The organism is Streptomyces ardesiacus, assembly GCF_003112575.1.
Lineage (GTDB): Bacteria > Actinomycetota > Actinomycetes > Streptomycetales > Streptomycetaceae > Streptomyces > Streptomyces ardesiacus.
Genome location: NZ_BEWC01000002.1, coordinates 1,082,189 through 1,139,469 on the forward strand (window position 1 = coordinate 1,082,189; position 57,281 = coordinate 1,139,469).

General features: G+C 71.6%; 49 protein-coding genes and 5 tRNA genes (2 of these 54 running past the window's edge). 37 read left to right on the forward strand and 17 right to left on the reverse strand.

Going from position 1 to position 57,281, the window contains the following annotated elements; genetic code table 11:
• Together Sdi02f_RS11945 and Sdi02f_RS11950 are read left to right on the forward strand one after the other, a co-directional pair.
• Positions 1-1,746: the 3' portion of a helix-turn-helix transcriptional regulator gene (locus Sdi02f_RS11945; protein ID WP_053662733.1), read on the forward strand. 1,365 nt of this gene lie to the left of the window's left edge; only the last 1,746 of its 3,111 coding nucleotides appear in the window; its start codon lies off the left edge, out of view; the stop codon is at positions 1,744-1,746.
• A gap of 38 nt (positions 1,747-1,784) precedes the next feature.
• On the forward strand, positions 1,785-1,976 hold the full coding sequence (locus tag Sdi02f_RS11950) for a DUF6191 domain-containing protein (protein WP_030402385.1): 192 nt from the start codon (positions 1,785-1,787) through the stop codon (positions 1,974-1,976).
• 8 nt (positions 1,977-1,984) lie between these two features.
• On the opposite strand, the gene Sdi02f_RS11955 is transcribed toward Sdi02f_RS11950, so the two are convergent.
• Complete coding sequence (locus tag Sdi02f_RS11955) at positions 1,985-3,184, reverse strand: PQQ-dependent sugar dehydrogenase (RefSeq protein WP_108933218.1); 1,200 nt, start codon at positions 3,182-3,184, stop codon at positions 1,985-1,987.
• Positions 3,185-3,255: 71 nt separating this feature from the next.
• Positions 3,256-4,254, reverse strand: a complete 999-nt coding sequence (locus Sdi02f_RS11960; protein ID WP_030402383.1) for an aldo/keto reductase — start codon at positions 4,252-4,254, stop codon at positions 3,256-3,258.
• 74 nt (positions 4,255-4,328) lie between these two features.
• On the opposite strand from Sdi02f_RS11960, the gene Sdi02f_RS11965 reads away from it, so the two are divergent.
• The 6 genes from Sdi02f_RS11965 (at position 4,329) to serA (ending at position 14,305) form a co-directional block, all read left to right on the forward strand.
• Positions 4,329-5,273 (forward strand): 2-hydroxyacid dehydrogenase, encoded by a 945-nt coding sequence (locus tag Sdi02f_RS11965; protein WP_063788313.1) that lies wholly within the window; start codon positions 4,329-4,331, stop codon positions 5,271-5,273.
• Positions 5,274-5,669: 396 nt separating this feature from the next.
• Positions 5,670-8,753, forward strand: a complete 3,084-nt coding sequence (locus Sdi02f_RS11970; RefSeq protein ID WP_031086249.1) for a putative bifunctional diguanylate cyclase/phosphodiesterase — start codon at positions 5,670-5,672, stop codon at positions 8,751-8,753.
• Positions 8,754-8,994: 241 nt separating this feature from the next.
• Positions 8,995-10,836: an acetolactate synthase large subunit gene (locus tag Sdi02f_RS11975; protein ID WP_030402380.1), complete on the forward strand. Its 1,842-nt coding sequence runs from the start codon at positions 8,995-8,997 to the stop codon at positions 10,834-10,836.
• Positions 10,837-10,857: 21 nt separating this feature from the next.
• Positions 10,858-11,382 (forward strand): acetolactate synthase small subunit, encoded by a 525-nt coding sequence (gene ilvN, locus Sdi02f_RS11980; protein WP_003973483.1) that lies wholly within the window; start codon positions 10,858-10,860, stop codon positions 11,380-11,382.
• Positions 11,383-11,500: 118 nt separating this feature from the next.
• A complete protein-coding gene (gene ilvC, locus Sdi02f_RS11985; RefSeq protein WP_019329769.1) occupies positions 11,501-12,499 on the forward strand; it encodes a ketol-acid reductoisomerase in 999 nt (332 codons plus the stop codon).
• A 216-nt stretch (positions 12,500-12,715) separates the two neighbouring features.
• On the forward strand, positions 12,716-14,305 hold the full coding sequence (gene serA, locus Sdi02f_RS11990) for a phosphoglycerate dehydrogenase (protein ID WP_030402378.1): 1,590 nt from the start codon (positions 12,716-12,718) through the stop codon (positions 14,303-14,305).
• 53 nt (positions 14,306-14,358) lie between these two features.
• Here the strand turns inward: serA and Sdi02f_RS11995 are convergent, their stop codons facing one another.
• Positions 14,359-15,924, reverse strand: coding sequence for an MFS transporter (locus Sdi02f_RS11995; protein ID WP_108933219.1), 1,566 nt, complete (start codon positions 15,922-15,924; stop codon positions 14,359-14,361).
• A gap of 79 nt (positions 15,925-16,003) precedes the next feature.
• Here Sdi02f_RS11995 and Sdi02f_RS12000 point away from each other — a divergent pair, with 79 nt between their 5' ends.
• A complete protein-coding gene (locus tag Sdi02f_RS12000; RefSeq protein WP_030402376.1) occupies positions 16,004-16,594 on the forward strand; it encodes a TetR/AcrR family transcriptional regulator in 591 nt (196 codons plus the stop codon).
• On the opposite strand, the gene Sdi02f_RS12005 is transcribed toward Sdi02f_RS12000, so the two are convergent.
• Positions 16,575-17,852, reverse strand: a complete 1,278-nt coding sequence (locus tag Sdi02f_RS12005; protein WP_174843332.1) for a PucR family transcriptional regulator — start codon at positions 17,850-17,852, stop codon at positions 16,575-16,577. The two genes, Sdi02f_RS12000 and Sdi02f_RS12005, sit on opposite strands and share 20 nt — an antisense overlap.
• A gap of 144 nt (positions 17,853-17,996) precedes the next feature.
• Between Sdi02f_RS12005 and Sdi02f_RS12010 the strand changes: the two genes are divergently transcribed.
• The 7 genes from Sdi02f_RS12010 (at position 17,997) to Sdi02f_RS12040 (ending at position 26,916) form a co-directional block, all read left to right on the forward strand.
• The gene (locus Sdi02f_RS12010; RefSeq protein WP_030402374.1) at positions 17,997-18,923 is read left to right on the forward strand and encodes a proline dehydrogenase family protein; all 927 of its coding nucleotides are present in this window, start codon (positions 17,997-17,999) and stop codon (positions 18,921-18,923) included.
• 46 nt (positions 18,924-18,969) lie between these two features.
• Positions 18,970-20,610, forward strand: a complete 1,641-nt coding sequence (gene pruA, locus Sdi02f_RS12015; RefSeq protein WP_030402373.1) for an L-glutamate gamma-semialdehyde dehydrogenase — start codon at positions 18,970-18,972, stop codon at positions 20,608-20,610.
• Between the two features lie 311 nt (positions 20,611-20,921).
• Entirely contained in the window at positions 20,922-21,053 is a 132-nt protein-coding gene (locus tag Sdi02f_RS36720; protein ID WP_007444772.1) for a hypothetical protein, read from the forward strand.
• A gap of 75 nt (positions 21,054-21,128) precedes the next feature.
• Complete coding sequence (locus Sdi02f_RS12025) at positions 21,129-22,181, forward strand: 3-isopropylmalate dehydrogenase (protein ID WP_030402372.1); 1,053 nt, start codon at positions 21,129-21,131, stop codon at positions 22,179-22,181.
• A 263-nt stretch (positions 22,182-22,444) separates the two neighbouring features.
• A complete protein-coding gene (locus tag Sdi02f_RS12030; RefSeq protein WP_031086256.1) occupies positions 22,445-23,533 on the forward strand; it encodes a branched-chain amino acid aminotransferase in 1,089 nt (362 codons plus the stop codon).
• A 375-nt stretch (positions 23,534-23,908) separates the two neighbouring features.
• On the forward strand, positions 23,909-25,513 hold the full coding sequence (cimA, locus tag Sdi02f_RS12035) for a citramalate synthase (RefSeq protein ID WP_031086258.1): 1,605 nt from the start codon (positions 23,909-23,911) through the stop codon (positions 25,511-25,513).
• Between the two features lie 62 nt (positions 25,514-25,575).
• The gene (locus Sdi02f_RS12040; RefSeq protein WP_108933220.1) at positions 25,576-26,916 is read left to right on the forward strand and encodes a hypothetical protein; all 1,341 of its coding nucleotides are present in this window, start codon (positions 25,576-25,578) and stop codon (positions 26,914-26,916) included.
• Positions 26,917-26,938: 22 nt separating this feature from the next.
• Here the strand turns inward: Sdi02f_RS12040 and Sdi02f_RS12045 are convergent, their stop codons facing one another.
• The gene (locus tag Sdi02f_RS12045) at positions 26,939-27,496 is read right to left on the reverse strand and encodes a YceI family protein (protein ID WP_030402368.1); all 558 of its coding nucleotides are present in this window, start codon (positions 27,494-27,496) and stop codon (positions 26,939-26,941) included.
• Between the two features lie 171 nt (positions 27,497-27,667).
• Between Sdi02f_RS12045 and Sdi02f_RS12050 the strand changes: the two genes are divergently transcribed.
• From Sdi02f_RS12050 to Sdi02f_RS12060, 3 genes are all read left to right on the forward strand, one after another.
• A complete protein-coding gene (locus tag Sdi02f_RS12050) occupies positions 27,668-30,007 on the forward strand; it encodes a polysaccharide lyase 8 family protein (protein ID WP_108933286.1) in 2,340 nt (779 codons plus the stop codon).
• A 154-nt stretch (positions 30,008-30,161) separates the two neighbouring features.
• Positions 30,162-31,745, forward strand: coding sequence for an acyl-CoA carboxylase subunit beta (locus Sdi02f_RS12055; protein ID WP_037825030.1), 1,584 nt, complete (start codon positions 30,162-30,164; stop codon positions 31,743-31,745).
• A gap of 17 nt (positions 31,746-31,762) precedes the next feature.
• Positions 31,763-31,960, forward strand: coding sequence for an acyl-CoA carboxylase epsilon subunit (locus tag Sdi02f_RS12060; RefSeq protein ID WP_030402365.1), 198 nt, complete (start codon positions 31,763-31,765; stop codon positions 31,958-31,960).
• Between the two features lie 187 nt (positions 31,961-32,147).
• Here Sdi02f_RS12060 and Sdi02f_RS12065 read toward each other — a convergent pair whose 3' ends face one another.
• The 8 genes from Sdi02f_RS12065 to Sdi02f_RS12100 form a co-directional block, all read right to left on the reverse strand.
• Positions 32,148-32,729, reverse strand: coding sequence for a GTP-binding protein (locus Sdi02f_RS12065; RefSeq protein ID WP_009314218.1), 582 nt, complete (start codon positions 32,727-32,729; stop codon positions 32,148-32,150).
• Entirely contained in the window at positions 32,710-33,282 is a 573-nt protein-coding gene (locus tag Sdi02f_RS12070; RefSeq protein WP_030402364.1) for a DUF742 domain-containing protein, read from the reverse strand. The genes Sdi02f_RS12065 and Sdi02f_RS12070 overlap by 20 nt, the downstream gene beginning before the upstream one ends.
• Positions 33,283-33,376: 94 nt before the next feature.
• Positions 33,377-33,790, reverse strand: a complete 414-nt coding sequence (locus tag Sdi02f_RS12075) for a roadblock/LC7 domain-containing protein (RefSeq protein WP_004983065.1) — start codon at positions 33,788-33,790, stop codon at positions 33,377-33,379.
• 10 nt (positions 33,791-33,800) lie between these two features.
• Complete coding sequence (locus Sdi02f_RS12080) at positions 33,801-37,013, reverse strand: sensor histidine kinase (protein WP_030402363.1); 3,213 nt, start codon at positions 37,011-37,013, stop codon at positions 33,801-33,803.
• Between the two features lie 402 nt (positions 37,014-37,415).
• The gene (locus tag Sdi02f_RS12085) at positions 37,416-37,991 is read right to left on the reverse strand and encodes a GTP-binding protein (protein ID WP_055469383.1); all 576 of its coding nucleotides are present in this window, start codon (positions 37,989-37,991) and stop codon (positions 37,416-37,418) included.
• The gene (locus tag Sdi02f_RS12090; RefSeq protein WP_007387727.1) at positions 37,972-38,370 is read right to left on the reverse strand and encodes a DUF742 domain-containing protein; all 399 of its coding nucleotides are present in this window, start codon (positions 38,368-38,370) and stop codon (positions 37,972-37,974) included. Before Sdi02f_RS12090 ends, Sdi02f_RS12085 begins: the two co-directional genes overlap by 20 nt.
• Positions 38,371-38,481: 111 nt before the next feature.
• Positions 38,482-38,895, reverse strand: a complete 414-nt coding sequence (locus tag Sdi02f_RS12095) for a roadblock/LC7 domain-containing protein (RefSeq protein WP_003973453.1) — start codon at positions 38,893-38,895, stop codon at positions 38,482-38,484.
• Between the two features lie 9 nt (positions 38,896-38,904).
• Positions 38,905-42,801 carry a sensor histidine kinase gene (locus tag Sdi02f_RS12100; RefSeq protein ID WP_108933221.1) on the reverse strand — a complete coding sequence of 1,299 codons (3,897 nt, stop codon included), beginning with the start codon at positions 42,799-42,801 and terminating at the stop codon, positions 38,905-38,907.
• 602 nt (positions 42,802-43,403) lie between these two features.
• On the opposite strand from Sdi02f_RS12100, the gene Sdi02f_RS12105 reads away from it, so the two are divergent.
• The 10 genes from Sdi02f_RS12105 to Sdi02f_RS12150 all read left to right on the forward strand — a co-directional run bounded on the left by Sdi02f_RS12105 (position 43,404) and on the right by Sdi02f_RS12150 (position 47,900).
• Positions 43,404-43,589: a hypothetical protein gene (locus tag Sdi02f_RS12105; protein WP_030402360.1), complete on the forward strand. Its 186-nt coding sequence runs from the start codon at positions 43,404-43,406 to the stop codon at positions 43,587-43,589.
• 128 nt (positions 43,590-43,717) lie between these two features.
• Positions 43,718-44,494, forward strand: a complete 777-nt coding sequence (locus Sdi02f_RS12110) for a fumarylacetoacetate hydrolase family protein (RefSeq protein ID WP_055469385.1) — start codon at positions 43,718-43,720, stop codon at positions 44,492-44,494.
• Positions 44,487-45,971 (forward strand): glutamate--tRNA ligase, encoded by a 1,485-nt coding sequence (gltX, locus tag Sdi02f_RS12115; protein WP_063788314.1) that lies wholly within the window; start codon positions 44,487-44,489, stop codon positions 45,969-45,971. Before Sdi02f_RS12110 ends, gltX begins: the two co-directional genes overlap by 8 nt.
• A 122-nt stretch (positions 45,972-46,093) precedes the next feature.
• Positions 46,094-46,489, forward strand: a complete 396-nt coding sequence (locus tag Sdi02f_RS12120) for a RidA family protein (protein WP_030402357.1) — start codon at positions 46,094-46,096, stop codon at positions 46,487-46,489.
• 56 nt (positions 46,490-46,545) lie between these two features.
• Positions 46,546-47,280: an HAD family hydrolase gene (locus Sdi02f_RS12125; RefSeq protein WP_030402356.1), complete on the forward strand. Its 735-nt coding sequence runs from the start codon at positions 46,546-46,548 to the stop codon at positions 47,278-47,280.
• Positions 47,281-47,372: 92 nt separating this feature from the next.
• Positions 47,373-47,444: transfer RNA gene (locus Sdi02f_RS12130), tRNA-Gln, on the forward strand.
• A gap of 39 nt (positions 47,445-47,483) precedes the next feature.
• Positions 47,484-47,556 (forward strand) — tRNA-Glu (locus tag Sdi02f_RS12135).
• Between the two features lie 62 nt (positions 47,557-47,618).
• Positions 47,619-47,691 (forward strand) — tRNA-Glu (locus Sdi02f_RS12140).
• Between the two features lie 20 nt (positions 47,692-47,711).
• Positions 47,712-47,783 (forward strand) — tRNA-Gln (locus Sdi02f_RS12145).
• A gap of 44 nt (positions 47,784-47,827) precedes the next feature.
• Positions 47,828-47,900 (forward strand) — tRNA-Glu (locus tag Sdi02f_RS12150).
• 77 nt (positions 47,901-47,977) lie between these two features.
• Here the strand turns inward: Sdi02f_RS12150 and Sdi02f_RS12155 are convergent.
• On the reverse strand, positions 47,978-48,622 hold the full coding sequence (locus tag Sdi02f_RS12155; protein ID WP_030402355.1) for a MerR family transcriptional regulator: 645 nt from the start codon (positions 48,620-48,622) through the stop codon (positions 47,978-47,980).
• An 82-nt stretch (positions 48,623-48,704) separates the two neighbouring features.
• Here Sdi02f_RS12155 and Sdi02f_RS12160 point away from each other — a divergent pair, with 82 nt between their 5' ends.
• Positions 48,705-49,268, forward strand: coding sequence for a DUF4188 domain-containing protein (locus Sdi02f_RS12160; protein ID WP_030402354.1), 564 nt, complete (start codon positions 48,705-48,707; stop codon positions 49,266-49,268).
• Positions 49,269-49,333: 65 nt separating this feature from the next.
• On the opposite strand, the gene ndgR is transcribed toward Sdi02f_RS12160, so the two are convergent.
• The gene (ndgR, locus tag Sdi02f_RS12165) at positions 49,334-50,050 is read right to left on the reverse strand and encodes an IclR family transcriptional regulator NdgR (RefSeq protein WP_011030305.1); all 717 of its coding nucleotides are present in this window, start codon (positions 50,048-50,050) and stop codon (positions 49,334-49,336) included.
• Between the two features lie 197 nt (positions 50,051-50,247).
• Between ndgR and leuC the strand changes: the two genes are divergently transcribed.
• The 4 genes from leuC (at position 50,248) to Sdi02f_RS12185 (ending at position 53,588) form a co-directional block, all read left to right on the forward strand.
• Complete coding sequence (gene leuC, locus Sdi02f_RS12170) at positions 50,248-51,678, forward strand: 3-isopropylmalate dehydratase large subunit (protein WP_030402353.1); 1,431 nt, start codon at positions 50,248-50,250, stop codon at positions 51,676-51,678.
• A gap of 5 nt (positions 51,679-51,683) precedes the next feature.
• On the forward strand, positions 51,684-52,277 hold the full coding sequence (leuD, locus tag Sdi02f_RS12175) for a 3-isopropylmalate dehydratase small subunit (protein WP_031185409.1): 594 nt from the start codon (positions 51,684-51,686) through the stop codon (positions 52,275-52,277).
• 287 nt (positions 52,278-52,564) lie between these two features.
• The gene (locus Sdi02f_RS12180) at positions 52,565-52,795 is read left to right on the forward strand and encodes an SCO5555 family protein (RefSeq protein WP_031039430.1); all 231 of its coding nucleotides are present in this window, start codon (positions 52,565-52,567) and stop codon (positions 52,793-52,795) included.
• 136 nt (positions 52,796-52,931) lie between these two features.
• On the forward strand, positions 52,932-53,588 hold the full coding sequence (locus Sdi02f_RS12185; protein ID WP_031086277.1) for an HU family DNA-binding protein: 657 nt from the start codon (positions 52,932-52,934) through the stop codon (positions 53,586-53,588).
• A gap of 120 nt (positions 53,589-53,708) precedes the next feature.
• Here Sdi02f_RS12185 and Sdi02f_RS12190 read toward each other — a convergent pair whose 3' ends face one another.
• Positions 53,709-53,924 (reverse strand): hypothetical protein, encoded by a 216-nt coding sequence (locus Sdi02f_RS12190; RefSeq protein ID WP_030402349.1) that lies wholly within the window; start codon positions 53,922-53,924, stop codon positions 53,709-53,711.
• A gap of 9 nt (positions 53,925-53,933) precedes the next feature.
• The gene (gene cofC / locus Sdi02f_RS12195) at positions 53,934-54,572 is read right to left on the reverse strand and encodes a 2-phospho-L-lactate guanylyltransferase (RefSeq protein WP_030402348.1); all 639 of its coding nucleotides are present in this window, start codon (positions 54,570-54,572) and stop codon (positions 53,934-53,936) included.
• Positions 54,573-54,715: 143 nt separating this feature from the next.
• On the opposite strand from cofC, the gene Sdi02f_RS12200 reads away from it, so the two are divergent.
• From Sdi02f_RS12200 to Sdi02f_RS12210, 3 genes are all read left to right on the forward strand, one after another.
• The gene (locus Sdi02f_RS12200; RefSeq protein WP_030402347.1) at positions 54,716-55,513 is read left to right on the forward strand and encodes a lysophospholipid acyltransferase family protein; all 798 of its coding nucleotides are present in this window, start codon (positions 54,716-54,718) and stop codon (positions 55,511-55,513) included.
• Entirely contained in the window at positions 55,510-56,520 is a 1,011-nt protein-coding gene (locus tag Sdi02f_RS12205; protein ID WP_108933222.1) for an NAD(P)H-dependent glycerol-3-phosphate dehydrogenase, read from the forward strand. The genes Sdi02f_RS12200 and Sdi02f_RS12205 overlap by 4 nt, the downstream gene beginning before the upstream one ends.
• A 92-nt stretch (positions 56,521-56,612) precedes the next feature.
• Positions 56,613-57,281 carry the 5' portion of a D-alanine--D-alanine ligase family protein gene (locus Sdi02f_RS12210; protein ID WP_108933223.1) on the forward strand. It continues 501 nt past the right edge of the window, so the window shows 669 of its 1,170 coding nt (coding positions 1-669); it begins with the start codon at positions 56,613-56,615; its stop codon lies off the right edge, out of view.

Below are 57,281 nucleotides of genomic sequence, written 5' to 3' on the forward strand. Positions count from 1 at the left end.
ACCCTGCGCCCCGTCGACTACACCGAGGTCTACCCGCCCTGCGGCTGCGACCCGGACACCACGCCCCTGCGCTACCTGGACCTGATGGCCGAGGCGGCCGTCGCCGGACGGCGGTGCGGGGAACGCGAGCGCGCCATGAAGATCACCAAGCGGGCGCTGCGCCTGCTGGAGGACGAGCCGGGCACGAGCGCGTGCGGCCGGGACCAGCAGCGCGCCGCCTGGTTCTGGACCCAGCGCTCGCTGCTCGTCCAGGCCCAGGGCCGGGGCGACGGCTGGCGGGAGCTGGGCATCGCCCAGGAACTGGTCCGCGGACTGCCGCCCTCCCAGGTGCACGCCGAGGTGCTGGCCATGTCCGCCAACTGGTCGATGCTCCACTGCCCCGGACCCGACGCGATGACCGCGGCCGAACGGGCCGTGGAGTACGCGCGCATGGTGGGCGCCGACGAGATCGAGCTGAACGCCCGGCTCACCCTGGGCGGCCTGATGGTGGACGCGGGGCAGATCGACGCGGGACTCGCCGAGATGTTCCAGGTCAGGGACCTGGTCGTGGCACGGAACCGGTCCGCCGTGGTGGCCCGCAGCCATGTCAACCTGCCCTCCGTCCTGGAGAGCGTCGGCCGCTCGCGGGACGCGCTCGGCATCCTGCGCGAGGGCGTCGACCTCACCCGGCGGATGGGCCTGCTGGAGTCCGAGGCCTGGGTGTGGGGCAATCTCGCCGAGTCGCTCATCTCCCTGGGGCGCTGGGACGAGGCCCTCGAAGCGGCGGACCGGGCCGGGGCGCCCGGCCGCGGCCCCGCACCCCGCGGCGGCGCCGCCCTCAAGCGCGCGACCGTCGCCCTCGCCCGCGGCGAGTCGGCCGAGGCGGCCCGGCAGCTCGCCGAGGCCCGCGCCGCCTACGGCACCCATGACCCCGTGCCGCAGTACCGGCTGCCGCTGGCCACCCTCACCGTCGGCGTCGCCGCGGCCGAGGGCCGTCTCGCGGACGCCCGTGCCGAACTCGCCCGCGTCCTGGACGAGGGCTTCCCGCCCGGCACCCAGCGCTACGGCTGGCCCCTGCTGCTGTCCGCCGCCGAGGCGGAGGCCGACGCGCGCACCCTGCCGGCCGCGGACCAGGGCCGCGCCGAGGCGGTCGAACGCCTGGCCGATGCCGCGAAGCGCCTGACGACGGGTGCCCCGGTCTGGGCCGCCCACGAGCACTGGGTCCGCGCCGAACTCCACCGCGCGCGGGACCGCGACACCCCGCAGCTCTGGTCGGAGGCCGTCACCGCCTTCGAACGCGTGGAGCGCCCCTACGAACTCGCCCGCGTCCGGCACCGGCTGGCCGCCGCCCTCCTGGCGACCGGCGGCGAGGACGAGCGGGCCCGCGCCACGGAACTGCTGCGCCTGGCCCGTACCGTCGCCGACCACCTCGGCGCCCGCCCGCTGTCCGACGCCGTGAACCTGCTCGGACGGCGCGCCCGCCTCACCCTGGGCCGCGCCGTCCCCGAACCGGCCGCCGCGCCCGCGGACCCCGCCGAGGCCCTGGGCCTCACCGGCCGGGAGCGCGACGTCCTGCGGCTGGTCTCCGAGGGGCGCACCAACCGCCAGATAGCCGAGGAGCTCTTCATCTCGCCCAAGACGGCCAGCGTCCACGTCTCCAACATCCTCGCCAAGCTCGGCGTCTCCGGCCGCGGCGAGGCGGCGGCCCTGGCCCACCGGCTGGCGCTGTTCCCCGCCGAACGGCTCGGGGCCGGTCCGGCGGAGTGAGGCTTACGCTGAAAGGAACGCCGACGGACGGAGACACCGTGTTCAACGCCTTCGAGGAACTGTTCTCCCCCGGTCGCAAGCACACCCACGACGAGCAGAACCGCCTGGAACTGACCCGCGAGGACGTCGGCGACGGCGACCCCGGGCGCGGCCCGATAGACCTCGGTTCGGGCAAGGTCGTCGTCCTGCGCCCGCGCGCCGACGAGGCGGCGGACCCGGAGGAGGAGTAGCCGGCGGGCTACTTCACCGCCAGCTCCAGGATCCGGTCGTCGCCGCCCTTCGGATTGCCGCGGCCGTCCGTGTTGCTGGTGACCAGCCACAGCTTGTCGCCGCCCGCCGGGGCCACCGTGCGCAGCCGCCCGTACTCGCCCTTCAGGAAGGTCTGCGGGGCGGCCGAGACCCGCGTCCCGTCCAGCGGGATGCGCCACAGCCGTTCACCGCGCAGCCCCGCCATCCACACGCAGCCCTCGGCGTAGGCGATGCCGCTGGGGGAGGCATCGTCGGTGTGCCACTCGGCGATCGGGTCCTGGAAGCCCGGACCGCCGCCCTTGCCCTCCGCGTCGGGCCAGCCGTAGTTGGCTCCCGGCTTGATCACGTTCAGCTCGTCCCAGGTGTCCTGGCCGAACTCCGAGGCGAACAGCCGCTGCTTGCCGTCCCAGGCCAGCCCCTGCACGTTCCGGTGGCCGTACGAGTACACGGGGGAGTCGGGGAAGGGGTTGCCGGGCGCGGGCTCGCCGTCCGGGGTCATCCGCAGGATCTTGCCGCCGAGGGACTTCTTGTCCTGCGACAGCCCCGTGTCGCCGCTCTCGCCCGTGCCCGCGTAGAGCATCTTGTCGGGGCCGAACGCGATCCGCCCGCCGTTGTGGATCACGCCCTTGGGGATGCCCCGGAAGATCGTGTCCGGCGCGCCCAGCTGCCGTCCCGCGGGCTTCTTCTCGTCGTACAGCATGCGCACGATGCGGTTGTCGGAGGCGGAGGTGTAGTAGGCGTAGATCATGTGGTCGGAGGCGTAGCGGGGGGAGAGCGCGATGCCGAGGAGGCCGCCCTCGCCGGACGCGGAGACCCCGGGCACCTCGCCCAGCTCCGTCTTCTCGCCCGTCTTCGTGTCGACGCGGGTGACGGTGGCCTTGTCGCGGGAGGAGACCAGCAGGTCGCCGCCGGGCAGCGGGGCCAGGCCCCAGGGGCTGTTCAGTCCCGTGGCGACCGTGCGGAGCACCTTCACCGAGCCCTTCGCGGGCGGTGCCTCCCGCGCGGGCGATCCGGCCGGCGAGGACTGCGCCGTGGTACCGGCCGGTGAGGAGGCGCCGGCGTCCGCCCCGGACGGATCCCCGCCGGAGGAGCAGCCGGCCGTCAGCAGGAAAACGGCGGCCAGTACGGCCGGCACGGCTCGACGTCGCACGATCTTGGTCCCTTCCACGCGGCGGGTTCTCCCTGTCATACACCGCAGGGGCTCCCCAAGTTCCCGATCGCCGAATCCCGAACCCCGCGGCGGCCGGGCCGCCGCACGCCTCACTCCCAGGACCCCTGGGCCGGCGGCAGTCCCCGCAGCTCCGCCAGGTCCCGCTCGGTCAGCCGCAGCCGCGCCGCGCCCGCGTTCTGCGTCACCCAGCGTTCCCGCTTGGTGCCCGGCACCGGCACCACGTGCCGCCCCTGCGCCAGCACCCAGGCCAGCGCCACCTGCGCGGCGGTCACCCCGTCGCCGTGCCGGGCCGCGATCCGGCGCAGCGTGGCCACGATCGGCTGGTTGGCCGCCATCATCTCGGCGGTGAAGCGGGGGTGGCGGGCCCGCAGGTCCTCCGGTTCGAAGCCCTGGCCGGGCGTCAGCGTGCCGGTCAGGTAGCCGTTGCCCAGCGGCATCGCGGCCAGGAATCCGACACCGCGCGAGGCGCACCACGGCAGCAGGGTCCGCAGCGCCTCCGGCGACCACACCGACAGCTCGGCCTCGACCGCGCTCACCGGGAAGACCTGCTGCACCCGCTCCAGCTGGCGGACCGTCGCGTCGTGCAGCCGCGCCCCCGGCCGCCGGGCCGAGCGCGCCCCGACCGCGCACAGGCCGAGCGCCCGCACCTTCCCGGCCCGCACCAGCTCCGCCATCGCGCCCCAGGTCTCCTCGACGGGTATCTCGGGGTCGGCGCGGTGCAGTTGGTAGAGGTCGATGACGTCCGTCTGGAGCCGGCGCAGGGACGCGTCGCAGGCCCGCTTCACATAGCCCGGGCGGCCGTTGGCCACGATGTGCTGCTCGCCCACCAGCAGACCGACCTTGGTCGACACGAAGGCCTCGGAGCGCCGCTCCTTCAGCACCCGCCCCAGCAGCAGCTCGTTGGTGAACGGGCCGTACATGTCCGCCGTGTCCAGCAGGGAGACGCCGAGGTCGAGGGCCCGGTGCACGGCCCTGAGCGACTCGTCGCCCCGCTGCCGCGAGGCGCTGTACGCCCAGTTCATCGGCATGCACCCCAGTCCGACGGCCCCCACCGCGAGTGCCGTCGCGCCGATCGTCCTGCGCTCCACCGGTCGTGACCCTCCCTCGTCAGGCCACCCAACCTAACCTCTGCCCCTTCGCCCTCTGACATAGCCTCCTGACCATGACTGCTGACGTGTGGCTGCCCATCCCCCCGGACACGATCGAGGGCCTGCCCGAGGGCCCCGCCTACCGCCACTGGGACGGTGAGGAGACCTATCCCGCCGACCCGGCCGACTGCGCCTTCTACGTCGTCCCTTACATGAAGCCCAGCGGGATCGGCGTACGCCCGCTGCCCGAGATGCGCTCCGTCCAGGTCGTCCAGACCCTCTCCGCCGGCATCGACCACGTCGAACCCGGCCTGCGGCACCTGCCCGCGGGCGTACGGCTGTGCAACGCGCGCGGCGTGCACGAGGCCAGCACCGCGGAGCTGACCCTGGCCCTCATCCTGGCCTCGCTGCGCGGCATCCCGGACTTCGTGCGGGCGCAGGACCGCGGCGAGTGGCTCGGCGGGGGGTTCCGGCCCGCGCTGGCGGACCGCACGGTGCTGATCGTCGGGTACGGATCGATCGGCGCCGCGATCGAGGACCGGCTCGTGCCGTTCGAGGTCGCGCCGGTCGTGCGCGTCGCGCGCTCCGCCCGCACCACGGAGCGCGGCCCCGTGCACCCGCTCACCGAACTCCCCGCCCTGCTCCCGCGGGCCGACGTCGTCGTCCTGGCCACGCCGCTCACCGAGGCCACCCGTGGCCTGGCCGACGCCGAGTTCCTGGCCCGCATGAAGGACGGCGCCCTGCTCGTCAACGTGGCCCGCGGGCCGGTCGTGGACACGAAGGCGTTGCTCGCCGAACTGGAGAGCGGACGCCTGACCGCGGCCCTCGACGTGACCGACCCCGAACCGCTGCCGCCGGGCCACCCGCTCTGGCATGCTCCCGGCATAGTCGTCAGCCCCCACGCAGGCGGTCCGACCTCCGCCTTCCTGCCCCGTGCCGAGCGGCTGCTGGTGGACCAGTTGAACCGCTTCGTGAACCGGGAGCCCCTGCGCAACGTGATCCTGACGACGGGCGCGTAGTCCGCTTCGGGCACCCTCCGCAATGTCCCGGATGCGGCGGGTGCGCGCATATCCGCTGGTCGTCACGGAGAGTAGAGAACCTATGTCCCTGAGTGACGAGACTGGTGTATCGTCCGACAGGGGATGCGCCGCGCACCGTCACGGCGCCGGGGATGGACATCTCAGACTGTGAGGGGGGCGACGGGCGATGCACGGCCTGTGGACCAACGATCCGACGCGGCGGAGCCGCCGCCGGCGACCCTGGCGCACGACGCCCACGACCGCGTGCGGTGGGGGCCGCCCCGTCCGGCACCGCCCCCACCCGCACCGGGCGGCCGAGCACCGCAGGCAGACGCGGCCGGTCCACCGGTGCCGGTGCGCGCGGGACACGGGAGCGGCGCGGACCGGGGGGCCGAGGTGAGCCCCCCGCCCGTGCCCACGCTGGACGGAGCGCTGCGCGGCCAGACCGCGCCCGGGCCGCTGCTGCCCCGGTCCCCGGCCGCCGCCGGCGCGACGCCCCTGGTCCGCCAGCTCGTGCTGGCCCTGGTCTGCGCGGCCTACGCCGTCGGTGCCGCGCTCGGCTGGGGCTCCGACTACGTCGCCCGGATCATGGGCGACTTCGGGCTGAGCGCCGCCGCGGCCACCGCCGCCGTCTCCTGCCTCCTCTACGCCCGGGGCCGCCGCGTCCGCTTCCGGTCGGCCTGGCTGCTCTTCGCCCTCTCCTCGGCGATGGCCTCCCTGGGCAACCTGGTCTGGGGGTGGTACGAGGTCGTGCTGCGGGTGCCGGTGCCCAGCCCCAGCTACGCCGACCTGTTCTTCCTGTGCTTCGCCCCGCCCGCCATCGTGGGGCTCCTCGTGCTGGCCAAGCGGCCGGTGACCAAGGCCGGCTGGATCTGCCTGGGCCTGGACGCCTGGCTGATCGGCGGTTCGCTGCTGACCCTGGCCTGGAGCCTGGCGCTCGCCCAGGCCGCGAAGGCCGAGGGCGGGTCCAGCGTGGCGCACGCGGCGCTCTCGGTGGCGTACCCGCTGCTCGACATCGCGCTGGTCAGCATGGTGCTCGCGCTGCACTTCCGGCGCTCGCCGGTCTGCAGATCCGCCGTCAACACCGCCATCGGCGCCCTCGCCCTGACGGTGGTGTGCGACGCCCTGTTCACCTCGCCGCTGCTCCACAACAGCTACCGCTCCGGGCAGTTGCTCGACGCCGGCTGGTTCGCGGGCTCCCTGCTGCTCGCGTACGCGCCCTGGGCCGCCTCCCGGCGCGGGCGGGCGGCGCCGGACGAGCGGGGCCCCGGCGGCCACACCCGCGTGGTGCGCGAGCACGTGCCCGCACAGCGCGGCACCGCCCACCGGCCCGCGCCCCCCTCCGCACCGCCCGCCGCGCCCCCCTCCCTGCCCGGACCCGGCCAGGGCGGCGAACGGGGCCGCTACCCGGCCGCCCGCCCCATCGCCGGCTCCCTGGCCGCGCTCACGCCGTACCTCGCGGCCGCCGTCTGCACCCTGGGCATCCTCTACAACGTGCTCAACGGCCGCAGCGTCGACCGCGTGGTGCTGCTGACCGGCGGCACCGTGGTGCTCGCGCTCGTCGTCCGGCAGGGCATCATGCTGCTCGACAACATCGTCCTCACCCAGGAACTGGCCCAGAAGGAGAACCACTTCCGCTCCCTGGTCCAGGGCTCCAGCGACGTCATCATGATCGCCGCGCCCAGCGGCATCCTGCGGTACGTCTCCCCGGCCGCCGCCGGGGTCTACGGGCGCCCGGCGGAGGAGCTGGTCGGCAGCGAGCTGGCCGGGCTCATCCACCCCGAGGACCTCGGCTGCGTCGTGCACGAGGTGCGCCGGTTCCTGGCCGCCAACCCGGCCGAGGAGCCCACCACCCGCATCGAGTGCCGCTTCCGTTCCGGGGAGGGCGGCTGGCTCAACGTCGAGTCCACCGTCAACCGGCACCACGGCGGCCTCATCTTCAACAGCCGGGACGTCACCGAAAGAGTGCGCCTGCAGGCCCAGCTCCAGCACAACGCGGAACACGACCCGCTCACCGACCTGCCCAACCGCGCCCTGTTCACCCGGCGCGTCCAGCAGGCCCTCTCCGGCCGCCGCGCCCTGGACCGGGGCAGCGCCCTGCGCGGCACGGCGGTGCTCTTCATCGACCTCGACGGCTTCAAGGGCGTCAACGACACCATCGGGCACCAGGCCGGGGACGAACTGCTCGTGCAGGCCGCCCGCAGACTCCACGAGGCCGTCCGCAAGGGCGACACCGCCTCCAGACTGGGCGGCGACGAGTTCGCGGCGCTGATCGTCGGGGACGGCGCCCGGGACCGGGCCGCCCGCGAGGGCCACATCCGGGAGCTGGCCGAGCGGCTCAGACTGACCCTCTCCCAGCCCTACCTCATCGACGGCAACGAAGTCCGGGTCAACGCCTCCATCGGCGTCGCCTTCGCCGAACCGGGCCTCGGCGCGGGGGAGTTGCTGCGCAACGCCGACCTCGCCATGTACCGGGCCAAGGCGGGCGGCAAGGGGCGCGTCGAGCTGTACCGGCCGCAGATGCAGCAGGACGTCGTACGCAAGGCAGAGCTGGCCACGCGTCTGCGGGCCGCGCTGCACGACGGGGAGTTCGCACTGCTGCACCAGCCGGTGGTCTCCCTGACGGACGGCCGGATCACGTCGGTCTGCGCCCAGGCGCGCTGGCGCTCCTCGCAGGGCGTGCTGTTCACCCCCGCCGAGTTCCTGCGGGTGGCCGAGGACGGCGACAGAACCGCCGAACTGGACCGCTGGGTGCTCCGCGAGGCCGTCGCCCAGGCCGCCGAGCGCGCCGCCGCCGGGCTGTCCGTCTCCGTGGCCATACGCATCGGCGCCCGCCGCCTGCTGGACCGCTCCATGCCGCTGGGCTCCGTGGAGGCCCTGCTGACCCGGCACGGGCTGCCCCCGGGCTCCCTCGTGATCGAGCTGTCGGACATCGACCCACGGGTCGGCCTCGACGAACTGGACCGCCGGCTCAACGCCCTGCGCAGGGTCGGTGTCCGCATCGCGCTGGACGGCTTCGGCAGCGGGTACGCGGCGATCACCGCGCTGCGGCGCCTGCCCGTGGACATCCTCAAGCTGGACCGGAGTCTGGTCGAGGGCGTGGTGGAGTCGGCGCGCCTGCACAAGATCACCAGCGGTCTGCTGCGCATCGCGACCGACCTCGGACTGAAGTCCGTGGCCGACGGCGTCGACCTGCCCGAGCAGATCGTCGCCCTGCGCGCGATGGGCTGTACGCACGGACAGGGCATGGCCTTCTCCGGGGCACTGGACGAGTACCGGCTGCGCAGGGCGCTGGGCACCGGCCACTACCCGGTGCCGCACGGCCCTGCCGAACCGGCCTTCGCGGGCGGCGGCGCCGGGGTGTACGCCAAGGGCGTCGGCGGCCCGGCCGCCGGGGGCGTCACCTCCGGACTGCCGGCCGTCCTGAGTGGTGGCACGGCCCTGCGCTCACATAATGAGACTCCCGTCCCACCCACTTGACAGTGGGTGCGCGCCGGAGGGAAGGTCAGTGCCATGCGCACCCGAATTCTCGTACTTGGAAAGCGCGTCGGCTGAAGCTGGTGACGTCCGGACCGACCCGGACTCCCGGCGACCCCCACCGACGCGCTCCCCTCGCTTGCCTTATGGCACGAGGGGTTTTTTGTTGCACAGGCACCTGCCGAGCAGCAGAACAGATCGCCCGAACCTCGCACAAACCCTCAGCCTCGAGAAGAGAACGCCGATGACCGAGCAGGCCACCGGGGCTCACCCGCAGCCCCGGCCCCGATCCGGAGGACAGTCCGCCCCCGAGCACGTCACGGGTGCGCAGTCCCTCATTCGCTCTCTCGAGGAGGTCGGCGCCGACACGGTATTCGGCATTCCCGGCGGGACGATCCTTCCGGCCTACGACCCGCTGATGGACTCCACCAGGGTGCGCCACGTCCTGGTCCGCCACGAGCAGGGCGCCGGCCACGCGGCCACCGGTTACGCGCAGGCCACCGGCAAGGTCGGCGTCTGCATGGCGACCTCGGGTCCCGGCGCCACCAACCTGGTCACCCCGATCGCCGACGCCAACCTGGACTCGGTGCCGCTGGTCGCGATCACCGGGCAGGTGGTGTCCTCCGCGATCGGCACGGACGCCTTCCAGGAGGCGGACATCGTCGGCATCACCATGCCGATCACCAAGCACAGCTTCCTGGTCACCAAGGCCGAGGACATCCCCCGGGTGATCGCGCAGGCGTTCCACATCGCCTCCACCGGCCGCCCCGGACCCGTCCTGGTCGACATCCCCAAGGACATCCTCCAGAAGAAGACCACCTTCTCCTGGCCGCCGGTCATGGACCTCCCCGGCTACCGCCCGGTCACCAAGCCGCACGCCAAGCAGATCCGCGAGGCCGCCAAGCTGATCTCCGCGGCGAAGCGCCCCGTGCTCTACGTCGGCGGCGGCGTCCTCAAGGCCCGGGCCACCGCCGAGCTGAAGGTCCTCGCCGAGCTGACCGGAGCGCCCGTCACCACCACCCTGATGGCGCTCGGCGCGTTCCCCGACAGCCACCCGCTGCACGTGGGGATGCCGGGCATGCACGGTGCGGTCACCGCCGTCACCGCGCTGCAGAAGGCCGACCTGATCGTCGCCCTCGGCGCCCGCTTCGACGACCGCGTCACCGGCAAGCTGGACAGCTTCGCCCCGCACGCCAAGATCGTCCACGCCGACATCGACCCGGCCGAGATCGGCAAGAACCGCGCCGCCGACGTCCCGATCGTCGGCGACGCCCGCGAGGTCATCGCCGACCTCGTGCAGGCCGTCCAGAAGGAGCACGACGAGGGCAACAAGGGGGACTACACCGCCTGGTGGAAGGACCTCAGCCGCTGGCGCGAGACCTACCCCCTCGGCTACGACCAGCCCGCGGACGGCTCGCTCTCCCCGCAGCAGGTCATCGAGCGCATCGGGCAACTGGCGCCCGAGGGCACGATCTTCGCGGCCGGCGTCGGCCAGCACCAGATGTGGGCCGCCCACTTCGTCCAGTACGACAAGCCCGCCACCTGGCTGAACTCCGGCGGCGCCGGAACCATGGGCTACGCCGTCCCGGCCGCCATGGGCGCCCAGGCGGGCCGGCCCGACCGCACCGTCTGGGCGATCGACGGCGACGGCTGCTTCCAGATGACCAACCAGGAACTGACCACCTGCGCCCTGAACAACATCCCGATCAAGGTCGCCGTCATCAACAACGGCGCCCTCGGGATGGTCCGCCAGTGGCAGACCCTGTTCTACAACCAGCGGTACTCCAACACCGTGCTGCACTCCGGCCCGGACGACGTCAACCCCGAGGCCCGCGGCACCCGCGTCCCCGACTTCGTGAAGCTGTCGGAGGCCATGGGCTGCTACGCCATCCGCTGCGAGGACCCCGCCGACCTCGACAAGGTGATCGAGGAGGCCAACTCCATCAACGACCGCCCCGTCGTCGTCGACTTCATCGTCCACGAGGACGCGATGGTCTGGCCGATGGTCGCGGCCGGCACCTCCAACGACGAGATCATGGCCGCCCGGGACGTCCGCCCCGACTTCGGCGACAACGAAGACGACTGAGCGAGAGAGACCCAAGAGACCATGTCCAAGCACACGCTCTCCGTCCTGGTGGAGAACACCCCCGGCGTCCTGGCGCGGATCACCGCCCTCTTCTCCCGCCGCGGCTTCAACATCGACTCGCTCGCCGTCGGCGTCACCGAGCACCCCGACATCTCCCGCATCACCATCGTCGTGAGCGTCGAGGACTTCCCGCTCGAGCAGGTGACCAAGCAGCTCAACAAGCTCGTCAACGTGCTCAAGATCGTCGAGCTGGAGCCCACCCAGGCCGTCCAGCGCGAACTCGTTCTGGTGAAGGTGCGCTCCGACAACGAGACGCGCTCCCAGATCGTCGAGATCGTCCAGTTGTTCCGCGCCAAGACCGTCGACGTCTCCCCGGAGGCCGTCACCATCGAGGCCACCGGGAGCAGCGACAAGCTGACCGCCATGCTCCGGATGCTGGAACCGTACGGCATCAAGGAACTCGTCCAGTCCGGCACGATCGCCATCGGCCGCGGCGCCCGTTCGATCACGGACCGCTCGCTGCGCGCACTCGACCGGTCCGCATAACGACGGAACCGGGCGGCCGGGGACACCACCGGCCGCCCGCATTCCGAGACCCCGAGACTTCCCTTCCCCCCACCGGCATACGGTGGGACGCAACACCCGCACCCAAGGAGAGAACCCAGTGGCCGAGCTGTTCTACGACGCCGACGCCGACCTGTCCATCATCCAGGGCCGCAAGGTCGCGGTCATCGGGTACGGCAGCCAGGGCCACGCCCACGCCCTGTCGCTGCGCGACTCCGGCGTCGACGTGCGCGTCGGTCTGCACGAGGGCTCCAAGTCCAAGGCCAAGGCCGAGGAGCAGGGCCTGCGCGTGGTGAGCCCGTCCGAGGCCGCCGCCGAGGCCGACGTCATCATGATCCTGGTCCCGGACCCGATCCAGGCCGAGGTCTACGAGAAGGACATCAAGGACAACCTGAAGGACGGCGACGCGCTGTTCTTCGGTCACGGCCTGAACATCCGCTACGGCTTCATCAAGCCCCCGGCCGGCGTGGACGTCTGCATGGTCGCCCCCAAGGGCCCGGGCCACCTGGTGCGCCGTCAGTACGAGGAGGGCCGCGGCGTTCCCTGCATCGCCGCCGTCGAGCAGGACGCCTCCGGCAACGCCTTCGCGCTGGCCCTGTCCTACGCCAAGGGCATCGGCGGCACCCGCGCCGGCGTCATCAAGACCACCTTCACCGAGGAGACCGAGACCGACCTCTTCGGCGAGCAGGCGGTCCTGTGCGGTGGCACGGCCGCGCTGGTCAAGGCGGGCTTCGAGACCCTGACCGAGGCCGGTTACCAGCCGGAGATCGCCTACTTCGAGTGCCTGCACGAGCTGAAGCTGATCGTGGACCTCATGTACGAGGGCGGCCTGGAGAAGATGCGCTGGTCGATCTCCGAGACCGCCGAGTGGGGCGACTACGTCACCGGCCCGCGGATCATCACCGACGCCACCAAGGCCGAGATGAAGAAGGTCCTCGCCGAGATCCAGGACGGCACGTTCGCCAAGAACTGGATGGACGAGTACCACGGCGGTCTGAAGAAGTACAACGAGTACAAGAAGCAGGACTCCGAGCACCTGCTGGAGACCACCGGCAAGGAGCTGCGCAAGCTCATGAGCTGGGTCGACGAGGAGGCGTAGGTCTCCCGCGCCGTGAGGGGTGCCCGCGTGCCGGGCACCCCTCACGGCCACTTCCGGGTGATCCTTCCGCACAGGCGCAGGACGACCACCGCCACGCCACTACACTGCTGAACACATACGCGTCGGGCCCACAGCGTCGTGCGTCTTCCACGCGGCTTAGCGACACCGAATGCGGCCGTCGGGACGGCCGTCCGCATTGGACTTGTGAGGACTCACGTGAGCTCGAAACCCGTCGTACTCATCGCCGAAGAGCTGTCGCCCGCGACCGTGGACGCGCTCGGCCCCGACTTCGAGATCCGCCACTGCAACGGCGCGGACCGGGCCGAACTGCTCCCCGCCATCGCCGACGTGGACGCGATCCTGGTGCGCTCCGCCACCAAGGTCGACGCCGAGGCCGTCGCCGCCGCCCAGAAGCTCAAGGTCGTCGCCCGCGCCGGCGTCGGCCTGGACAACGTCGACGTCTCCGCCGCCACCAAGGCCGGCGTGATGGTGGTCAACGCCCCGACCTCCAACATCGTCACCGCCGCCGAGCTGGCCTGCGGTCTCATCGTCGCCACCGCCCGCAACATCCCGCAGGCCAACGCCGCGCTGAAGAACGGCGAGTGGAAGCGCAGCAAGTACACCGGTGTCGAACTGGCCGAGAAGACCCTCGGCGTCGTCGGCCTCGGCCGCATCGGCGCCCTCGTCGCGCAGCGCATGTCGGCCTTCGGCATGAAGGTCGTCGCCTACGACCCCTACGTACAGCCCGCGCGGGCCGCGCAGATGGGCGTCAAGGTCCTGTCGCTGGACGAGCTGCTCGAGGTCTCCGACTTCATCACCGTCCACCTCCCCAAGACCCCCGAGACCCTCGGCCTGATCGGCGAGGAGGCGCTGCGCAAGGTCAAGCCGAGCGTCCGCATCGTCAACGCCGCGCGCGGCGGCATCGTCGACGAGGAGGCGCTGTACTCGGCGCTCAAGGAGGGCCGCGTGGCCGGCGCCGGCCTCGACGTGTACGCCAAGGAGCCCTGCACCGACTCGCCGCTGTTCGAGTTCGACCAGGTGGTCTGCACCCCGCACCTCGGCGCCTCCACCGACGAGGCCCAGGAGAAGGCCGGCATCGCCGTCGCCAAGTCGGTGCGCCTCGCCCTCGCCGGTGAGCTGGTCCCCGACGCGGTCAACGTCCAGGGCGGGGTCATCGCCGAGGACGTCAAGCCGGGCCTGCCGCTCGCCGAGCGCCTCGGCCGCATCTTCACCGCCCTCGCGGGCGAGGTCGCCGTCCGCCTCGACGTCGAGGTCTACGGCGAGATCACCCAGCACGACGTGAAGGTGCTGGAACTGTCCGCCCTCAAGGGCGTCTTCGAGGACGTCGTCGACGAGACCGTGTCGTACGTCAACGCCCCGCTGTTCGCCCAGGAGCGCGGCGTCGAGGTCCGGCTGACCACCAGCTCGGAGTCCCCGGAGCACCGCAACGTGGTGACCGTGCGCGGCACCCTCGCGGACGGCGAGGAGGTGTCGGTCTCCGGCACGCTGGCCGGCCCGAAGCACCTCCAGAAGATCGTCGCCGTCGGCGAGTACGACGTGGACCTCGCCCTCGCCGACCACATGGTCGTCCTGCGCTACGAGGACCGTCCCGGCGTCGTCGGCACCGTCGGCCGCGTGATCGGCGAGGCCGGCATCAACATCGCCGGCATGCAGGTCGCCCGGGCGACGGTGGGCGGCGAGGCGCTGGCCGTCCTGACCGTCGACGACACCGTGCCCTCCGGGGTGCTGGCGGAGGTCTCGGCGGAGATCGGGGCGACGTCGGCCCGGTCCGTCAACCTGGTGTGAGGTCCGGGGGCGCTGCCCCCGGACCCCGCACACGGCCCTGAGCGGGCCTGGTTTCACACGCCGGACGGGCTGAGTCGGTCAGCCCGTCCGGCGTTTTCCGTGGCCGCCTGCTCGTGCACCCGCGCCCGCCGCAGCACCGTGGCCGCCAGGACCGCCGCGCCCGCGAGCACCACCGCGCCCGTGACCGCCGCACCCTGCATGCCCTGCGTGAACGCCTCCCGGGCCGCCGTCGCCAGGGCGTCTCCCGCGCGCCCCGGCAACCGGTCGGCGACGGCCAGCGCGCCGCCCAGCGTCTCGTGGGCCGCGGCCGGGGCCGAGTCGGGGACGCCGTGGCGGTAGACGGCGGTGCCGACGGAGCCGAGGACCGCCATGCCGAGCGCCCCGCCGAACTCCGTGCCCGTCTCCATCAGCGAGGACGCCGAGCCCGCCCGCTCCACCGGGACGGTGCCCAGGGCCAGGTCCATGAGCTGCGACATCACCATGACGATCCCGGACGCGAGGACGCCGCACGCGGCGAGCACCAGCCACAGCGAGTCCGTGCCCGCCAGGGCCAGCAGGCCGTAGCCGCACGCGGCGACCGCGAAGCCGGCCGCGACGACGTGGGCGCGGTGCACGCCCCGCTGCACCAGCGAGGCCGCCACCGGGGCGGCGAAGCCGATCGGCACCGAGGGCAGCAGCGCCCACAGGGCGGCCTCCATCGCGCTCTTGCCGAGCACCGACTGCAGGTACTGCGTGGTGAAGAAGGCCGAGCCCATCATCCCGAACGCCGAGACGAGGTTCAGCGCGACGGCGGGGGCGAAGCCGCGCCCGCGGAAGAGGGCCGGGGAGATCATCGGTGACGCCGCCGTGCGCTGCCGGTGCACGAACAGGGCCGCGAAGAGCAGGCCGACGGTGACCGAGACGACGTAGCGGACGTTCCAGCCCTCGGACGGGATCTCCTTGAGGCCGTAGACGACGGGAAGCACCGCGGCCATCGACAGGGGGACGCTCGGCCAGTCGAAGCGGCCCGGCGCGGGGTCCTTGGACTCGGGCAGCAGGAACGGGCCGAGCACCAGCAGCAGTGCCATCGCGGGCAGGTTGACCAGGAAGACCGAGCCCCACCAGAAGTACTCCACCAGGACACCGCTGAGCACCGAGCCCAGGGCCACCCCGGCCGTCATCACGCCGGACCACAGGGCGATGGCCTTCGCGCGCTGGGCCGGGTCGGTGAACATCGTGCGCACCAGGGCCAGCGTGGACGGCATCAGGGTCGCGCCGCCGATGCCGAGGACGGCACGGGCCGCGATCAGGGTCTCGGCACTGTCCGCGTAGGCCGCCACCAGGGAGGCCGCGCCGAAGGCCACCGCACCGGCGAGCAGCAGTCGACGGCGGCCGATGCGGTCGCCGACGGAGCCCATGGTCATCAGCAGGCCGGCCAGGACGAAGCCGTAGACGTCGAAGATCCAGAGCTGCTGGGTGCCGCTCGGCTCCAGGTCCGCGCTGATCGCCGGAATCGCGAAGTAGAGGACGGAGACGTCCATCGAGACCAGCAGCAGCGGAAGCATCAGTACGCCCAGCGCGGTCCACTCGCGGCGGCCGGCCCGGGACGGGTTCGTTGTCATGGCGAGGACTGTACGCATGTCTTATACGCCTGTCTAGAACGGCTGTATAGAACATCTGTGTAAGACGTGCGTATGGGCGGCTGGGTAGGGTGGCGGCATGGGACACCGTGAGGATCTGCTCGAAGGCGCCAAGCGCTGCCTGCTGGCCAAGGGGTTCGCGCGCACGACGGCCCGCGACATCGTCAAGGAGTCGGGGACCAACCTGGCGTCCATCGGATACCACTACGGCTCGAAGGACGTCCTGCTCGCACAGGCGTACATCGAGCTGATCGAGGGGATGGGGGGCGCCTTCGAGGGGGAGGGCTCCGCACTCGGCGACACCGAACCGGGCTCGGTCGAGCGGTTCCAGCGCGTGTGGTCCAACATCATCGGCACCATGCGGGAGCCCGGCTCCATCTGGCGCCTCAGCATGGAGGTGCTGGTCATGGGAGACCGGATGCCCGAGCTGCGCGACCACCTCGGCCGGGCCCAGCGCGAGGCCGGACGCGGCATCATCCCCCTGCTCATGGGCGGCAGGGAGGAGGACGTCACGGACGGGACGACGGACACCCTGGGCGCGTTCTACGTCACCCTGATGACCGGCCTCATCGCCCAGTGGACCTTCGACCCGAAGAGCGCCCCCGACGCCGACGCGCTGACCGAGGGCCTCCGCCGGGTGATCGAGGCCGCTACAGGCGACGCGCCTTGAGCACCATGTGCAGCAGCAGCCGGTCCTCGCCGTCGTCCAGGTCCAGGCCCGTGAGCTGCTCGACGCGCGAGAGCCGGTAGTACAGCGTCTGGCGGTGGACGCCCAGCTCGGCGGCGGTGCGGCCGGCCTGGCCCGCGCAGTCCAGGTACACCTCGGCCGTACGGGCGAGTTCGCGGTGGGCGGGGGAGAGCAGCGCCCGTACGGCGGGGTCGTCGGCACAACGCGCGGGCAGCGAGGTCAGCAGCCGGAACGCGCCGATCGACGTCCACTGCGCGACGGGCCCGAACCGTGCCTCCGCGCGCGCCGCCCGGGCCGCCGCCGACGCCTCCGCCCAGGCCGTCCCCAGGTCCGCGAGACCCGTGCGCGGCGCGGAGACACCGGCCGCCACGCCGCCCGCGTCACCGGCCCCGCCCGGCGGCCGGCCGGGACCCCGCGCCCCCGCCCGCTCCAGCAGCCGCCCCGCCGCCGACGTCGCCGGGGCCGGCACGTCCGCGGAGCGCAGCCGCACCAGCAGCGCCAGGGACACGGCCGAGGCCGACCAGGGCACCGTGCACAGCGCCGTGGCGCCCGGCACCGTACGGACCGAGGGCGCGTCGTCGGGGTCGGCCGAGGGCCACGGCGCCACGCAGACCACCGCGTGCGGCGTCTCGGCCCGGGGGCCCAGCGCGCTGCGCAGCTCCGCCACGGCCATGTCCCGCTGCCACTCCCGCTCGGCCGTCAGCACCGCCCGCAGCTCCCGGCTCAGGTCCGCGCCGTGCTGCGCCTCGTCGGCGAGGAGTGCGCCGATCCGCGCCGTCACCTGCATCGCCGCCGCGAGCTGCCGCTCGCCGGGGCCCGGGTCGGTGTCCAGGAGCCACACGTAGCCGAGGACCACACCCCGATGGCGCACCGGCAGACAGGTGCGGCCCCGGTACACGCCCGCCTCCGGGGTCGGCGGGATGCGGACCGGGCCGGTCGCGCGGGTGATGCCGAAGCTCTCGAACCACGCCCGGACCGCGGCGGTGGAGCGCCGGGTGAGGATCGAACGGGTGCGCACCGGGTCCAGGACGGAGGGGTCGAGGTCGCCCTCGCTGTCGTACGCGCCGAAGGCGATCAGCTCGAAGTCGCGGTTCTCCAGGGTCGCGGGCGCGCCGAGCAGCTCGGAGAGCTCGTCGACCAGCTCCTGGTAGTCACCACGGGCACCACCGGAGCCGGCGGCAGCTCTGGAATCGGACGTCACCCGGGCATTCTGCCCCACGTGCGCGCGGCCTTCATACATGTGTCTGAGATCCGCGGCACGGATGCGTGACAGGTGTCGATGGCCCACGATCGGGAGCATCCTTAGATTTCACGGTGGTTCTCCGTGCCGTTCCCCCTTACGCGGGCAGCGGCCCCTGTGTTGGTTGGTAAGTGGAGGTGCCCCGTGCTGGGTCCCGTGATTCTCGCCGCGTCGCGCAGCGACCGGATGCGTCGTCTCGTCTCGGCCGCGCCCGTGACCAAGCCGGTCGTGGACCGGTTCATCCCCGGCGAGACGGTCGACCAGATCGTGCCGATCATCCGGGAGCTCACCGATCAGGGCCTGGAACTGACGATGGACGTCGTCGGCGAGGACATCACCACCCCCGCACAGGCCGAGGCCGCCCGCGACGCCTACCTGGAGCTGATCGACCGGCTCAAGCCGCTGGAGCTGGGCACCCGCGCCGAGATGTCCGTGAAGCTCTCCATGTTCGGCCAGGCGCTGGACGGCGGGCACGAGCTGGCCCTCGCCAACGTCCGCCCGGTCGTCGAGGCCGCCGCCGGGATCGGCACCACCGTCACCCTCGACGCCGAGGACCACACCACCCTCGACTCGATGTTCGCCATCCACGAGGAGCTGCGGAAGGACTTCCCGCAGACCGGCTGCGTCATCCAGGCCTACCTCTTCCGCACCGAGGCCGACGCGCGCCGCCTCGCCGACAGCGGCTCTCGCGTACGGTTGGTGAAGGGCGCCTACAAGGAGCCCGCAGAGGTCGCGTACCAGCAGCGCCACGAGATCGACAAGGCGTACGTGCGGATCCTGCGCACGCTGATGGAGGGCGAGGGCTACCCGATGATCGGGTCGCACGACCCGCGCCTGATCTCCATCGCCCAGGAACTGGCCCGCACCGCCGGCCGCAAGCTCGACGAGTACGAGTTCCAGATGCTGTACGGCATCCGGGGCGACGAGCACCTGCGGCTGGCCGCCGAGGGCCACCGCATGCGCGTCTACACCGCCTACGGCACCGACTGGTACGGCTACTTCATGCGCCGTCTGGCGGAGAAGCCGGCCAACCTCCGGTTCTTCGCCCGCTCGATGGTCAGCAAGGGCTGAGCCCACCCGCTCGCAAGACCGCTCAGTTAAAGGAGTTACGGAACCCATGGACGCTGTGACCCAGGTCCCCACCCCCGTCAACGAGCCGGTGCACGGCTACGCCCCCGGTTCCCCGGAGCGCGCCCGCCTGGAGGCCAAGCTCAAGGAACTGGCCGACAACCCGATCGACCTGCCCTGCACCATCGGCGGTGTGAAGCGGATGGGCGGCGGTGAGCGCTTCGACGTGGTGCAGCCGCACAACCACAAGGCCCGCCTGGGCACGTACGCCAACGCCACCCAGCAGGACGCCCAGGACGCGATCGACGCCGCCCTGGCCGCCGCCCCCGCGTGGCGCGCGATGTCCTTCGACGACCGCGCGGCGATCATCCTGCGCGCCGCCGAGCTGCTGTCCGGCCCGTGGCGCGAGACCATCGCCGCCTCCACCATGCTGGGCCAGTCCAAGACGGCCCAGCAGGCCGAGATCGACAGCCCCTGCGAGCTGGTCGACTTCTGGCGCTTCAACGTCCACTACGCGCGGAACATCCTGGCCGAGCAGCCCCCGGCCAACTCCCAGGGCGTGTGGAACCGCATGGACCACCGCCCGCTGGAGGGCTTCGTCTACGCGATCACGCCGTTCAACTTCAGCGCGATCGCGGCCAACCTGCCCACCGCCCCCGCCCTGATGGGCAACGTGGTGGTCTGGAAGCCGTCCCCCACGCAGACCCACGCCGCCGTGCTGCTCATGCAGCTCCTGGAGGAGGCCGGGCTGCCCAAGGGCGTCATCAACCTGGTCACCGGCGACGGCATCGCGGTCTCCGAGGTCGCCCTGGAGCACCGGGACCTCGCGGGCATCCACTTCACCGGCTCGACCAAGACCTTCCAGCACCTGTGGAAGACGGTCGGCAACAACATCGAGAAGTACCGCACCTACCCGCGCCTGGTCGGCGAGACCGGCGGCAAGGACTTCCTCGTCGCCCACCCGAGCGCCGACCGCGCGGTGCTCAAGACCGCGCTGACCCGCGGCGCCTTCGAGTACCAGGGCCAGAAGTGCAGCGCGACCTCGCGCGCGTACATCCCGGCGTCCATCTGGAACGACGGGTTCAAGGAGGAGTTCGCCGCCGAGGTCGACTACCTCACCATGGGTGACGTCACCGACCTGTCGAACTTCATCGGCGCCGTCATCGACGAGCGGTCCTTCGCCAAGAACAAGGCCGCCATCGACCGGGCCAAGGAGGACGAGACCTGCACGATCGTCGCGGGCGGCTCCTACGACGACTCGGTCGGCTACTTCGTCCGCCCGACCGTCGTCGAGTGCACCGACCCGGAGAACGAGGTCTTCCGCACCGAGTACTTCGGCCCGTTCCTCGCCGTGTACGTGTACGACGACAGCAAGGCCGACGCGTACGACGAGATGCTGACCCAGATGGAGTCGGTGTCCGACTACGCCCTGACCGGCTCGGTCATCGCCAATGACCGCGCGGCGGCGGCGTACACCATGGAGAAGCTGCGCTACGCGGCCGGCAACTTCTACATCAACGACAAGTCGACCGGTGCCGTCGTCGGCCAGCAGCCCTTCGGCGGCGGCCGTGCCTCCGGCACCAACGACAAGGCCGGCGCCCCGCAGAACCTGATGCGCTGGACGCTGACCCGCGCCATCAAGGAGACGCTGGTCCCGCCGACCGACTACACCTACCCGCACATGGGCTGACGGGTCGCGCGCGACGCCCGGCGGGCCAGATCGGTCGACCGATCTGGCCCGCCGGGCGTTTTCGCAGGTCGGAGCGGTGTGAGCCATCGCACCGTCTCAGATAGTAGGAAGTCCGAGTAATTGTGCAGACAGACGCGGCGGGCGCCCTTAACTTTGTAGGAGCCGAACGTCCCGCTCGATCGAGCGAAGGGCGGCCGCGCGTCCGTGCCCGTGCAGGCGACCCCTGCGGCACCGCGCTCCCCGCCCCTTCCGGCCTCTCGCAATCCCCTTTCTCCGCACCCCCGGGTGCTGTGCCGAAGGAGTCGATTCCCATGGCCGAGACCACCGTCCGCCGCCGAGTCCGCCACCTCTCCCGTACCAGCGACTCCGACCGCAAGAACGCCGCGGCCGCGCTGCAGCGCGCCCTCGACCGCCGGGACAACGGCGGCGCCACCGGCCACTGAGCCGCCGGACGACCCTGGCGTCCGCATGCCGGACGCCTCGTGTCATCCCGTGGGACGAGGAGTAGGGTGCTGCGCATGTCGGCAAGCTCTCGCATCCTCAATCTCGCAGTCATTCCCGGTGACGGCATCGGCCAGGAGGTCGTGGCCGAAGGTCTGAAGGTCCTCTCCGCCGTCCTTCCGCAGGATGTGAAGCTGGAGACCAAGGAGTTCGACTTCGGCGCCCGGCGCTACCACGCCACCGGTGAGACCCTCACCGACGCCGACCTCGACGCCCTCAAGGCCCACGACGCCATCCTGCTCGGCGCGATCGGCGACCCCTCGGTGCCGTCCGGGGTGCTGGAGCGCGGCTTCCTGCTCAAGCTCCGCTTCGCCTTCGACCACCACGTCAACCTGCGGCCGAGCAAGCTCCTGCCCGGCGTCGCCACCCCGCTCGCCGGCCAGCCCGAGATCGACTTCGTCGTCGTCCGCGAGGGCACCGAGGGCCCCTACACGGGCAACGGCGGCACCATCCGCAAGGGCACCGAGCACGAGGTCGCCACCGAGGTGTCCGTCAACACCGCCTACGGCGTCGAGCGCGTCGTGCGGGACGCCTTCGCCCGCGCCCAGGCCCGGCCCCGCAAGAAGCTCACGCTGGTCCACAAGAACAACGTGCTGACCTTCGCGGGCCACCTGTGGACCGACGTCTTCCACAAGGTGGCCGCGGAGTACCCCGAGGTCACCACCGACTACATCCACGTCGACGCCGCGACCATCTACCTGGTCACCGACCCGGCCCGTTTCGACGTGATCGTCACCGACAACCTCTTCGGCGACATCATCACCGACCTCGCCGCGGCCGTCTCCGGCGGCATCGGCGTCGCGGCCAGCGGGAACATCAACCCCTCCCGCGACTTCCCCTCGATGTTCGAGCCGGTGCACGGCTCCGCGCCCGACATCGCCGGCCAGGGCAAGGCCGACCCCACCGCCACGGTCCTGTCCGTCGCCCTGCTGCTGCGCCACCTCGGTTACGAGGCCGAGGCCGCCCGCATCGAGGACGCCGTCTCGGCCGACCTCGGTGAGCGCGGCGGTCTGCCCGCCCGTTCCACCTCGGAGATCGGCGACGCGCTCGCCGTACGAGTAGCCGGCTGACACCCGCCGCGCCACTCGATCGAATCCGTTTCGAAGCCGTCGGGTCCCAAAACAAGGCACCCGGCGGCTTTCTCCTGCGTCCGCCAGGTGCGACCATCGAAACCTGGGCCGCATTCACCCCGTTTCACCCCTCGCGGGCCGCGCGCGATAATCGAACGCGAAGCCGCGACTTGAGGGAATGCTCGGACGTCCTAGCACCGGCCACCGGCCGTACGGGCGTGACCGCGGCCCGTCACAACACAACCGGTGAAGGACAGCCACCCATGACGACGCCCACGATCGAGCTCAAGCCCTCCGCCAACCCGCTCTCGGACGCCGAGCGCGCGGCGATTCTGGCCAACCCCGGGTTCGGCCGCCACTTCACCGACCACATGGTGACGATCAGGTGGACCGAGGGCCGCGGCTGGCACGACGGTCAGCTCGTGCCCTACGCCCCGCTCTCCCTCGACCCGGCGACCATGGTCCTGCACTACGCGCAGGAGATCTTCGAGGGGCTGAAGGCCTACCGGCGTCCCGACGGTTCCGTCGCCACCTTCCGCCCGGAGAAGAACGGCGCCCGCTTCCAGGCCTCCTCGCGCCGCCTCGGCATGCCCGAGCTTCCGGTCGAGACCTTCATCGAGGCCTGCGACGCGCTGGTGAAGCAGGACGAGAAGTGGGTCCCGGCGCACGGCGGCGAGGAGTCCCTGTACCTGCGCCCCTTCATGATCGCCACCGAGGTCGGCCTGGGCGTCAAGCCGGCCAACGAGTACCTCTTCCTCGTCATCGCCTCCCCGGCCGGCGCCTACTTCCCGGGCGGCGTCAAGCCCGTCTCCATCTGGGTCTCCGAGGACCGCGTCCGCGCCGTCCCCGGCGGCATGGGCGACGCCAAGACCGGCGGCAACTACGCGGCCTCCCTGCTCGCCCAGGCCGAGGCCGCGGCCAAGGGCTGCGACCAGGTCTGCTACCTCGACGCCATCGAGCGCACGTGGGTCGAGGAACTGGGCGGCATGAACCTGTACTTCGTGTACGGGAACAAGATCATCACGCCGGCCCTCACCGGCTCCATCCTCGAGGGCGTCACCCGTGACTCCCTGCTCACCGTCGCCCGCGACCTCGGCTACGAGGCGGAGGAGGGCCGCATCTCGGTCGACCAGTGGCAGCGCGACTCGGAGAACGGCACCCTCACCGAGGTCTTCGCCTGCGGCACCGCGGCCGTGATCACGCCCGTCGGCACGGTCAAGCGGACCGGCGCCCAGTGGCAGCAGAGCGGGGGCGAGCCGGGCGAGGTCACGCAGCGGCTGCGGGACGCGCTGCTGGACATCCAGCGGGGGACCGTCGAGGACACCCACGGCTGGATGCACACGCTGGCCTGACGCGTGCCGGGCGGGGGGCGGGCCCGGCCGGGACCCCGCCCCTCCGGCCCGTGCGGGGGAGTTGCCGGTGGACGGAGGCCGCTCGCATCCTGAGACGGGCGGTGAGAAGGGGGAGGGAGTGTGCCAGACTTCCCCCGTGCTCTCGTTCGCCATGATTATTGGCAGCAGGCGCGCCGGTCCGCAGTGACCACCACGTACGACCAGGTACGGGTGGCCACCGTCGTCCTCGACCCGCGCGCAGACCTCTCGCACCCGCGAGAGGTTTTTCGCTTTCCTGGCCCACCCCGAGCCGGGAAGAGAGCGCGAGGGATCATAGAGGAACGGTGGAACCGGTCATTCCGGTAGACCGAGATTCCCTACAGGAGCCTTCAGATCATGACCGCAACCAGCGAACTCGACGATTCGTTCCACGTCTTCGACACCACCCTGCGCGACGGCGCGCAGCGCGAGGGCATCAACCTCACGGTCGCGGACAAGCTGGCCATCGCACGGCACCTGGACGACTTCGGTGTGGGCTTCATCGAGGGCGGCTGGCCCGGCGCCAACCCGCGGGACACCGAGTTCTTCGCCCGGGCCCGGCAGGAGATCGACTTCCAGCACGCCCGGTTGGTGGCCTTCGGCTCCACCCGCCGCGCGGGCGCCAAGGCCGCCGAGGACCACCAGGTCAAGGCGCTGCTCGACTCCGGCGCCGACGTGATCACGCTGGTGGCCAAGTCCCACGACCGGCACGTGGAACTGGCCCTGCGCACCACGCTCGACGAGAACCTCGCCATGGTCGCGGACACGGTCTCCCACCTCAGGGCGCAGGGGCGCAGGGTCTTCGTCGACTGCGAGCACTTCTTCGACGGCTACCGCGCCAACCCCGAGTACGCGAAGTCGGTCGTGCGCACCGCCTGGGAGGCCGGCGCCGACGTCGTCATCCTGTGCGACACCAACGGCGGCATGCTCCCGGCGCAGATCCAGGCCGTGGTCGCCACGGTGCTCGCCGACACCGGCGCCCGGCTCGGCATCCACGCCCAGGACGACACCGGCTGCGCCGTCGCCAACACCCTCGCCGCCGTCGACGCGGGCGCGACCCACGTCCAGTGCACGGCCAACGGCTACGGCGAGCGGGTCGGCAACGCCAACCTGTTCCCGGTCGTGGCCGCCCTGGAGCTGAAGTACGGCAAGAAGGTGCTGCCCGAGGGCCGGCTGCGCGAGATGACCCGCACCTCCCACGCCATCGCCGAGGTCGTCAACCTCACCCCCTCCACCCACCAGCCCTACGTGGGCGTCTCCGCCTTCGCCCACAAGGCCGGCCTGCACGCGTCCGCGATCAAGGTCGACCCGGACCTGTACCAGCACATCGACCCCGAGCTGGTCGGCAACACCATGCGGATGCTGGTCTCCGACATGGCCGGCCGCGCCTCCATCGAGCTCAAGGGCAAGGAGCTCGGCATCGACCTCGGCGGCGACCGCGAACTGGTCGGCCGGGTCGTGGAGCGGGTCAAGGAGCGCGAGCTGGCGGGCTACACCTACGAGGCCGCCGACGCCAGCTTCGAGCTGCTGCTGCGCGCCGAGGCCGAGGGCAGGCCGCTGAAGTACTTCGACGTCGAGTCCTGGCGCGCGATCACGGAGGACCGCCCCGACGGCAGCCACGCCAACGAGGCCACGGTCAAGCTCTGGGCCAAGGGCGAGCGCATCGTCGCCACCGCGGAGGGCAACGGCCCGGTCAACGCCCTGGACCGGTCGCTGCGCGTCGCGCTGGAGAAGATCTACCCCGAACTGGCCAAGCTCGACCTGGTCGACTACAAGGTCCGCATCCTGGAGGGTGTGCACGGCACCCAGTCCACGACCAGGGTCCTCATCTCCACGTCGGACGGCACGGGGGAGTGGGCCACGGTGGGCGTCGCGGAGAACGTCATCGCCGCCTCGTGGCAGGCCCTGGAGGACGCCTACACCTACGGGCTGCTGCGGGCGGGGGTCGCGCCCGCCGAGTGACGAAGTGCCCGATACCAGGGCACTTCATGTCTGAGCGGGGTGCATGCGGGTACGCCGAGCGTATGAGTGGCGTTCGCATGCACCTCCTCATGCGCCTCCTGGTCGTACCGGTCGTCGCCGCGCTGGCGGTGCTGATGGCCGGTGCGCCCGGCGCGCGGGCGCAGACCGACGTCTCCACGATCGGCGCCGCCCTGCGCGACAGTCCGGTCTACGTGGACCCGGCCGCATCGGGCCTGCTGTCCGGGTCCGACGCGGACGCGCTCGCCCACAAGATCGAGAACGCGGGCGACCCCATCTTCGTCGTGGTCCTCCCGGCCGGCTACCCGACCACCGACCTCTTCCAGAACCTGCGCACCGAGACCGGCATCACCGGTCTGTACGGCGTCCGCCTCGGCGACCGTTTCGACGCCCGTGCCGACAGCAGCGTGCTGAGCCGCCAGGGCGTGCGGAACCTGGTCACCGCGGTCCAGGGCGCGGGCGATCCCAAGGCGCAGCTGAACGACTTCGTCGACGACGCGGTGCGCAGCGTGAACGGCTCCGCCCCCTCCTCCTGGGACTCCGGGGGCGGTTCCGCGCCCACGGGCGCCCTGATCACCGCGGGCGCGGTGGTGGTGGTCGGCGGCGCGGGCGTCTACGCGCTCTCCCGGCGCAGCCGCCACCGCCGCGAGGCCGAGCAGCGGGAGTCGCTGGAGCGGCTGCGGGTGGTGGTCGACGAGGACATCACGGCGTTCGGCGAGGAACTGGACCGCCTGGACTTCCACCCGGCGGAACCGGGCGCGGACGACGCCATGCGGGCGGACTACGAACGCGCCCTGGACTCCTACGACCAGGCGAAGACGTACATGGCGGACGCCCGCAAGCCGGAGGACGTGCGGGCGGTCACCCAGGCGGTGGAGGACGGCCGCTTCTCGCTCGCGCAGCTCGCCGCCCGCCGCGAGGGCAGGCCGCTGCCCGAACGCCGCCCGCCCTGCTTCTTCGACCCGCGCCACGGTCCGTCGGTCGCCGACGCCACCTGGACCCCGCCGGGCGGCACGACCCGCCAGGTCCCGGTCTGCGCGGCCGACCGGGCCCGGCTCTCCGACGGGCGGGAGCCGATGATCCGCGAGGTGGACACCGAGTACGGCCGCCGCCCCTACTGGGACGCGGGCCCGGCCTACGGCCCCTGGGCGGGCGGCTACTTCGGCGGGGGCATCCTGCCCGGTCTGCTGGTCGGCACCATGCTGGGCAGCATGATGGCGGGCCCCGCCTACGGAGCCGGTTACGGCGCGGGTTACGGCGACTTCGGCGGCTACGAGGGCGGCGACGTCTCGGGCGCCGACTTCGACCCCGGGGACTTCGGGGGCGGCTTCGGCGGTGACGGAGGCTTCGGCGGGGGAGGCGGCGACTTCGGCGGCGGCTTCTGAGCCGCCGCGGCGGTCCGGCCCGTCAGGCCTGCCGGATCGCCGAGATGTCGAAGTTCAGCTTGATCTTGTCGGAGACCAGGACCCCGCCCGTCTCCAGGGCCGCGTTCCAGGTGAGCCCCCACTCCGAGCGCTTGATCTCCGCCTTGCCCTCGAAGCCGACGCGCTCGTTGCCGAACGGGTCCTTGGCGGCGCCGTTGAACTCCAGGTCGATGGTGAGCGGCTTGGTCGTGCCGAGGATCGACAGGTCACCGGTGATGCGGTAGTCGTCGCCGCCCAGGGACTCCGCCTTGGTGGAGCGGAAGGTCATCGTCGGGTACTCGCCGGTGTTGAAGAAGTCCGAGCTCTTCAGGTGGCCGTCGCGGTCGGGAGAGCCCGTGTCGATGCTGTCCATCGTGACGTCGAGGGTGGCCGTGGAACGGGACGGGTCGGCGCCGTCCAGGTGCAGCGTGCCGGTGAAGTCGAGGAACTTGCCCTTGACGTTGGTGACCATGGCGTGGCGCGCCGTGAAGCCGATCGTCGTGTGGGCGGGGTCGACGGTGTAGTCGCCGGTGAGCGTGGCGAGGTCGGGGGTGCTGGTCATGGTGTCCTCCGTGAGGGGTCGGGACCCGGGCGGTCCGGGGCCTAATGTTGAATGTTCAACCAGTCCAACGAGTTCGACTGTAGACCTATTCCGCGCGGGCATCAACCGTCACGCACGGCGTGCCGCGCGTGTCGTTCCGGATTCGGCCACGACGTGATAGACGGCATGAGCATGACCCCGAAGCGCCCCACCGCTCCCGGCCGCCGGGCCGTCCTGTTCGCCGCGGCACTGGCCGCCGGCCTCACCGCGGCCCCCCGCGCGGCAGCCGCGCCCGACCCCCCGGCCGACCCCTACGACGCCCTCCGCCGGCGCTGGCTCGAGCTCGCCCTCGGCACCGGCTACGACCCCGCCGCCGAGCCGTACGCCTCCCGTCTCGCCGAGACCGGCGCACGCGCCCGCGCGTACCGCGCCGCCATGGCCCCGACCCCCACCTCGCTGTGGCCCGGCCACCCCTTCGACCCGCCCGCCGGCATCACCTTCGCCTACGGCCGCCTGTGGACGATGACCGAGGCGTACGTCCAGGAGGGCACCGGCTCCACCGGCGACCCCGGCCTCCTCGCCGACCTCCTGCGCGGTCTCGACCACCTCTCGGCCACCGTCTACCACCCGGCCACCGCCCGCTACGGCAACTGGTGGGAATGGCAGATCGGCAGCCCACGCCTCCTGATGGACATCACCGCCGCCCTGTACGACCACCTCGGCGCCGACCGCGTCGCCGCCGCCTGCGCCGCCGTCGACCACTTCGTCTCCGACACGATGCTCGGCGACTACTCCGGCACCTCCACCGGCGCCAACCGCGTCGACCTGTGCCGCTCCGTGGCCCTGCGCGGCATCCTGGGCCGCAACCCCGCCAAGATCGCCCTGGCCCGCGACGCCCTCTCACCGGTCTTCCCGTACGTCACCGAGGGCGACGGGCTCTACGCCGACGGCTCGTTCGTCCAGCACACCTGGATCGCCTACTCCGGGACGTACGGCCAGGTCATGCTCGACGGGCTGGGCCGGCTGTTCACCCTGCTGGCCGGCTCCGCGTGGGAGGTGACGGACCCGGCCCGGCAGATCGTCCTCGACAGTGTCGAGCGGGCCTACGCACCCCTGATCCACGACGGCCTGGTCATGGACGTGGTCAACGGCCGAGCGATCAGCCGGGGTCACCTCCAGGGCGACGACCTCCACGTCATGCGCGGCGACCACTTCCACGGCCGCCAGCTCGTCGCCGCCGTGGCGGTCCTCGCGGGCGGTGCGAGCGACGCCGAGCGGAAACGCTGGCACGCCCGGATCAAGGGCTGGATCGAGCGCGACACCGTCACCCCGATCCTCACGGCGCCGGAGTTCCGGGCGGCCGACCTCGCCCGGCTGCACGCGATCGCCGACGCGCCCGGCGAGGCCGCCCCCGAACCCGCCGGACACCACCTCTTCGCCGCCATGGACCGTGCCGTTCACCGCCGCCCCGCCTTCACCGCGGGCCTCGCCATGGCCAGCGACCGCATCGCCCACTACGAGTGCGGCAACGGCGAGAACCCGCGCGGCTGGCACACCGGCGCGGGGATGCTCACCTGGTGGGCGAACGGAACCAGGTCCGACCAGTACACGGACTGGTTCTGGCCGACCGTCGACTGGTACCGGCTGCCCGGCACCACCGTCTCCACCCGGCGCCTGCCCGACCGCGCGGGCGGCGAATGGGGCGAGCCCAAGCCGGACGTGCGCTGGGTCGGCGGCACGACCGACGGCGCCTACGCGGCCGTCGGCCAGGACCTCAAGGGTCTCGGCTCCACCCTGCGGGCGCGCAAGTCCTGGTTCTTCCTCGACGACGCGGTGGTGTGCCTGGGCGCCGGCATCACCTGCGCCGACGGCGTCCCCGTCGAGACGGTCGTCGACAACCGCAACCTGGGGGAGGGCGGCACCCAGGCCCTCGTGCACGGCGGGCGCTGGGCCCACCTGGAGGGCCACGGCGGCTGGATCGTGCCCGAGGGGGAGCTGCGGACCCTGCGCGAGGACCGCACCGGCGCCTGGTCCGACATCAACGCCACCAGCACGACCGAACGCCGCACCCGGCGCTGGCAGACCCTCTGGCTCGACCACGGCACCGACCCGGCCGACGCCGGCTACGTCTACACCGTCATGCCGGGCGCCTCCCGCGCCGCCGTGGCCCGCCGGGCGGCCGACCGCCGTTGGCTGAGGGTCCTCGCCAACGACCGCATCCGCCAGGCGGTGGCCGTCCCCTGGCTCGGTCTCACGGCCGCCAACTTCTGGCAGGTCGGCACCGCGGGCCCGCTCACCGCGACGGCCGGGGCGAGTGTGCTGGTCCGCCGCACCGGCCGCTCCGCTACCCTCTGCGTGAGCGAACCGCCGCGCACGGGACAGCCCCTGGAGATCGTCTGGGACCACCCGGTGAGGGCGGTGTCGCGGGCCGACGAGACGGTCGAGGTCCTGGAGGCGGGCCGCCGACTGCGCCTGCGCGTCACCCCAGGGGTGGTATGTACCACCCACGAATGTGAGGTGATTCTCAGCTAAGGGGTTTGTGCAACCCCTACAAGCCCCAGCCCCCCTGAGCAGTCGAAAAGGCTGCACGGGATGGGGATTCTGTTCAGTGCTACCAGGAAATCGGGCCGGAGACTGTACGGAGTCGACGGCTCGCATTCCTTGGTCGGCTTCGTACAGTCACTACATGACCGTTTTGGATGAGGCGCCGGGTGAGCCGACGGACGCGCGCGGGCGAGTGGCCGAGCTGCACGAGATCCGTGCGCAGGCGCTGGCCGGGCCGAGCGAGAAGGCGACGGCCGCGCAGCACGCCAAGGGCAAGCTGACGGCACGCGAGCGGATCGAGCTGCTCCTGGACCCGGGCTCCTTCCGGGAGGTCGAGCAGCTGCGCCGGCACCGGGCGACCGGGTTCGGACTGGAGGCGAAGAAGCCGTACACCGACGGTGTCATCACCGGCTGGGGCACGGTGGACGGCCGCACGGTCTTCGTCTACGCCCACGACTTCCGGATCTTCGGGGGCGCGCTGGGCGAGGCCCACGCGACGAAGATCCACAAGATCATGGACATGGCCATCGCGGCCGGTGCGCCGCTGGTGTCCCTGAACGACGGCGCCGGCGCCCGCATCCAGGAGGGCGTCTCCGCGCTCGCCGGGTACGGAGGGATCTTCCAGCGGAACACGAAGGCGTCGGGGGTCATCCCGCAGATCAGCGTGATGCTGGGCCCGTGTGCGGGCGGCGCGGCCTACAGCCCCGCGCTGACGGACTTCGTCTTCATGGTCCGCGACACCTCGCAGATGTTCATCACCGGCCCGGACGTGGTCAAGGCCGTCACCGGTGAGGAGATCACCCAGAACGGGCTGGGCGGCGCCGACGTCCACGCCGAGACCTCGGGCGTGTGCCACTTCGCCTACGACGACGAGGAGACCTGCCTCGCCGAGGTGCGCTACCTCCTCTCCCTCCTCCCGCAGAACAACCGGGAGAACCCGCCCCGCCACGAGTCGTCGGACCCCGCGGACCGCCGCTCGGACGTCCTGCTCGACCTGGTCCCGGCGGACGGCAACCGCCCGTACGACATGGTCAAGGTCATCGAGGAACTCGTCGACGACAGCGAGTACCTGGAGGTCCACGAGCGCTGGGCCCGCAACATCATCTGCGCGCTGGCCCGCCTCGACGGCCAGGTCGTCGGCATCGTCGCCAACCAGCCGCAGGCCCTGGCGGGCGTGCTGGACATCGAGGCGTCGGAGAAGGCCGCGCGCTTCGTCCAGATGTGCGACGCCTTCAACATCCCGATCATCACCCTTCTGGACGTACCCGGCTTCCTGCCCGGCGTCGACCAGGAGCACGGCGGCATCATCCGCCACGGCGCCAAGCTGCTGTACGCGTACTGCAACGCCACCGTGCCCCGGATCTCGCTCATCCTGCGCAAGGCGTACGGAGGTGCTTACATCGTCATGGACAGCCAGTCCATCGGCGCCGACCTCACCTACGCCTGGCCGACCAACGAGATCGCCGTCATGGGAGCGGAAGGCGCCGCCAACGTCATCTTCCGCCGGCAGATCGCCGACGCCGAGGACCCCGAGGCCATGCGGGCGCGCATGGTCAAGGAGTACAAGTCCGAGCTGATGCACCCCTACTACGCGGCCGAACGCGGCCTGGTCGACGACGTCATCGACCCCGCGGAGACCCGCGAGGTGCTGATCAAGTCCCTGGCGATGCTTCAGACCAAGCACGCCGACCTGCCCTCCCGCAAGCACGGCAACCCGCCGCAGTGACCCGAGGAGCCACTTCCATGTCCCCTGCCGACATCCGCGTCGAGAAGGGCCACGCCGAGCCCGAGGAAGTCGCCGCCATCACGGCCCTCCTCCTGGCCCGCGCCGCCGCCCGCCCCGCCGAGATCGCCCCGGCCCACGGCGCCGGCCGAGCCCGCGCGGGCTGGCGCCGCCTGGAGCGCGAGCCGGGATTCCGGGCACCGCACAGCTGGCGCTGACCTGAGCACACGCACAGGCCCCCTTCCGCCGAGGAAGGGGGCCTGTGCGCATGAAGGGGGCGGGGAGCCGGCCCAGGGGGCGCGGGGGGGGGCTTGCGCCACTGGCCACCACACCACCCGCACCCGGCAACGAAACCGCCCCCGGCAGCCTGGTGGCCGCAGGGGGCGGGTCGCAGCCCGGCGCGGGCTAGCGCAACCGCGCCATCAGAGCGTGCTCCACGAGCGTGATGAGGGCCGACTTCGCGTCGGCGCGGTGCCGCGCGTCCGTCGTGATGATCGGCGTGTCCGGACCGATCTGCAGCGCCTCCCGGACCTCGTCCGGGTTGTACGGCTGCTGCCCGTCGAAGCCGTTGAGCGCGATCACGAACGGCAGCCCGCTGTTCTCGAAGTAGTCGACCGCCGGGAAGCAGTCGGCCAGCCGCCTCGTGTCGACCAGCACGATCGCCCCGATCGCGCCGCGCACCAGGTCGTCCCACATGAACCAGAACCGGTCCTGGCCCGGCGTGCCGAACAGGTACAGGATCAGGTCCTGGTCGAGCGTGATGCGGCCGAAGTCCATGGCGACCGTCGTGGTCGTCTTGTCCCCCGTGTGGGTGAGGTCGTCAATGCCCGCGGACGCGGATGTCATCACGGCCTCGGTGCGCAGCGGATTGATCTCCGAGACAGCGCCGACGAACGTGGTCTTGCCCACGCCGAAGCCGCCCGCCACCACGATTTTCGCGGAAGTGGTGGAGCGGGAAGGACCGCCGCTAGAGCTTGCGAAGTCCACTGAGCACCCTTTCGAGCAGTGTCACGTCTGGCTGGCCGCCGGCGCTCTCGTCGCCGCCGGGCTGATGGATGGCGACCAGTCCCGCCTCCGCCAAGTCGGCGACGAGGATCCTGGCCACGCCGAGAGGGATCGCCAGCAGGGCCGAGACCTCGGCCACCGACTTGATCTCCCGGCAGAGGTTGCAGATCCGCTGATGCTCGGGCAACTGGCCCTGCATCTGGTGCGGCTGCGCGGTGGTGTGCACCAGCGCCTCGATGGCGAGCTGGTAACGGGGCCTGGTGCGACCGCCCGTCATGGCGTACGGGCGCACCAGGGGGTTGTTCGACGCCCCGGCGGGCGCCGGCTCAGGGGTGCGGCGCTGCGGCTGCACGGGCTGGATGCGCGGAGCCTGCGGCTGGTCGTACGGCGAAGGGCCGGGGCCCTGCGGCGCGTACGGCTGCTGGTGGCTCGGTACGGAGGGGTAGCCGTAGCCGTGCGCCGAGCCGTCGCCCTGGCCCTGACCGGGGCCGTACGACCAGTTGCCCGACGACGGACCGCCTGGGGGTGTTGCCACTTCTTCCTCCTCCGACTGTGCCTGGCACCCAACGCTGTGGAGCCGCGTCCCGAAACCTTACGGCCACAGGACGCCAAAACGCACCGTCTGTCCTTTAGTTGAGAAGGCTCCCTTGGAGCTCCGCCCGCAGATCGGGGGTCAGGACCGTGCCGGCACGGTCCACCAGGAGGGCCATCTCGTACCCAATGAGACCGATGTCCGCCTCGGGGTGTGCGAGAACCGCGAGGGACGAGCCGTCGGAAATGGACATGATGAAGAGGAATCCGCGCTCCATCTCCACAACCGTCTGGTTCACGCTGCCGCCCTCGAAGATGCGCGAGGCACCCGCGGTCAGCGAGGTCAGGCCGGAGGCGACGGCCGCGAGCTGATCGGCTCGGTCGCGAGGGAACCCTTCGGACATCGCCAGAAGGAGTCCGTCGGCGGAGACCACCACCGTGTGGGACACCCCCGGGGTGTTGTCCACGAAGTTGGTGATCAACCAGTTCAGGTTCTGCGCCGCCTGGCTCATCGGGCTCACACTAACGCTCCTGGTTGTAGGTGCTGTCAGGACCACGGTGTTCATTCCTCGTGTCCTGGCCGTTCGTTTCACTGCCTGCGTTGCGGCCCCGTTCGACGCCGCGCCGCAGGTTGCTCAGCCTGCCCCGGACGTCCTCCGGAGCGCGGGAGACCTGCGGGCCTCCCTGGGGGGTGGTCTCGGCCGCGCCCTCGACCAGGTTGGCCTTGGGCACCCGCCGCGGCAGGCCCGAGGAGGTCACCCCGCCCGCCTTGGGCCTGCGCAGCGCCGAAGCCTGCTGCCAGCGGTCGTCGTTGGCCGACCGCCAGGTGTCCTCGCCGCCCGTCCCCTGTGCGGCGGCCGGCGTCTCCCGGCCCACGTGCCCCGCATCGCCCGCGCCGCTCGCGGTGGATCCGCGGCGGGGAAGACCGGCGTCGGTCAGCTCGTGGGCGGCGGAGGAGGCCGGACCCGGACGGTCGAAGCCTACGCGGTCCGCCTCGTTCACGTCAGCGGCCTGGGCGGAATGCGCCTGCGGGGCACTCGCGGGGTACGGGTCCGGATATCCGTTCTGGTACCCGTCCTGCTGCGGCCAGTCGTCCTGGTGGCGCCGCTGCTCGAAGGGGGAGTGGCTCCCGGTCTCCGGCACGCCGCCGTCCGGCGCGTAGTACTGCCCGTCGTACGACGCCTGCTGCGGTTCCTGGTACGCCTGCTGCTGGTCCGGGTACGCCGTCTGCTGGTCGTACCCGCCGTTCACCGGCTCCTGGTAGGCGCCGTTCACCTGCTGCTGGTAGCCGTCGGGGGCCTGGTCGTAGCCCGGCTGCCGTCCGGCGAACGGGTCCTGGAAGCCGGTGGCTTCGGGACCGCCGTTCTCGCCCTGGTCCGCGGGGCCCGGCAGTTCGGGGTGGGCCTGGGCCTCCAGGGCCGCGCGGCGCTCCTCGCGCATCAGCGAACGGCCGACCGGGTCGAGTTCGCGGATGTCGTCCGGGATCTCGGCGTACCGGCTGTCGTCGAAGCCCAGTTCGGCGGCGGTCCGCATGGGCTGGCCGACCTGCGGGAAGCTCGCGCCCTGGAAGTTCTGCTCCGGGATGATCTGCGAGACGGTGAACTCGTCGCGCTGCGGCTGCTGCTCGCCGCCGCCACCGTGGGTGATGGCGTCCGGGAGCATGACCAGCGAAGTGGTGCCCGCCTGCTCGCCGGAGGGACGCAGCTGGACGCGGATGCCGTGCCGGTCGGACAGCCGGCCGACCACGAACAGGCCCATGCGCTGCGAGATCGCGGCGTCCACGGTCGGCGGGTTGGCCAGCTTGTGGTTGATGTCCGCGAAGTCCTCGGCGGTCAGGCCGATGCCCTTGTCGTGGATCTCGACCATCACGCGGCCGTCGGGCAGCCGGGTCGCGGTGACGCGGACCTTGGTCTGCGGGGAGGAGAACGTGGTGGCGTTCTCGAGCAGCTCGGCGAGCAGGTGCACGAGGTCGGTCACGGCGCGGCCGTGGATCTCGGCCTCCGGCACGCCCGACAGCTCGATGCGCTCGTACTGCTCCACCTCGGAGGAGGCGGCGCGCAGCACGTCCACCAGCGGCACCGGCTGGTCCCAGCGGCGGCCCGGCTCCTCGCCGGCGAGGACGAGGAGGTTCTCGCCGTTGCGGCGCATACGGGTGGCCAGGTGGTCCAGCCGGAACAGGTTCTCCAGCTGGTCCGGGTCGGCCTCGTTGTTCTCCAGGTCGGTGATCAGGCTCAGCTGGCCCTCGATCAGCGACTGGTTGCGGCGCGACAGGTTGGTGAAGATCGCGTTGATGTTGCCCCGCAGCATGGCCTGCTCGGAGGCGAGCCGCACCGCCTCGCGGTGGACCTGGTCGAAGGCGCGGGCGACCTCGCCGATCTCGTCCGTCGAGGTGATCGGGATCGGCTGCACGCGGGTGTCGACCCGGCCCGGGTCGGTGCGGGAGAGCTGGTCGACCAGGGTCGGCAGGCGCTGCTCGGCGATGCCGAAGGCGGCGTTGCGGAGCTGGCGCATGGAGCGGCTCATCTGGCGGGCCACCATGCCGGCCAGGACGAACGCGGCGAGCAGCGCGATCACGACCGCGGCACCCGTGATGTAGGCGTCGCGCTCGGCGTCGTCGGCGATCGAGGACGCCTCGGACACCGCCTTGTCCGCGAGGTCCGACTCGATCTTCTGGTACGCGTCGAACTTGAGGGTGTTGACCGCCCACCAGTTTTCCGGCGTGATGCCCTGCTGGGCCAGCTCCGCACGCGCGCCGGTGTCCGTGGAAGCCAGTCCGGCCAGCTCCGAGACCATCGTCGTCGGGTTGGACGGCGGCGCCACGTAGTCCGGGTCCTTGGCCTTGGCCTCCTTGGCCATGGCCGCGCCGTCCTCCTTGAGCTTCGCCTCGGAGTCCTCGAGCTTCTGCGCGTCCGCCTCGGTGCCGCCGCCGATGTACTCCTCGACCGCGATGCGCTCCAGGTAGGCGTACGAGGAGAGCGCGACGCGCTGGCTGGCGAGGTGGCCGGGCTCCGGACCCGGCTTGACCAGCATGTGCATGCCGATGGAGCGCTCCAGGGAGAGCGCGGCCTTGGTCAGGGAGATCGCGTAGACGGTACGGCCGTAGGAGGTGATGTTGCCGGTGCCCAGACCGAGTTCGTTGGCGAACTCCATCAGGGGGTGGGCGACACCGGTGTAGCCCTCCTCGGTCTCCACGCCCTTGAGCTTGGAGGTGTACGCCGCCGCGCGCAGCGTCTGGAGCTTGGGCTCCTGCTCGCGGAAGACCTTCAGACGGCGCTCCAGGCCGGCCTTGTGGGGCATGCCCTGGGCCGCGTGGTCGAAGGTGGCGGCCGCCTCGTCGGTGGTCCGGCGGGCCCTGACGACGGTGGCGTCCTTCTCGCCCTTGCCCTGCAGCAGCGGAGCCGCCGTGACGTCGCGCTCGTTGTAGAGGGCGTTGGCGTAGCCGAGGGAGGCCCGGACCAGGCGCGCGGTGCTCTCGGCGTCCTCGGCGTCCTGCCAGGTGTCGATCGAGCTCTTCACCTGGAAGCCGCCCATGACGAGGCCGACCAGCACGGGTATGAGCAGGATCGCGTTCAGCCGGGTGGTCACCCGCCAGTTGCGGGGCGTGAAGCGGCCACCGCTCGGCGCGGGCTCGGCCTTGGGTTCCGCGGCAGGGGCGGGGGCGGGCGCCGCTGTGCGCGGCGGCGGGGTGAAGTTGCCCCGGGCCGACGGCTCGGGACTGTTCTTGCTTCGCCTCACTCGACCAACAACCTCTCGGCGGTCGGCACCTGTGTCGTGCCGCTGTGTCTCAGAACCCAGACCGTCATCGAGTACGTGCTACTGCTGAGTACGTCTTTGACCATTGGGCAGTTCTGGCATTCCAGCACGGCGAACAGTGCTCTTCCAAACAGTGGAACGCGGGGCCGGCGCGTGATGCACGCTCCACGTAAAACGGTCATAAAGAGCGAGGGCCGTCAAAAGACGGGGTGTTCGTGAGCGTAGCGAGACCAGCTGACCGCGTCGCGTGTCGGTACCACCCGATTCCTCTGCCGAAACGTTATGAACAGCGGAGCCGACCGTGTCAAAGGACACAGCCGGCTCCGAATCGTCTACGACAAGTGCCGTAGAACCCTGCCGACTTGACTGCTAGGGCCCGCGGAGCTACCGCAAGCGGGCCATCAGCGCGTGCTCGACCAGCGTGATGAGGGCCGACTTCGCGTCGGCGCGGTGCCGGGCGTCGGTCGTGATGATCGGGGTGTCCGGACCGATCTGCAGCGCCTCGCGCACCTCGTCGGGCGTGTACGGCTGCTGCCCGTCGAAGCCGTTGAGCGCGACGACGAACGGCAGCCCGCTGTTCTCGAAGTAGTCGACCGCCGGGAAGCAGTCGGCCAGCCGACGGGTGTCGCAGAGCACGACCGCGCCGATGGCGCCGCGCACCAGGTCGTCCCACATGAACCAGAACCGGTCCTGGCCCGGCGTGCCGAACAGGTACAGGATCAGGTCCTGGTCGAGCGTGATGCGGCCGAAGTCCATGGCGACCGTCGTGGTCGTCTTGTCCCCGGCGTGCGTGAGGTCGTCGATCCCGGCGCTGGCCGAGGTCATCACGGCCTCGGTGCGCAGGGGGTTGATCTCGGAGACGGCGCCCACGAACGTGGTCTTGCCGACGCCGAAGCCGCCGGCCACCACGATCTTCGCGGAGGTGGTCGCCCGCCCTCCGTCAGAGCTTTCGAAGTCCACTGAGCACCCTTTCGAGCAGTGTCACGTCCGGCGCACCGCCGTTGTTCTCGTCTCCGCCGGGCTGGTGGACCGCGACCATCCCGGCCTCCGCGAGGTCCGCGACCAGGATTCGCGCCACGCCGAGCGGCATCGCCAGCAGGGCCGACACCTCGGCCACCGATTTCACCTCGCGGCACAAGTGGCAGATCCGCTGGTGCTCGGGGAGCAGCCCCATGAGCGCTGCCGGGTCGGCCGTCGTACTGATCAGCGCCTCGATGGCGAGCTGATAGCGCGGCCTGGTCCGGCCACCGGTCATCGCATAGGGACGTACCAGCGGCTGGTCGCCCTCGTCCTCGTACGGCTCCGCGTACGGATCATGAGAGGCGGTGGGCGGGGTCATGAATCCTCCGGGCGGGACAGCAGGTCGGTCAGTCGTGCCGTCTGACGAGGCCGGTGGGGGGATTGTGGCGGCCGGACGGTGATTTGGTAACACGGGTGGTGCCGGGGCCGATCAGTGGAGCAGACTGCCTTGTAGTTCGGCGCGCAGGTCGGGTGTGAGGACCGCGCCCGCGCGGTCGACCAGGAGCGCCATCTCGTAGCCGACGAGGCCGATGTCGCACTCCGGGTGCGCGAGGACGGCCAGGGACGAGCCGTCCGAGACGGACATCAGGAAGAGGAACCCCCGCTCCATCTCCACGACCGTCTGCGCCACGTTGCCGCCCTCGAAGATCCGGGACGCCCCGGCCGTCAGCGAGGTCAGTCCCGAGGCGACCGCCGCGAGCTGATCGGCTCGGTCGCGAGGGAAGCCCTCCGACATCGCCAGGAGAAGTCCGTCGGCGGACACGACGACGGTGTGGGACACCCCTGGGGTGTTGTCCACGAAATTCGTGATCAACCAGTTGAGGTTCTGTGCCGCCTGGCTCATCGGGCTCAACTAACGCTCCTGCTGGTGAGTGGGCCGCGGGTAGCTGCCGGTCTGGTTGGTACCGGCCTGACGGCCCTGTGCGATTCCCCGACGGAGATTGGTCAGCCGGCCGCGCACGTCGTCGGGCGCACGCGAGACCTGCGGACCGTTCTGGTGCGACTGCTGCTGAGCCGTTCCCGGGACGAGGTTGGCCCGGGGGACCCGGCGCGGGAGGCCGGAGGTGGTGACTCCGCCGGCGGCCGGCTGCCTGACGCGCTCCGCCTGCCGGACGAGGTCGTCGTTCGGCGAGCTGCGCCAGGCCGAGGTGGCCGGCCGCTGCGGGGCCGCCGGGGTCTGGGGCTGGGCGGCCTCCGGCTCCGCCGGTGCCGCGGCCGGGGCCTCCTGCTGGGCCCTCGCCTCGCGGTCGCCGTGGAACCAGTTGGTCTCCAGCGTGTCGTACAGAGGAGTACGTCCGTCACCGGGGCCGGAGGCCGGGGGCAGGGCCCAGCCGTCGCCGGGCCGCTGCTGCGGCGCCGGGGGACGCTGGGCGCCGAAGTCGTTCCCGCCCTGCGTGCCGCCCGCCCGGGGGCGCTCGAACTGGCCGTTGTCCGCCGCGTTCTGACGGCCCGGCAGGTCGTGCTGTCCGGTCGATCCGCTGTCGTAGCCCTGGGCGCCGGCGAACGGGTCCGCCGGGGCCGGGTTGTCAGGGGCCGCCGGTGCGGGACGGCCGCCGAAGACGTCCGAGCGGACGAAGGGACCGCCGCCCGGCTGCCCGGCGGCCGGCTCGGGCCGCGCGAACTGGTCGTTGCGCGGGGCGTCCTGGCCGGAGCGGCCCGCGTCGTACGGGTCCTGGCGGTACTGGTCCTGCCCGAACCGGCCCTGGCCGTACTGGTCCTGCCCGTACTGGTCCTGCCCGTACTGGTCCGGGAACTGGTTCTGGCCGTCGTACTGGTTCTGGCCGGGGCGGGCGAACTCGCCGGTGTCCTGCGGTTCGTCCCGTCGCGGCGCCGGGGCGTCGAAGTCGGGGCGGGCGAACTCGGCCGTGGCGGCGGGGGACTGGGGCTCGCCGAACCGGGGCACCGCCGGCATCTCCGCGGTGGCGCCCGGACCCTGCCGCTCGTCGAGGCGCGGGGTCAGGTCGGTGCGGGAGCCGTCCGGCTCGTCGTGGCCGCGCGGGGCGTCCAGCGAGGCACGCGGCACGGGCGGCTGCGCGTTCTCGTCGCTCCAACTCGGCACGCGGGGCTGCGGGTTGCCGCCGGGCAGCTCGGCCCGGGGGCCGCCGCGCGGCGGCAGCTGCGGACGACGGCCCTGATCGGCGTCGCCGTTCGCCCCGCGCTTGCCGCGCTGCGGGGGAGCGGCGGGAGTACGGGTGCCGCCGAACATGTCCTGGCCCTGCGGGGCGTTGTTCCCCGGCGCGTTGCCCTGCGGCGCGTTCATGCCCGCGGCCTGCAGACCCTGCGGAGCACCGGGCGCCTGACCGGCACCCGCGCCCGCTCCCGCCGGGGCCGGACGGTTCTGCGGTCCCGGACCCGCCGGGGACTGCGGCCCGCGCGGGCCACCCGGGCGACCGCCCGCGTCACGCCCGGGCAGTGCGGCCCGCGGTCCCTGACCGGCACCGAGCCGGCCGCCCGGCGCACCGCCGCCGAAGGCACCGCCGCCCCCGAGGGCGCCGCCGCCCTGGCCGCCGCGGCGGGCCGCGGCGACACCGGCGGCCGCCTGCGCGGCGGCCGGACCGCCGGTGCCCGCGCCGGGCTGACCGGGCTTGGGCTGCGGCTTGCGGCCGCCCTGGGCGACGTCGACGGGCAGCATGACCAGCGCGGTCGTGCCGCCGGAGTCGGACGGGCGGAGCTGGATGCGGATGCCGTGGCGCTGCGAGAGGCGGCCGACCACGAACAGACCCATGCGGCGGGAGACGGAGACGTCCACGGTGGGCGGCGAGGCGAGCCGCTCGTTGATCGCGGCGAGGTCCTCGGGGGAGAGGCCGATGCCGGTGTCGTGGATCTCGATCAGCACCCGTCCGTCGGGCAGCGCGTGACCGGTGACCTTGACCTTGGTCTGCGGCGAGGAGAACGAGGTCGCGTTCTCCAGCAGCTCGGCGAGCAGGTGCACGAGGTCGTTGACCACACGGCCGGCGACCTCGGTGCTCGGCACGGAGGCCAGCTCGATGCGCTCGTACTGCTCCACCTCGGAGGCGGCGGCACGGAGCACGTCGACCAGCGGCACCGGGCGGGTCCAGCGCCGGCCCGGCTCCTCACCGGCGAGGACGAGGAGGTTCTCACCGTTGCGGCGCATGCGGGTGGCGAGGTGGTCGAGCTTGAACAGCGAGGAGAGCTGGTCCGGGTCGGCCTCGCGGGACTCCAGTTCGGAGATGAGCGAGAGCTGGCGCTGGATGAGGCCCTGGGAGCGGCGCGAGAGGTTGGTGAACATCGCGTTGACGTTGCCCCGCAGCAGGGCCTGCTCGGCGGCGAGGCGGACCGCCTCGCGGTGCACGTCGTCGAAGGCCGCGGCCACTCGGCCGATCTCGTCCCGGGAGTGCACACCGACGGACTCCACCGAGGTGTCGACGTCCTGCGGGTCGGTCTCGGAGAGCTGCTTGACCAGCTCGGGCAGGCGGTCCTGGGCGACCTTGGTCGCGGTGTCCTCCAGGCGGCGCAGCGAGCGGATCATGGACCGGGCCACGACGAACGCGCCGACCAGGGAGACGCCGAGCACGAGCAGGATGACGACACCGGAGATGATCGCCTCTTGCTCGGACTCGTTGCGCAGCTCACGGGCCTGCTGCTCCATGTCCTCCAGCAGCTTCAGCTCGATGTTCTTCATCTGCTGGATCTTGGTGGAGCTGTCGTCCAGCCAGTCCTGGTAGGACCGGGACTTCAGGCTCTCCAGACCGTGGGTCTTGCTGAGCGCGCGGCCCGCGTACTGGTCGGAGGCCTCGATGACCGGGTTGCCCTCGGTGATCGGCTTGAGCAGGTCCTCGGCGCCGTCGCCGTAGATGCTGCTGAAGCTGCGGATCTCGGAGGTCTGGCTCTGCAGCGCGGACTGGGCGTACAGCCGGTCGTTCTCGGTGAGGTTGCCCTTGTCCGTGTTGTTCGCGGGCAGCGCCGCGGCGAGGACGGCGCGCTGGATGGACGCGTACTCCTTGGCCGAGGAGAAGGCCGACAGGGCGCGGGTGCGCTGGATCATGTCGGAGTTGCTGGTCGCCTCCGCCATGTCCTGCGAGAGGTCGAGCAGGTGGGTGATCAGGCGGTGGTAGGACTCGACGGTCTGGGTCGAGTTGTCCTTGGCCGTGTACGCCGTGCTGCGGATCTTGGTCAGGTCGTTCAGGTCGCTGGCGATGCCGACGAGGCTGTCCCGGACGCCGACGAGCCGGCCGTCCTTGCTCGCCGCGTCGATCTGCTCCGACTTGTCGAGGAAGTTCTTCAGGGCCCGGTCGGTCTGCTCGCGGTCGCCCTTGACGGCGATGGCGCTGGACTTCGAGCCGTGGGCCAGGGGGCCGGCGGACTGGTCGCGCTCCTCCTGGAGCGCGTGCGCCAGCTCGGTGGCCTGCTTGGTCATCTCGGTCAGCAGCTTCATGTTCTCGAGCTGCTGGATGTCGTCGATCGACTGGTTGATGCGCAGCGCGCCGAGCGAGGTCGCCGCGACCACCGGAAGCGCGAGCAGCGAGACCAGACGGGTGGAGATCCGCCAGTTGCGCAGGGCTATGCGCGGTCCGGGGCCGGTCGGGCCCGTGGCCGGCTTGGCGGACGGCTGCTGGCCGGGCGCGGACGGGTCCGCCGCCTGGCCGGCGCGCTCCCCGCTGTCCCCGGGCTGGGTCGGGCCCGGGTTCTGGGCGTGCTGGGGCGAGGAGCTGACGGCCTTGGGGCCAGTCCCGCCCTGCGGCTCCGGCTCCGCCGAAGCGCTGCCATCCCTCTTGAAACGTCCCTGCACTAGCGTCGCAACCTCTGGACCAGGCGCCCTTCCGCGTGAACGGCCGGGCACGGTGTCGGCGTCATGGGGGCGCCCTGAATACGCCCCCGTGGTGGTCGTGAGTGACCGGCGCTGGTTCCCCCTTCTCGCCGCCGCTCGGCGCTGGTGTGCGCCCCCTGTGCGCCGGGTCGATCCTGCGGCGGTCCGTGGAATTCCAGCACAGTGCAGGATCTCCAACAAGGCCCGTGGGGCAGGCCGTGGGATACGTGACAGCACGTGAGGGGCGGGTCACCTGTCGTAGAAGATGATCACCCGCAAACCGGACGTATGCGCGCGAGTCACCGAGGTGGGGCGGGTGTCCCAGTCGCCATGATCAGCAGCGGAATGATGGCTTCAGGTGTGCAATGTCGGTTTCGTCGGAGTGGTATCGACGTCGCAATTGACCGGTTTGACCCTTGATAAGTGAGGAAACTCACACCCTGTTCGTGGACTCCCCCGCGGTCGCCGGGGAATCGCGTGTTTAGCCTGACGCTTTACAGAGAAGGCAAAACCGACAACCCGCGCCCTCCCAGAGGCTTTCCGCGCCTCCGGGGCGCCCGGACACGACAGGGCCTCGTACAACCGTGAAGACGACGATGATGTTCCACAAGATCGCCAACCCGCGACGCACGACGCTGGCGCACCTCAAGGACGCCGACGACCTGCGGGCGCCGGAGCAGCCGGAGCACGCCGTCGAGCTCCCCACCCAGACCGCCAACCCCCGCCGCACCATCCTCATGGAGATGCCGGCCACCGCCTCCGCGGAGTAGTACGGCGCGCCGCCGCCGGTCGTTCAGCGGCGCCGACGGCCCCCGAGGGCCTGCCCGGCGGTGCGGGCCCACCGCGATAGCCTGGAGCGTCAGACTCCAGCCAGCTCAGTCAAGGGGCCAAGCAACCCGTGCGCATCGCCAGGTTCTCCATCGACGGGAACGTCGCCTTCGGCGCGGTCGAGGGCGACCAGCCGGACCAGCTCGTCCTCGACATCATCAAGGGCATCCCGTTCGCGGACCACGAGCTCTCCGGCACCAAGGTGCCCCTGAGCAAGGTGCGGCTCCTGCCGCCGGTACTCCCCAACAAGGTCGTCGCCTTCGGCCGCAACTACGCCGAGCACGCCCGTGAACTCGGCAACGAGGTACCCGACGCCCCGTTCGCCTTCTTCAAGCCGTCCACCTCCGTGATCGGCCCCGGCGACCCCATCCAGTACCCCTCCTTCAGCGAGGAACTGCACCACGAGGCCGAACTGGCCGTCGTCATCGGCCGCATGTGCCGCGAGGTCCCGCGCGAGCGCGTCAAGGACGTGATCTTCGGCTACACCTGCGCCAACGACATCACCGCCCGCGACGTGCAGCGCCGCGAGAAGCAGTGGGCCAGGGCCAAGGGCTTCGACTCCTCCTGCCCGCTCGGCCCCTGGGTGGAGACCGACCTGGACCCGGCCGACCTGACCATCCAGCTCACGGTCAACGGCGGCCAGCGCCAGCTCGGCCGCACCAGCGAGATGATCCACTCCGTCGAGGATCTGATCGTCAACATCTCCGAGGCGATGACGCTGCTGCCCGGTGACGTGATCCTCACGGGCACCCCGGCCGGCGTCGGCCCCCTCAACGTCGGCGACGAGGTCGCCGTCACCATCGAAGGCATCGGCACTCTCACCAACAAGGTTGTCAAGCGTGGCTAGCGCATCCGACTCCCCCGTACGCGTCCGTTTCTGCCCGTCCCCCACCGGCAACCCCCACGTGGGCCTGGTGCGCACCGCCCTGTTCAACTGGGCCTTCGCGCGCCACCACCAGGGCACGCTGGTCTTCCGCATCGAGGACACCGACGCGGCCCGCGACTCCGAGGAGTCGTACCAGCAGCTCCTGGACGCGATGCGCTGGCTGGGCTTCGACTGGGACGAGGGCCCCGAGGTCGGCGGCCCGCACGCGCCGTACCGCCAGTCGCAGCGCATGGAGATCTACCAGGACGTCGCCCAGAAGCTCCTGGACGCCGGCCACGCCTACCGCTGCTACTGCTCCCAGGAGGAGCTGGACACCCGCCGCGAGGCCGCCCGCGCCGCCGGCAGGCCCTCCGGCTACGACGGCCACTGCCGCGACCTGAGCGAGGCGCAGGCCGAGGAGTACCGGGCCCAGGGCCGCGAGCCCATCGTCCGCTTCCGGATGCCCGACGAGGCGATCACCTTCACGGACCTGGTCCGCGGCGAGATCACCTACCTCCCCGAGAACGTCCCGGACTACGGCATCGTCCGCGCCAACGGAGCGCCGCTCTACACGCTCGTCAACCCGGTCGACGACGCCCTGATGGAGATCACCCACGTCCTGCGCGGCGAGGACCTGCTCTCCTCCACCCCGCGCCAGATCGCCCTGTACAAGGCGCTGATCGAGCTGGGCGTCGCCCAGCAGATCCCCGCCTTCGGCCACCTGCCGTACGTCATGGGGGAGGGCAACAAGAAGCTCTCCAAGCGCGACCCGCAGTCGAGCCTCAACCTCTACCGCGAGCGCGGCTTCCTCCCCGAGGGCCTGCTCAACTACCTCTCCCTGCTCGGCTGGTCGCTCTCCGCCGACCAGGACATCTTCACGATCGAGGAGATGGTCGCCGCCTTCGACGTCACCGACGTCCAGCCCAACCCGGCGCGCTTCGACCTCAAGAAGTGCGAGGCGATCAACGCCGACCACATCCGCCTCCTGGAGACCAAGGACTTCGCCGAGCGCTGCCGCCCCTGGCTGAAGGCCCCCGCCGCGCCCTGGGCGCCGGAGGACTTCGACGAGGCCAAGTGGCAGGCGATCGCGCCGCACGCGCAGACCCGCCTGAAGGTCCTCTCCGAGATCACCGACAACGTCGACTTCCTGTTCCTGCCGGAGCCCGTCCTCGACGAGGCGAGCTGGACGAAGGCGATGAAGGAGGGCTCGGACGCGCTCCTGAGCACCGCCCGCGAGAAGCTGGACGCCGCCGACTGGACGTCCCCGGAGTCGCTCAAGGAGGCCGTCCTGGCCGCCGGCGAGGCCCACGGCCTCAAGCTCGGCAAGGCCCAGGCCCCCGTCCGCGTCGCCGTCACCGGCCGCACGGTCGGCCTGCCCCTCTTCGAGTCCCTGGAGGTCCTGGGCAAGGAGAAGGCGCTGGCGCGCATCGACGCGGCCCTGGCCCGCCTCGCGGCGTGACCGGCAGCACCCGTGAAGGGCGGCGTCCGCACGGGCGCCGCCCTTTCCGTGCCCCGCCCTTTTCGTGCCCCGCCCGGCCCCTCCGACCGGCGCCGTCGCCGAGGAGCCCGCAGACTGACGGCATGCGCCGCGAGGACATCGACCCACGCTTCTTCGGGGACCGCCTGGCCTACAACCGGGCCGTTCTCGTCGAACAGCCCCGGCGTTGGCTCGTGGTCGCCGGTCACGAGGCCCGCGACGACGACGGTGGCATCGCCGCCGTGGGCGACGTCCCCGGTCAGCTCCGGCTCACCTTCCGGCGCCTGGCCGAGACCCTGGACAAGGCCGGGTTCGCCCTGAGCGACCTCGTCCGGATCAGGATCTTCACCGTCGACATCGAGGCCGTCACGGCCCACTACGACACCGTCCTGGACGAACTGGCCGCCGCCGACTGCCGCCCCGCGAGCCTCCTGGCCGAGGTCCGCGCCCTGTCCGACCCGCGGATGCTGGTCGAGATCGAGGGCCTGGCCGTGCAGTAGGGACCGCATCCGCCGACTCCACGGCGCCCCCCGCCCGTTCCGCCTAGGCTGGCCCCATGCCGATCCAAGCCGTGGTCTGGGACGTCGACGACACGCTCTTCGACTACACCACCGCCGACCGTGAGGGCATGCGTGCCCATCTCGTCGCCGAGGGGTTGCTCGCCGGGTACGGCTCGGCGGAGGAGGCGCTCGTGCGCTGGCGGGAGATCACCGACCGGCAGTGGGCCCGCTTCGCCGCGGGCGAGGTGGACTTCGTCACACAGCGCCGCGACCGCACCCGGGTCTTCCTGGGCCGGCCCGGGCTGACGGACGCCGAGGCCGACGACTGGTTCCAGCGGTACGTCACCCACTACGAGGCCGCCTGGTCGCTCTTCCCGGACGTGCTGCCGGTCCTGGACGCCCTCGCCGACAGCCACCGGCACGCCGTGCTCTCCAACTCCAGCCTCACCGTCCAGGACCGCAAGCTGCGCGTCCTCGGCGTCCACGACCGTTTCGAGGCCGTGCTGTGCGCCGCCGAGCTGGGCGTCTCCAAACCGGACGCCGGTGCCTTCCTCGCGGCCTGCGGCGCCCTCGGTCTCGCCCCGGACGAGGTCGCCTACGTCGGCGACCACCCGGAGATCGACGGACGCGGCGCGGCCGACGCCGGGCTGCTCTCCGTGTGGATCGACCGGGGCGGCGCCCGCGCGGCCGTCGACCCGCCGTCCGGCGGGCGCCGTATCGCCTCGCTCTCCGAACTTCCCGCGCTCCTCGGCGCCGATACCCGTTTTGGAGCCCCGTCCACCTTCGGGTAATGTTCTTCCTGCGCCGCCGGAGAGCGGGCCGAAGGGCCGGGAACCGGAAGCGCAACGCTAGAACAAGATCCCCTCCGGGGCTTGCGTTCCAGTGGCCTATGGTGTAATTGGCAGCACGACTGATTCTGGTTCAGTTAGTCTAGGTTCGAGTCCTGGTAGGCCAGCTCGCAGAGCTTATCTGCACCGCGGAGCACATCCGCAAAGCCCCCGTTGTGTAGCGGCCTAGCACGCCGCCCTCTCAAGGCGGTAGCGCCGGTTCGAATCCGGTCGGGGGTACAGATCCTTCCCGCGAGGACAGCTCGGGTCGCTCCCGTTGTCTTCGATGCAGGATCGCTAGGGCCCCCGTTGTGTAGCGGCCTAGCACGCCGCCCTCTCAAGGCGGTAGCGCCGGTTCGAATCCGGTCGGGGGTACGAACTGGTCTAAACCACATTGGTCTATGGTGTAATTGGCAGCACGACTGATTCTGGTTCAGTTAGTCTAGGTTCGAGTCCTGGTAGACCAGCTCGGATCTGCGGCGATGCAGTGTTGAACGCCCGCAAGATCCACGCCCCCGTTGTGTAGCGGCCTAGCACGCCGCCCTCTCAAGGCGGTAGCGCCGGTTCGAATCCGGTCGGGGGTACGCGAAGTCCGAAGGGGGCTTCCGCTCAGGCGGAAGCCCCCTTCGGCGTTCACTCAGGCGGAAGCCCCCTTCGGCGTTCACTCGATGCCGTACCGTCGCGCCGACTCCTCCTCCTGCGCCAGGCGGTGCAGGGCCCGCAGCACCGGCTGGAAGAGCACCGCGGAGGCGACCGCCATCTCGACCTGCTCCGCGTCCGAGGCGTGGGTCTCCATGAAGTCCAGCTCCCGCCGGGCCACCTCCATCATCAACGCTCCGTACGGCGCCATCAGTTCGGCGTCCCAGGGGTAGTCGAGCCGCCGCAGCGCGGCCACCGCCACCACCAGGGAGCGGTGCACGGGGGAGAGCGGGGCCATCTCCCGGGCCGTCTCCCAGCCCAGCAGCTCCAGCAGCCGGCCCACCTCGGTGCGGGCGGCGGCCACCGCCGGGTCGGCCTCGTCCGGTTCGGCGTCCTGGGGCAGCGCCCACAGGGCCGCCCCCAGCCGGATGGTGCGGCCCAGCGACTCGTCGTCGACGTGGCCCAGCACCTCCCGGGCCGTGGCTACCGGTACCTTGCCGACCTGGATCAGCGCCCGTACCAGCCGCAGCCGGCGCAGATGGCCCTCGTCGTACTCGGCGGTGGTCGCGTTGACCTGCCGGCCGGGTGGCAACAGGCCTTCCCGCAGGTAGTACTTGATCGTCGCGGTGGAGACCCCGCTGCGCTTGCTCAGGTCGGCCAGTCGCATCCCTTGCGCCCTTCCTCGGACATCGAACACTATCGAAGGGGCACTCCTTGGAGAGTGCCGCTCACCAACACGGGGAGGCGTCATGCCGGGCAAGGCCGCGACCGCGACCCGCACCACCGCCGCCGCCGAGGGGGACGTGACCGTCCTGCTCATCGGCATGCGGATCAACCACTTCTGGGCCGTGCACCACTGGCTGCCGGTCTTCCTCGCCATGCCGCGCATGCTCCGCGAGCTGGCGAAGGACCCGGAGCGCGGACTCCTGAACCACGTCCTGCTGACGGCCTCGCCGCGGACGTACTACGTCGTCCAGTACTGGGAGTCCAAGGAGAAGCTCTACGCGTACGCCCACTCGTCCGACACCTTCCACCGCCGGGCGTGGGCGGCCGTCAACGGCAGGGAGCGCAAGGGCGCGGTGCGCGGCCACGTGGGGCTGTGGCACGAGGCCTACGTCGTGCCCGAGGGGTCGTACGAGTCGATCTACGCCGACATGCCCGCGTTCGGGCTCGCGGCGGCGCACGGACAGGTGCCGCTCGAACGACGGGGCAGGCGTGCCCGGGACCGCTTCGCGTACCGGTCGCACAGCGGTGCCGGGGAGCGGGCGCGCAAGCGCGTGGTGGCCCGGGGAGAGCTCCCGGACGGGGACTGAGAACGGCGCGGGGCCCGCCGCGGCGTTGAGGCGGGCCCGTGACCGGTCGGAGGTGTCCTCGGCGGTCAGCCGTTGCGGCGCAGGGCCTCGGAGAGGCGGCCGGCGGCGTCGATGATGGCCTGCGCGTGCATGCGGCCGGGGTGGCGGGTGAGGCGCTCGATGGGGCCGGAGACGGACACGGCGGCCACCACGCGGTTGGACGGGCCGCGCACCGGGGCGGAGACCGACGCGACACCGGGCTCGCGCTCGCCGATGGACTGGGCCCAGCCGCGGCGCCGCACGCCGGACAGCGCCGTCGCCGTGAACCGGGCGCCCTGGAGGCCGCGGTGGAGACGCTCGGGCTCCTCCCAGGCCATCAGGATCTGCGCCGAGGAGCCGGCCTTCATGGTGAGCGTGGAGCCGACCGGGACCGTGTCCCTGAGGCCGGACAGGCGCTCGGCCGCGGCCACGCAGATGCGCATGTCGCCCTGGCGGCGGTAGAGCTGGGCGCTCTCGCCGGTGACGTCGCGCAGGTGGGTGAGGACCGGGCCGGCCGTCGCGAGCAGGCGGTCCTCGCCGGCCGCCGCCGCCAGTTCGGCCAGGCGCGGGCCGAGGATGAAACGGCCCTGCATGTCGCGCGCCACCATGCGGTGGTGTTCCAGCGCCACGGCCAGGCGGTGGGCCGTGGGTCGTGCCAGTCCGGTCGCACCGACCAACCCCGCGAGGGTGGCCGGGCCGGACTCCAGAGCGCTCAGGACGAGGGCCGCCTTGTCCAGAACGCCGACGCCGCTACTGTTGTCCATGCAACGATACTCCCGTCTCACTCTGTGAAACGCAAGTTCAATTTTCCGTGGAACCCGCCACTCTGGAAGGCACGAAGTCACAACGGCCCGTGACGAGAGGGCCTGGTGGCGGCTGCCCGGAAACACAGGGGTGCGGGCACCGCTTCCCCAAGATCACTAGTTGGGTCGGCGCTTCGCCGCCGACCGAAGGGAAAGCGATGGGTAGGACACTCGCGGAGAAGGTCTGGGACGACCACGTCGTCCGGCGCGCCGAGGGCGAGCCCGACCTCCTCTTCATCGATCTGCACCTGCTGCACGAGGTGACCAGCCCGCAGGCCTTCGACGGCCTCCGCAAGAGCGGCCGCCCGGTGCGGCGGCTCGACCTGACCATCGCCACCGAGGACCACAACACCCCGACGCTCGACATCGACAAGCCCATCGCGGACCCGGTCTCCCGGGCCCAGCTGGAGACGCTGCGCAAGAACTGCGCGGAGTTCGGCGTCCGGCTGCACCCGCTGGGCGACGTCGAGCAGGGCGTCGTGCACGTGGTCGGCCCCCAGCTCGGCCTGACCCAGCCCGGCACCACCGTGGTCTGCGGCGACTCGCACACCTCCACGCACGGCGCCTTCGGCGCGCTGGCGTTCGGCATCGGCACCTCCCAGGTCGAGCACGTGCTGGCCACCCAGACGCTGCCGATGGCCCGCCCCAAGACCATGGCGATCACCGTCAACGGGGAACTGCCCGACGGCGTCACGGCCAAGGACCTGATCCTGGCGATCATCGCGAAGATCGGTACCGGCGGCGGTCAGGGCTACATCCTGGAGTACCGCGGCGAGGCCGTCGAGAAGCTCTCGATGGAGGCCCGCATGACCATCTGCAACATGTCGATCGAGGCCGGCGCCCGCGCGGGCATGATCGCCCCCGACGAGACCACCTTCGCCTACCTCAAGGGCCGCCCGCACGCCCCCGAGGGCGCCGACTGGGACGCGGCGGTCGCGTACTGGAAGACCTTGCGCACGGACGACGACGCCGAGTTCGACGCCGAGGTGGTCATCGAGGCCGCCGAGCTGGCGCCGTTCGTCACCTGGGGCACCAACCCCGGCCAGGGCGCGCCGCTTTCCGCCGCCGTCCCCGACCCGGCCTCGTACGAAGACGCCTCGGAGCGCTTCGCCGCCGAAAAGGCCCTGGAGTACATGGGCTTGGAGGCCGGCCAGCCGCTGCGCTCCATCAAGGTGGACACCGTCTTCGTGGGCTCCTGCACCAACGGCCGCATCGAGGACCTGCGCGCCGCCGCGGAGATCGTCCGGGACCGCAAAGTCGCCGACGGTGTACGCATGCTGGTCGTCCCGGGCTCCGCGCGGGTCGGTCTGCAGGCCGTCTCCGAGGGCCTGGACGTGGTCTTCAAGGAAGCCGGCGCCGAATGGCGGCACGCGGGCTGCTCGATGTGCCTGGGCATGAACCCGGACCAGCTCGCCCCCGGTGAGCGCTCCGCGTCCACCTCCAACCGCAACTTCGAGGGGCGCCAGGGCAAGGGCGGCCGCACCCACCTGGTGTCGCCGCAGGTCGCGGCCGCGACGGCGGTCCTGGGCCACCTGGCCTCCCCGGCCGACCTGTCCGCCGCCGACGTCCCCACGCCCGCTGGAGTCTGAGAGTCATGGAAGCGTTCACCAAGCACACCGGCCGGGCCGTCCCGCTGCGCCGCAGCAACGTCGACACCGACCAGATCATCCCCGCCCACTGGCTCAAGAAGGTGACGCGGGACGGGTTCGAGGACGGGCTGTTCGAGGCCTGGCGCAAGGACCCGGAGTTCGTGCTCAACCGGCCCGAGCGCGCGGGCGCCACGGTGCTGGTCGCGGGCCCCGACTTCGGCACCGGCTCCTCCCGCGAGCACGCCGTCTGGGCGCTGCAGAACTACGGCTTCAAGACCGTGATCTCCTCCCGCTTCGCCGACATCTTCCGCGGCAACTCCCTCAAGAACGGCCTGCTCACGGTGGTCCTCGACCAGAAGACCGTGGACGCGCTGTGGGAGCTGGTGGAGAAGGACCCCCAGGCCGAGATCACGGTCGACCTGGAGGCCCGCGAGGTCCGCGCCGAGGGCGTCACCGCCTCCTTCGAGCTGGACGAGAACTCCCGCTGGCGGCTGCTGAACGGGCTGGACGACATCTCGATCACCCTCCGCAACGAGGACGAAATCGCCGCGTACGAGGCCGGCCGCCCGTCGTTCAAGCCGCAGACCCTCCAGGTCTGATCCCGCCGGGCCACGGGTCTCCCTCCCCGAGGCTTCGCAAGGTCGAGTTTCGGCCACCCAACACCCGCGCCGTACCCCCGATCAGCCCGATCGGGGGTACGGCCGTTTTCGGATCCTCCCGGGGCCGCCGGTGACCGGAGGGACGCACAACTTCCCACGTTAGAGGCGTGGTTGCGGGGGTACTCAAGTTCCCGAGGACCGGCCTCGGGTTGCGCCGGGAGGGTCGTTCGAGGCGGCAGTTGCCCCCTGCGCAGGCGACAACTCGCCCCAGATGGCACAATCTGTGCATGGAACACGACGGCCAACTCGAGCTCTATACGGCGGTCGCGGTCCGGCTCAAGGAAGCGCACACAAGAGTGCGCGCACTGCAAGTCCCGGAGGGCGTACGGATGGCGCTGACCCGGAAGCTGCTGGTCATTACGGCCGCGGCCAAACACGATCTCGCCGGTGCGGCAGGGCGCCTGGATCGGTTCGTCGCCGACCTCGACGCGGGCCGTATCCCCGAAGAGGACGGCTGAACCGGCCGGGCCGCCCGAGTCCGTTGCGGCACAAGGGTGATTAGCCCGTTTCGTGTTTGATTTGCGGTATATATCTGCCTAACGTGCGAAAAAGCTTGAACACATTCGTTCTGGCGATGTCTCCGAAGGGGAAGACGTGAACAAGGCGCAGCTCGTAGAAGCGATTGCCGACAAGCTGGGCGGCCGGCAGCAGGCCGCCGACGCTGTCGACGCGGTCCTGGACGCCCTCGTCCGTGCCGTCGTCGCGGGCGACCGGGTCTCGGTCACCGGCTTCGGTTCTTTCGAGAAGGTCGACCGCCCCGCCCGTTACGCCCGCAACCCGCAGACGGGTGAGCGGGTTCGGGTCAAGAAGACCTCCGTGCCGCGCTTCCGCGCGGGCCAGGGCTTCAAGGACCTGGTGAGCGGCTCGAAGAAGCTTCCGAAGAACGACATCGCGGTCAAGAAGGCCCCCAAGGGCAGCCTGTCCGGCCCGCCGCCCACCATCTCCAAGGCCGCGGGCAAGAAGGCCGCCGCCAAGAAGGCCACGGGCGCGGCGAAGAAGACCACGGGCGCGGCCAAGAAGACGTCCGCGGCGGCGAAGAAGACCACCGCGAAGAAGACCACCGGCGCCGCGAAGACGACGGCGAAGAAGACCACCGCCAAGAAGTCCGCCGCCAAGAGCACCACGGCGGCCGCGAAGAAGACCGCCGCCAAGAAGGCCCCGGCGAAGAAGGCGACCGCCAAGAAGGCCCCGGCCAAGAAGTCGACGGCCCGCAAGACCACCGCCAAGAAGGCCACCGCCCGCAAGAAGTAGGCAGCAGGCAGCGACGAGCAGCAGCAGGCGAACGGGCACAGGGCACTCACGCGCCGGGCCGGACTCCCTCTCGGAGTCCGGCCCGCGGCGTGTTTGGGGCCGCTGCGAGCGCCCCGCGGGTCAGAAGGTCTGCAGCGTCACCAGCGTGATCCGGCGCCCTGCGCCCTCGGCCGTGTCCTCGCCCTCGACCTCGATGCGCACCCGCTGCCCGGGCCGCAGCAGCCTGAGGCCCCCCGCGTCGAACGCCGCCGCGTCGAAGGGCACCGGCGTGCCGTCGTCGAGCAGCACCTGCCCGCTGCGGCTCTCGGGGTCGTACGTGTACGCGGTCGCCTGCATGCGCGCAGCCTACTGCCCGGCGATCAGCAGCCGCGCCGCCACCGCGGCCGTTCGGGGGCCCACGCCCAGCGCCAGCGCGGAGCGCAGATCACCGCCGGTGTCGACGTCCTGGCGTACGGAATCCACCGCGTCGAGACGTAGTTCCACCGCGCCGGAGGCACGATGGCGGGCCCGTGAATCCGTACCGAATGCGGGGGCCAGGGGCAGGCCCGGGGCCACGGCCAGCAAGGTGGTGCCGATTCCTGCCGCGTCCGGGAGAAAAGCGCGCGGGAATTGCCCGGCCGCGGCCAGGACCCGGGCCAATTCCGCCGGCCGCAGCGCGGGAAGATCGGCGTTGAGCGCGGCCACCGGGCTTTCCGGACGACGTGCCCCCACCACGGCCGCCGCGTGCGTCAGCGCGGCGTTCAGGCCGCCGCCGGGCTCCTCCCGGACGATGCCCGCGCCGAGCGCCGCCAGCTCCCGTCCGGCCTCCGCGTCGTCCGTGACGACTGCCACATCCGCCACCGCCGGGCAGGCCAGCGCGGCCGCCACGGTGTCCTGCGCGAACGCCAGCGCCAGCCCCGGCCGCACCCCGTCGTCCGCGGTGTCCGCCAGCCTGCTCTTGGCCCGGGCGAGGGGCTTCACGGGTACGACCAAGGTCCACTGCACGAGGGTTCCGTCCTTCTCTCGTCGCCGTCATTGTCACCTGCGAGACCTGGCGGTTCACTCTTCGGGGCGTACGGTGTTCTCGACAGACGGACGGCCCGGGGCGACACTTGTCCGGCCCCAGGCCCAGGAGGAAAGGTGTCAGCGTGCCCCGCCGCAGAATCGGCTTCTGGTACCGCTTGGCCGCGGTGATCTGCAAACCGCCGCTGGTGGTTCTGATCAAGCGGGACTGGCGGGGAATGGAGAACATTCCGGCCGAGGGCGGATTTATCACCGCCGTGAACCACAATTCGCACGTCGACCCCTTCGCGTACGCGCACTACCAGTACAACACCGGACGTGTCCCGCGATTCCTGGCGAAGAGCGGCCTTTTCAAGAAGGGCTTCGTCGGCGCCGCGATGCGGGGGACCGGGCAGATCCCCGTCTACCGCGAGAGCACGGACGCGCTGAGCGCCTTCCGCGCCGCGATCGACGCCGTCGAGCGCGGCGAGTGCGTCGCGTTCTACCCCGAGGGCACCCTCACCCGCGACCCGGACGGCTGGCCGATGACCGGCAAGACCGGTGCCGCGCGCGTCGCCCTGCAGACCAAGTGCCCGGTGATCCCGGTCGCCCAGTGGGGCTGCAACGAACTGCTGCCGCCGTACGCCAAGAAGCCGAACCTCCTGCCGCGCAAGACCCACCAGGTGCTCGCCGGCCCGCCGGTGGACCTGTCGCGGTTCTACGGCAGGGAGATGACCGCGGAGGTGCTGAAGGAGGCCACCGAGGTCATCATGGCCGCCGTCACCCGCCAGCTCGAGGAGATCCGCGGGGAGAAGGCACCCGAGACCCCCTACGACCCGCGCCGCGAGCGGATCGAACAGCGGCGCCGCACGCAGGCGCAGGCGCAGGCGCAGTCGGCGCCGCCACGGACGCACGGAACGCAGGCAGAAGGGCAGAGCACGTGAGCAAGCCGGTCAAGGCGGCCGTCTTCGGCACCGGATCCTGGGGCACCGCCTTCGGCACGGTCCTCGCCGACGCGGGCTGCGACGTCACCCTGTGGGGCCGTCGCGCCGCGCTCGCCGACGCCGTCAACTCCACCCGCACCAACCCGGACTACCTGCCGGGCGTGGAACTCCCCGAGAACCTGCGGGCCACCACCGACGCCGCCGAGGCCGCGCGGGACGCCGACTTCACCGTCCTCGCCGTCCCCTCCCAGACGCTGCGCGCGGGACTCGCCGACTGGACGCCGCTGCTGGCGCCCGGCACCGTCCTGGTCTCGCTCATGAAGGGCGTCGAACTCGGCTCCGCGATGCGGATGAGCGAGGTGATCGGGGACGTCGCCAAGGTCGGCCCCGAGCGCATCGCCGTGGTCACCGGCCCCAACCTGGCCCGCGAGATCGCCTCCCGCATGCCCGCGGCCGCCGTCGTCGCCTGCCCCGACGAGTCCGTCGCCCAGCGGCTCCAGACCGCCTGCCACACACCGTACTTCCGCCCCTACACCAACACCGACGTCGTCGGCTGCGAACTGGGCGGCGCCGTGAAGAACGTGATCGGCCTCGCCGTCGGCATCGCGGACGGCATGGGCCTGGGCGACAACGCCAAGGGCTCGCTCATCACCCGTGGCCTCGCCGAGACCACCCGCCTCGGGGTCGCGCTCGGCGCCGACCCGCTGACCTTCTCCGGACTCGCCGGGCTCGGCGACCTGGTGGCGACCTGCTCCTCGCCGCTGTCGCGCAACCACACCTTCGGCACCAACCTCGGCAAGGGCATGACGCTGGAGGAGACCATCGCGGTCACCAAGCAGACCGCCGAGGGCGTCAAGTCCTGCGTGTCCGTGCTGGACCTGGCCCGCAGGCACGGCGTCGACATGCCGATCACCGAGACGGTCGTCGCCATCGTGCACGAGGGCAAGTCCCCGGTGGTCGCGGTGAAGGAACTGATGTCGCGCAGCGCGAAGCCGGAACGACGCTGAGCGACGCCGCCCGGGGCCCGGCCGGACCCGGGCGCCACGCGGCCCCGCCGACGCTGTCTCACGGCACACCGGGCGGGTACTCTCAACGCGATATGAGCACCGAGAACCTCCCCCAGAGCCCTGAGACGAGCCCTCAGCGGCCGCCGCGCAAGCCGCGTGTGGCCGTCGTGTTCGGCGGGCGCAGCTCCGAACACGGGATCTCCGTGGTCACCGCCGGCGCCGTCCTCGCGGCCATCGACCGGACGCGCTACGACGTCCTGCCGATCGGCATCACCCGGGACGGCCGCTGGGCCCTCACCGCCGACGAACCGGAACGCATGGCGATCACCGAACGCCGTACGCCCGACGTCGAGGAACTGGCCGAGTCGACCGAGGGCGGCGTGCTGCTGCCCGTCGACCCCGCCAACCGCGAGGTCGTCTACAGCGAACCCGGTTCGGTGCCCAAGGCGCTCGGCGAGGTCGACGTCGTCTTCCCGGTGCTGCACGGTCCCTACGGCGAGGACGGCACCCTCCAGGGCCTGCTGGAGCTGTCCGGCGTGCCCTACGTCGGCGCGGGCGTGCTCGCCTCGGCCGTCGGCCAGGACAAGGAGTACATGAAGGCGGTCTTCGCCTCCTACGGGCTCAAGGTCGGCCCGTACGTGGTGGTCCGGCCCCGGGAGTGGAAGCAGGACCGTTCCGGCGCCCGCAGGAAGATCGTGGACTTCGCCGGGGAGCACGGCTGGCCGCTGTTCGTGAAGCCCGCGCGCGCGGGTTCCTCGATC

Coding starts and splice junctions, on each gene's coding strand:
- Sdi02f_RS12050 (WP_108933286.1), top strand. CDS start 27,668: ATGACCCCGAAGCGCCCCACCGCTCCCGGCCGCCGGGCCGTCCTGTTC.
- pruA (WP_030402373.1), top strand. CDS start 18,970: ATGGACGCTGTGACCCAGGTCCCCACCCCCGTCAACGAGCCGGTGCAC.
- Sdi02f_RS12040 (WP_108933220.1), top strand. CDS start 25,576: ATGAGTGGCGTTCGCATGCACCTCCTCATGCGCCTCCTGGTCGTACCG.
- ilvN (WP_003973483.1), top strand. CDS start 10,858: ATGTCCAAGCACACGCTCTCCGTCCTGGTGGAGAACACCCCCGGCGTC.
- Sdi02f_RS11955 (WP_108933218.1), bottom strand. CDS start 3,184: ATGACAGGGAGAACCCGCCGCGTGGAAGGGACCAAGATCGTGCGACGT.
- Sdi02f_RS36720 (WP_007444772.1), top strand. CDS start 20,922: ATGGCCGAGACCACCGTCCGCCGCCGAGTCCGCCACCTCTCCCGTACC.
- cimA (WP_031086258.1), top strand. CDS start 23,909: ATGACCGCAACCAGCGAACTCGACGATTCGTTCCACGTCTTCGACACC.
- Sdi02f_RS12000 (WP_030402376.1), top strand. CDS start 16,004: ATGGGACACCGTGAGGATCTGCTCGAAGGCGCCAAGCGCTGCCTGCTG.
- leuC (WP_030402353.1), top strand. CDS start 50,248: ATGGGTAGGACACTCGCGGAGAAGGTCTGGGACGACCACGTCGTCCGG.
- Sdi02f_RS11965 (WP_063788313.1), top strand. CDS start 4,329: ATGACTGCTGACGTGTGGCTGCCCATCCCCCCGGACACGATCGAGGGC.
- Sdi02f_RS12160 (WP_030402354.1), top strand. CDS start 48,705: ATGCCGGGCAAGGCCGCGACCGCGACCCGCACCACCGCCGCCGCCGAG.
- Sdi02f_RS12090 (WP_007387727.1), bottom strand. CDS start 38,370: ATGACCCCGCCCACCGCCTCTCATGATCCGTACGCGGAGCCGTACGAG.
- Sdi02f_RS12190 (WP_030402349.1), bottom strand. CDS start 53,924: ATGCAGGCGACCGCGTACACGTACGACCCCGAGAGCCGCAGCGGGCAG.
- Sdi02f_RS12025 (WP_030402372.1), top strand. CDS start 21,129: ATGTCGGCAAGCTCTCGCATCCTCAATCTCGCAGTCATTCCCGGTGAC.
- Sdi02f_RS11975 (WP_030402380.1), top strand. CDS start 8,995: ATGACCGAGCAGGCCACCGGGGCTCACCCGCAGCCCCGGCCCCGATCC.
- ndgR (WP_011030305.1), bottom strand. CDS start 50,050: ATGGACAACAGTAGCGGCGTCGGCGTTCTGGACAAGGCGGCCCTCGTC.
- Sdi02f_RS12005 (WP_174843332.1), bottom strand. CDS start 17,852: ATGTATGAAGGCCGCGCGCACGTGGGGCAGAATGCCCGGGTGACGTCC.
- Sdi02f_RS12030 (WP_031086256.1), top strand. CDS start 22,445: ATGACGACGCCCACGATCGAGCTCAAGCCCTCCGCCAACCCGCTCTCG.
- Sdi02f_RS12045 (WP_030402368.1), bottom strand. CDS start 27,496: ATGACCAGCACCCCCGACCTCGCCACGCTCACCGGCGACTACACCGTC.
- Sdi02f_RS12060 (WP_030402365.1), top strand. CDS start 31,763: ATGTCCCCTGCCGACATCCGCGTCGAGAAGGGCCACGCCGAGCCCGAG.
- Sdi02f_RS12055 (WP_037825030.1), top strand. CDS start 30,162: ATGACCGTTTTGGATGAGGCGCCGGGTGAGCCGACGGACGCGCGCGGG.
- leuD (WP_031185409.1), top strand. CDS start 51,684: ATGGAAGCGTTCACCAAGCACACCGGCCGGGCCGTCCCGCTGCGCCGC.
- Sdi02f_RS12155 (WP_030402355.1), bottom strand. CDS start 48,622: ATGCGACTGGCCGACCTGAGCAAGCGCAGCGGGGTCTCCACCGCGACG.
- Sdi02f_RS12075 (WP_004983065.1), bottom strand. CDS start 33,790: ATGAGCCAGGCGGCGCAGAACCTGAACTGGTTGATCACCAACTTCGTG.
- Sdi02f_RS12180 (WP_031039430.1), top strand. CDS start 52,565: ATGGAACACGACGGCCAACTCGAGCTCTATACGGCGGTCGCGGTCCGG.
- Sdi02f_RS12120 (WP_030402357.1), top strand. CDS start 46,094: ATGCGCCGCGAGGACATCGACCCACGCTTCTTCGGGGACCGCCTGGCC.
- Sdi02f_RS11995 (WP_108933219.1), bottom strand. CDS start 15,924: ATGCGTACAGTCCTCGCCATGACAACGAACCCGTCCCGGGCCGGCCGC.
- Sdi02f_RS12095 (WP_003973453.1), bottom strand. CDS start 38,895: ATGAGCCAGGCGGCACAGAACCTCAACTGGTTGATCACGAATTTCGTG.
- Sdi02f_RS12125 (WP_030402356.1), top strand. CDS start 46,546: ATGCCGATCCAAGCCGTGGTCTGGGACGTCGACGACACGCTCTTCGAC.